At 64.5% G+C, this 57,372-nt stretch carries 58 protein-coding genes (2 of these 58 running past the window's edge); 43 read left to right on the top strand and 15 right to left on the bottom strand.

The features are described from left to right. The 24 genes from L8G49_RS05500 to L8G49_RS05385 form a co-directional block, all read left to right on the top strand. Positions 1-138 carry the final stretch of a phage tail sheath subtilisin-like domain-containing protein gene (locus tag L8G49_RS05500; protein WP_242183086.1) on the top strand. 1,353 nt of this gene lie to the left of the window's left edge, so only the last 138 of its 1,491 coding nucleotides appear in the window; the start codon falls outside the window, past its left edge; it ends in the stop codon at positions 136-138. 12 nt (positions 139-150) lie between these two features. Continuing rightward, positions 151-522 carry a phage tail tube protein gene (locus tag L8G49_RS05495; RefSeq protein WP_242183084.1) on the top strand — a complete coding sequence of 124 codons (372 nt, stop codon included), beginning with the start codon at positions 151-153 and terminating at the stop codon, positions 520-522. Then, positions 506-778 (top strand): phage tail assembly protein, encoded by a 273-nt coding sequence (locus L8G49_RS05490; RefSeq protein ID WP_242183082.1) that lies wholly within the window; start codon positions 506-508, stop codon positions 776-778. Before L8G49_RS05495 ends, L8G49_RS05490 begins: the two co-directional genes overlap by 17 nt. Positions 779-920: 142 nt before the next feature. Next, a complete protein-coding gene (locus tag L8G49_RS05485; protein WP_242183080.1) occupies positions 921-2,570 on the top strand; it encodes a glucosaminidase domain-containing protein in 1,650 nt (549 codons plus the stop codon). Further along, on the top strand, positions 2,492-3,916 hold the full coding sequence (locus tag L8G49_RS05480; RefSeq protein ID WP_347272041.1) for a DNA circularization N-terminal domain-containing protein: 1,425 nt from the start codon (positions 2,492-2,494) through the stop codon (positions 3,914-3,916). The genes L8G49_RS05485 and L8G49_RS05480 overlap by 79 nt, the downstream gene beginning before the upstream one ends. Continuing rightward, entirely contained in the window at positions 3,913-4,989 is a 1,077-nt protein-coding gene (locus tag L8G49_RS05475; protein WP_242183076.1) for a phage baseplate assembly protein, read from the top strand. Before L8G49_RS05480 ends, L8G49_RS05475 begins: the two co-directional genes overlap by 4 nt. Beyond that, entirely contained in the window at positions 4,986-5,534 is a 549-nt protein-coding gene (locus L8G49_RS05470; RefSeq protein WP_242183075.1) for a phage baseplate assembly protein, read from the top strand. Before L8G49_RS05475 ends, L8G49_RS05470 begins: the two co-directional genes overlap by 4 nt. A gap of 3 nt (positions 5,535-5,537) precedes the next feature. Beyond that, on the top strand, positions 5,538-6,062 hold the full coding sequence (locus L8G49_RS05465) for a phage GP46 family protein (RefSeq protein WP_242183073.1): 525 nt from the start codon (positions 5,538-5,540) through the stop codon (positions 6,060-6,062). Position 6,063: 1 nt separating this feature from the next. Further along, positions 6,064-7,200 carry a baseplate J/gp47 family protein gene (locus L8G49_RS05460; protein WP_242183072.1) on the top strand — a complete coding sequence of 379 codons (1,137 nt, stop codon included), beginning with the start codon at positions 6,064-6,066 and terminating at the stop codon, positions 7,198-7,200. Beyond that, positions 7,197-7,739: a putative phage tail protein gene (locus tag L8G49_RS05455; protein WP_242183071.1), complete on the top strand. Its 543-nt coding sequence runs from the start codon at positions 7,197-7,199 to the stop codon at positions 7,737-7,739. The genes L8G49_RS05460 and L8G49_RS05455 overlap by 4 nt, the downstream gene beginning before the upstream one ends. A 9-nt stretch (positions 7,740-7,748) precedes the next feature. Next, entirely contained in the window at positions 7,749-8,624 is an 876-nt protein-coding gene (locus L8G49_RS05450) for a hypothetical protein (protein ID WP_242183069.1), read from the top strand. A 4-nt stretch (positions 8,625-8,628) separates the two neighbouring features. Further along, positions 8,629-10,755 (top strand): hypothetical protein, encoded by a 2,127-nt coding sequence (locus L8G49_RS05445; RefSeq protein WP_242183068.1) that lies wholly within the window; start codon positions 8,629-8,631, stop codon positions 10,753-10,755. Continuing rightward, complete coding sequence (locus L8G49_RS05440; RefSeq protein WP_242183066.1) at positions 10,752-11,282, top strand: hypothetical protein; 531 nt, start codon at positions 10,752-10,754, stop codon at positions 11,280-11,282. Before L8G49_RS05445 ends, L8G49_RS05440 begins: the two co-directional genes overlap by 4 nt. Further along, positions 11,279-11,578 (top strand): hypothetical protein, encoded by a 300-nt coding sequence (locus tag L8G49_RS05435; protein ID WP_242183064.1) that lies wholly within the window; start codon positions 11,279-11,281, stop codon positions 11,576-11,578. The genes L8G49_RS05440 and L8G49_RS05435 overlap by 4 nt, the downstream gene beginning before the upstream one ends. Positions 11,579-11,588: 10 nt before the next feature. Beyond that, on the top strand, positions 11,589-11,849 hold the full coding sequence (locus L8G49_RS05430) for a hypothetical protein (protein ID WP_242183062.1): 261 nt from the start codon (positions 11,589-11,591) through the stop codon (positions 11,847-11,849). A 4-nt stretch (positions 11,850-11,853) separates the two neighbouring features. Continuing rightward, a complete protein-coding gene (locus L8G49_RS05425; RefSeq protein WP_242183060.1) occupies positions 11,854-12,315 on the top strand; it encodes a hypothetical protein in 462 nt (153 codons plus the stop codon). A 21-nt stretch (positions 12,316-12,336) separates the two neighbouring features. Then, on the top strand, positions 12,337-12,783 hold the full coding sequence (locus tag L8G49_RS05420) for a glucosaminidase domain-containing protein (protein ID WP_242183058.1): 447 nt from the start codon (positions 12,337-12,339) through the stop codon (positions 12,781-12,783). After that, a complete protein-coding gene (locus tag L8G49_RS05415) occupies positions 12,780-13,061 on the top strand; it encodes a hypothetical protein (protein ID WP_242183056.1) in 282 nt (93 codons plus the stop codon). Before L8G49_RS05420 ends, L8G49_RS05415 begins: the two co-directional genes overlap by 4 nt. An 11-nt stretch (positions 13,062-13,072) precedes the next feature. Continuing rightward, positions 13,073-13,546: a hypothetical protein gene (locus L8G49_RS05410; RefSeq protein WP_242183055.1), complete on the top strand. Its 474-nt coding sequence runs from the start codon at positions 13,073-13,075 to the stop codon at positions 13,544-13,546. Further along, positions 13,543-13,785, top strand: coding sequence for a hypothetical protein (locus tag L8G49_RS05405; protein ID WP_242183053.1), 243 nt, complete (start codon positions 13,543-13,545; stop codon positions 13,783-13,785). The genes L8G49_RS05410 and L8G49_RS05405 overlap by 4 nt, the downstream gene beginning before the upstream one ends. A 46-nt stretch (positions 13,786-13,831) precedes the next feature. After that, complete coding sequence (locus L8G49_RS05400) at positions 13,832-14,245, top strand: hypothetical protein (protein WP_242183052.1); 414 nt, start codon at positions 13,832-13,834, stop codon at positions 14,243-14,245. Positions 14,246-14,258: 13 nt separating this feature from the next. After that, positions 14,259-14,618 (top strand): hypothetical protein, encoded by a 360-nt coding sequence (locus L8G49_RS05395; protein WP_242183050.1) that lies wholly within the window; start codon positions 14,259-14,261, stop codon positions 14,616-14,618. Continuing rightward, positions 14,615-15,349 (top strand): hypothetical protein, encoded by a 735-nt coding sequence (locus tag L8G49_RS05390; protein WP_242183048.1) that lies wholly within the window; start codon positions 14,615-14,617, stop codon positions 15,347-15,349. Before L8G49_RS05395 ends, L8G49_RS05390 begins: the two co-directional genes overlap by 4 nt. A gap of 25 nt (positions 15,350-15,374) precedes the next feature. Further along, entirely contained in the window at positions 15,375-17,984 is a 2,610-nt protein-coding gene (locus L8G49_RS05385) for a glycoside hydrolase family 30 beta sandwich domain-containing protein (protein ID WP_242183046.1), read from the top strand. Positions 17,985-18,121: 137 nt separating this feature from the next. Here L8G49_RS05385 and L8G49_RS05380 read toward each other — a convergent pair whose 3' ends face one another. Next, positions 18,122-19,210, bottom strand: a complete 1,089-nt coding sequence (locus L8G49_RS05380) for an acyltransferase (protein ID WP_242183044.1) — start codon at positions 19,208-19,210, stop codon at positions 18,122-18,124. A gap of 252 nt (positions 19,211-19,462) precedes the next feature. Here L8G49_RS05380 and L8G49_RS05375 point away from each other — a divergent pair, with 252 nt between their 5' ends. After that, positions 19,463-22,135, top strand: a complete 2,673-nt coding sequence (locus tag L8G49_RS05375; protein ID WP_242183042.1) for a hypothetical protein — start codon at positions 19,463-19,465, stop codon at positions 22,133-22,135. On the opposite strand, the gene L8G49_RS05370 is transcribed toward L8G49_RS05375, so the two are convergent. Both L8G49_RS05370 and L8G49_RS05365 read right to left on the bottom strand, forming a co-directional pair. Then, entirely contained in the window at positions 22,136-22,372 is a 237-nt protein-coding gene (locus L8G49_RS05370) for a hypothetical protein (RefSeq protein ID WP_242183040.1), read from the bottom strand. A 729-nt stretch (positions 22,373-23,101) separates the two neighbouring features. After that, complete coding sequence (locus tag L8G49_RS05365) at positions 23,102-23,341, bottom strand: peptidase S24 (protein WP_242183038.1); 240 nt, start codon at positions 23,339-23,341, stop codon at positions 23,102-23,104. Positions 23,342-23,549: 208 nt separating this feature from the next. On the opposite strand from L8G49_RS05365, the gene L8G49_RS05360 reads away from it, so the two are divergent. After that, complete coding sequence (locus tag L8G49_RS05360; protein ID WP_242183753.1) at positions 23,550-24,374, top strand: DNA adenine methylase; 825 nt, start codon at positions 23,550-23,552, stop codon at positions 24,372-24,374. Here L8G49_RS05360 and L8G49_RS05355 read toward each other — a convergent pair. Continuing rightward, positions 24,371-24,625: a hypothetical protein gene (locus L8G49_RS05355; RefSeq protein WP_242183036.1), complete on the bottom strand. Its 255-nt coding sequence runs from the start codon at positions 24,623-24,625 to the stop codon at positions 24,371-24,373. The two genes, L8G49_RS05360 and L8G49_RS05355, sit on opposite strands and share 4 nt — an antisense overlap. 94 nt (positions 24,626-24,719) lie before the next feature. On the opposite strand from L8G49_RS05355, the gene L8G49_RS05350 reads away from it, so the two are divergent. Both L8G49_RS05350 and pepF read left to right on the top strand, forming a co-directional pair. Beyond that, positions 24,720-25,130 carry an HIRAN domain-containing protein gene (locus L8G49_RS05350; RefSeq protein WP_242183034.1) on the top strand — a complete coding sequence of 137 codons (411 nt, stop codon included), beginning with the start codon at positions 24,720-24,722 and terminating at the stop codon, positions 25,128-25,130. Positions 25,131-25,779: 649 nt separating this feature from the next. After that, positions 25,780-27,645 carry an oligoendopeptidase F gene (gene pepF, locus L8G49_RS05345; protein ID WP_242183032.1) on the top strand — a complete coding sequence of 622 codons (1,866 nt, stop codon included), beginning with the start codon at positions 25,780-25,782 and terminating at the stop codon, positions 27,643-27,645. A gap of 292 nt (positions 27,646-27,937) precedes the next feature. Here pepF and L8G49_RS05340 read toward each other — a convergent pair whose 3' ends face one another. Continuing rightward, on the bottom strand, positions 27,938-28,897 hold the full coding sequence (locus L8G49_RS05340; protein WP_242183030.1) for an NAD(P)H-binding protein: 960 nt from the start codon (positions 28,895-28,897) through the stop codon (positions 27,938-27,940). 89 nt (positions 28,898-28,986) lie between these two features. On the opposite strand from L8G49_RS05340, the gene L8G49_RS05335 reads away from it, so the two are divergent. Beyond that, complete coding sequence (locus L8G49_RS05335; protein ID WP_242183028.1) at positions 28,987-29,898, top strand: LysR family transcriptional regulator; 912 nt, start codon at positions 28,987-28,989, stop codon at positions 29,896-29,898. Positions 29,899-30,049: 151 nt separating this feature from the next. On the opposite strand, the gene L8G49_RS05330 is transcribed toward L8G49_RS05335, so the two are convergent. Continuing rightward, positions 30,050-30,718, bottom strand: a complete 669-nt coding sequence (locus L8G49_RS05330) for a TetR/AcrR family transcriptional regulator (protein WP_242183026.1) — start codon at positions 30,716-30,718, stop codon at positions 30,050-30,052. Positions 30,719-30,800: 82 nt separating this feature from the next. On the opposite strand from L8G49_RS05330, the gene L8G49_RS05325 reads away from it, so the two are divergent. Both L8G49_RS05325 and L8G49_RS05320 read left to right on the top strand, forming a co-directional pair. After that, positions 30,801-31,235: a pyridoxamine 5'-phosphate oxidase family protein gene (locus L8G49_RS05325; RefSeq protein WP_242183024.1), complete on the top strand. Its 435-nt coding sequence runs from the start codon at positions 30,801-30,803 to the stop codon at positions 31,233-31,235. Continuing rightward, entirely contained in the window at positions 31,232-32,137 is a 906-nt protein-coding gene (locus L8G49_RS05320; protein ID WP_242183022.1) for an aromatic alcohol reductase, read from the top strand. The genes L8G49_RS05325 and L8G49_RS05320 overlap by 4 nt, the downstream gene beginning before the upstream one ends. A gap of 161 nt (positions 32,138-32,298) precedes the next feature. On the opposite strand, the gene L8G49_RS05315 is transcribed toward L8G49_RS05320, so the two are convergent. Further along, positions 32,299-32,928, bottom strand: coding sequence for a TetR/AcrR family transcriptional regulator (locus L8G49_RS05315; protein ID WP_242183020.1), 630 nt, complete (start codon positions 32,926-32,928; stop codon positions 32,299-32,301). A gap of 116 nt (positions 32,929-33,044) precedes the next feature. On the opposite strand from L8G49_RS05315, the gene L8G49_RS05310 reads away from it, so the two are divergent. Further along, positions 33,045-34,082, top strand: coding sequence for an SDR family NAD(P)-dependent oxidoreductase (locus tag L8G49_RS05310; RefSeq protein ID WP_242183019.1), 1,038 nt, complete (start codon positions 33,045-33,047; stop codon positions 34,080-34,082). A gap of 95 nt (positions 34,083-34,177) precedes the next feature. Here L8G49_RS05310 and L8G49_RS05305 read toward each other — a convergent pair whose 3' ends face one another. Beyond that, the gene (locus L8G49_RS05305) at positions 34,178-35,524 is read right to left on the bottom strand and encodes a dicarboxylate/amino acid:cation symporter (RefSeq protein WP_242183017.1); all 1,347 of its coding nucleotides are present in this window, start codon (positions 35,522-35,524) and stop codon (positions 34,178-34,180) included. 168 nt (positions 35,525-35,692) lie between these two features. On the opposite strand from L8G49_RS05305, the gene epsC reads away from it, so the two are divergent. The 8 genes from epsC to L8G49_RS05265 all read left to right on the top strand — a co-directional run bounded on the left by epsC (position 35,693) and on the right by L8G49_RS05265 (position 44,359). Further along, a complete protein-coding gene (gene epsC, locus L8G49_RS05300) occupies positions 35,693-36,673 on the top strand; it encodes a serine O-acetyltransferase EpsC (protein ID WP_242183014.1) in 981 nt (326 codons plus the stop codon). A 38-nt stretch (positions 36,674-36,711) separates the two neighbouring features. Further along, complete coding sequence (locus L8G49_RS05295) at positions 36,712-37,434, top strand: gamma-glutamyl-gamma-aminobutyrate hydrolase family protein (RefSeq protein ID WP_242183012.1); 723 nt, start codon at positions 36,712-36,714, stop codon at positions 37,432-37,434. Positions 37,435-37,461: 27 nt separating this feature from the next. Further along, the gene (locus L8G49_RS05290; RefSeq protein WP_242183010.1) at positions 37,462-37,701 is read left to right on the top strand and encodes a hypothetical protein; all 240 of its coding nucleotides are present in this window, start codon (positions 37,462-37,464) and stop codon (positions 37,699-37,701) included. Between the two features lie 204 nt (positions 37,702-37,905). After that, positions 37,906-40,344, top strand: a complete 2,439-nt coding sequence (locus tag L8G49_RS05285; protein ID WP_242183008.1) for a TonB-dependent receptor — start codon at positions 37,906-37,908, stop codon at positions 40,342-40,344. A gap of 102 nt (positions 40,345-40,446) precedes the next feature. Further along, positions 40,447-41,442, top strand: coding sequence for a cell wall hydrolase (locus L8G49_RS05280; protein WP_242183006.1), 996 nt, complete (start codon positions 40,447-40,449; stop codon positions 41,440-41,442). Positions 41,443-41,556: 114 nt separating this feature from the next. Beyond that, on the top strand, positions 41,557-42,051 hold the full coding sequence (locus L8G49_RS05275) for a hypothetical protein (RefSeq protein ID WP_242183004.1): 495 nt from the start codon (positions 41,557-41,559) through the stop codon (positions 42,049-42,051). 183 nt (positions 42,052-42,234) lie between these two features. Continuing rightward, complete coding sequence (locus L8G49_RS05270) at positions 42,235-42,894, top strand: sugar transferase (protein ID WP_242139388.1); 660 nt, start codon at positions 42,235-42,237, stop codon at positions 42,892-42,894. A gap of 160 nt (positions 42,895-43,054) precedes the next feature. Next, positions 43,055-44,359 carry an O-antigen ligase family protein gene (locus L8G49_RS05265; protein ID WP_242183002.1) on the top strand — a complete coding sequence of 435 codons (1,305 nt, stop codon included), beginning with the start codon at positions 43,055-43,057 and terminating at the stop codon, positions 44,357-44,359. Here the strand turns inward: L8G49_RS05265 and L8G49_RS05260 are convergent. From L8G49_RS05260 to L8G49_RS05240, 5 genes are read right to left on the bottom strand one after another with little or no spacing between them, the layout of a single operon-like run. Continuing rightward, positions 44,320-44,937: a hypothetical protein gene (locus L8G49_RS05260; RefSeq protein ID WP_242183000.1), complete on the bottom strand. Its 618-nt coding sequence runs from the start codon at positions 44,935-44,937 to the stop codon at positions 44,320-44,322. The genes L8G49_RS05265 and L8G49_RS05260 overlap by 40 nt on opposite strands. Before the next feature lie 53 nt (positions 44,938-44,990). Then, complete coding sequence (locus L8G49_RS05255; RefSeq protein WP_242182998.1) at positions 44,991-47,144, bottom strand: AAA family ATPase; 2,154 nt, start codon at positions 47,142-47,144, stop codon at positions 44,991-44,993. Positions 47,145-47,175: 31 nt separating this feature from the next. Beyond that, positions 47,176-48,486 carry an outer membrane beta-barrel protein gene (locus L8G49_RS05250; protein WP_242182996.1) on the bottom strand — a complete coding sequence of 437 codons (1,311 nt, stop codon included), beginning with the start codon at positions 48,484-48,486 and terminating at the stop codon, positions 47,176-47,178. Positions 48,487-48,509: 23 nt separating this feature from the next. Then, entirely contained in the window at positions 48,510-48,992 is a 483-nt protein-coding gene (locus tag L8G49_RS05245) for a hypothetical protein (RefSeq protein ID WP_242182994.1), read from the bottom strand. A 45-nt stretch (positions 48,993-49,037) separates the two neighbouring features. After that, the gene (locus L8G49_RS05240; RefSeq protein WP_242182992.1) at positions 49,038-49,556 is read right to left on the bottom strand and encodes a polysaccharide biosynthesis/export family protein; all 519 of its coding nucleotides are present in this window, start codon (positions 49,554-49,556) and stop codon (positions 49,038-49,040) included. A gap of 795 nt (positions 49,557-50,351) precedes the next feature. On the opposite strand from L8G49_RS05240, the gene L8G49_RS21090 reads away from it, so the two are divergent. Together L8G49_RS21090 and L8G49_RS05230 are read left to right on the top strand one after the other, a co-directional pair. Next, positions 50,352-50,981 (top strand): transglutaminase-like cysteine peptidase, encoded by a 630-nt coding sequence (locus tag L8G49_RS21090; RefSeq protein WP_242182989.1) that lies wholly within the window; start codon positions 50,352-50,354, stop codon positions 50,979-50,981. Between the two features lie 139 nt (positions 50,982-51,120). Next, entirely contained in the window at positions 51,121-52,194 is a 1,074-nt protein-coding gene (locus L8G49_RS05230) for a glycosyltransferase (RefSeq protein WP_242182987.1), read from the top strand. 155 nt (positions 52,195-52,349) lie between these two features. On the opposite strand, the gene L8G49_RS05225 is transcribed toward L8G49_RS05230, so the two are convergent. Further along, positions 52,350-53,417, bottom strand: coding sequence for a glycosyltransferase family 1 protein (locus tag L8G49_RS05225; RefSeq protein ID WP_242182985.1), 1,068 nt, complete (start codon positions 53,415-53,417; stop codon positions 52,350-52,352). 264 nt (positions 53,418-53,681) lie between these two features. On the opposite strand from L8G49_RS05225, the gene L8G49_RS05220 reads away from it, so the two are divergent. Then, positions 53,682-55,277, top strand: coding sequence for a lipopolysaccharide biosynthesis protein (locus L8G49_RS05220; RefSeq protein ID WP_242182983.1), 1,596 nt, complete (start codon positions 53,682-53,684; stop codon positions 55,275-55,277). On the opposite strand, the gene L8G49_RS05215 is transcribed toward L8G49_RS05220, so the two are convergent. Beyond that, on the bottom strand, positions 55,264-57,372 hold the 3' portion of the coding sequence (locus L8G49_RS05215) for a sensor histidine kinase KdpD (protein WP_242182981.1). Its footprint extends 519 nt past the window's final position; 2,109 of the gene's 2,628 nt are visible here — the last part of the coding sequence; the start codon falls outside the window, past its right edge — the gene reads right to left on this strand; its stop codon occupies positions 55,264-55,266. The genes L8G49_RS05220 and L8G49_RS05215 overlap by 14 nt on opposite strands.

Raw genomic sequence — 57,372 nt, 5'->3', positions numbered from 1 at the left:
AACTCGAATGCGTTCGCCGCAGGACTGAGCGTCACGAAGAATGCGCAGAACGCGGGCCGGGTCGACACCCTCGCCCCGATCACGCTGATCGGTCAGCTGCGCACCGTCGCCATGCAACTCCAGTTCAAGCTCTCGTAAGGGGACCGCAAGATGGTGACCACACCGAACCTGCTCGCCGGGACGTGCTACCTCACGCTCGATGGCAAAAGCGTCTCGCTTGTAGGCGAGTTCGCCTACCGGCCGACCCAGACCACGAACGAGACCCTGAAGGGTATGGACGGGATCCACGGATTCAAATCGTCGCCGGAGGCCGGCATGATCAAGGGCAAGCTCCGCGATACCGGGGCGATCTCGATCCAGGACCTGGGCAACGCCGTGAACATCACGGTCGTGGCCGTGCTTGCCAACGGCAAGACGATCGTCGGCCGCAATATGTGGCGCGTCGGCGAGCCGCTCGAAGCGGATGCCGACGATGCAACGGTCTCGGTCCAGTGGGAGAGCGCCGATGTCCGTGAAAGCTGATCAGGTCGAGAACCTCGACGAAGAACTCGTCATCGTCTTCAAGAAGCCGATCGACGGCCCCGGCGGTCCCTATTCGCAGATCACAATCCGCGAGCCCACCGCGGACGAGATCGAGCTTTGGGACAAGCTCTCAGGGGTCGAGGCGGACAAGAAGGCGATTTCGGTCGTCGCCGGCATTCCCCCGGCCGTCGCCGGCAAGATCCCTGCCCGAGACTTCTATCGTGCAGCCCGGAGAATCGGCGCTTTTTTGTCCTGAGACCGGTCGGCTGGCAGGGTGCGCTTGACGCGCTCGCCCAGCGCTACGGCAAAATGCCGGATGAGATCGCGACCAGGCCATGGTCGACCCTCGTGAAATGGCTCGAATGGGCCGACATGCTTGAGCATAGCGAGGGCGAACGATGAGCCAAGCCAAGTTCGCTGTGGCGATCACCGCCGACGACAAGACGGCAAAGGGTGTATCGAGCGCTGAAAAGCGCATCGGGGCGATCCCGAAGCACGTGTCGTCCGTCAACCGGAGCCAGGCGCGGCAGGCGCAGGAAAGCATTGCGCGCAGTTCGCGCGGGATGCTGCGCACCCTCGGTTCGGTGGAGCAGGCGAGCGCGCGCGTGTTCGGCGGCCGATCGGTGACGTCCGGCTTCACGACGCGGCTGGGCGCGCTGCGCGACGCGGCGTCCGCTACCGGTACGGGGCTGGGCGAGGCAGCAGCTGCTGGCGGTGCGCTGGAAGGGTCGCTGGTTGGCGTCGGCGTCGTCGCGGGTGCCACGGTGGGTGTTCTGGCGGCAGCAGGATACGCCGCGTTCAAGCTCGCCGACGGCTGGGCCAAGGGTGCCGCAAGCATTGGCCGGACCGCGGACATCATCGGCGTTGCGACCAAGGACATGCAGGAGTTTGCCGCGGCGTCCGAGCGCATGGGCGTTGACAAGGGCACTGCGACCGGCGGCCTTGGCGGCCTCTCCCAGACGCTGAACGATGCGCGCTACGGCCGCAACCGCGATGCCTTGGCAGTTCTCGGCAAGCTCGGCGTCAAGCTGCAGCTCAACGATGGTGGAACGGTCGACGTCGGCAAGATGCTCCCAGCGATTGCCGACGCGGTGGCAGCTCAGAATAGTTCGGGACGCCGCACCGCGACGCGCGCACTTGGCATGCCCGAAGCGTTGATTCCGGTTCTGTCGCAAGGCGCCAAAGCCCTGTCGGCAGATATGACCGATGCCGGCAACACGGCATACATCGCGACGCCGGGCGATATCGCCCGTGGCCAGCGCATCCAGCGCAAAGGTTCCATGGTCGGGCAGCTTGCAGATCGAGCCATGGCAATCGCAGGCAGTGGGGCAGCCGATCTAGCCGAACCCGGTTACGATGCGGTGTTGTCCGGCGGTCGGCAGATCCTGAGCGGGGCCACGACGTTCGGCGGGGTGGTGAAGAACACGTTCGCGCCGGCTGCCGCAGCAATTGAGCGAGGTGGGCGGTTCATCGAGCGCGCCGCGGCTGGTCTCACTTCGGCGGCAGTACACGCCGCCCAAGCAACGCAGCAGCGGTTCGGCGTCCCGAGCTCAATTACGCTCGGTCAGTACGGCGTCGAAAGCGGTTACGGCCGGCATATGCCACGAGGCAGCAACAACCCGTTCGGAATCAAAGCCCGTTCTGGCGAGCCATTCGTCATGGCGCGAACACAGGAACAGGATCGCTGGGGCAGAAGCTATTCGACCATGGCGAAGTTCCGAAAATTCGGGTCGCTTGAAGAAGCATTTTCCGCCCACGCGCAGCTATTGCAGGGCAAGCGGTACGCCGGCGCGCGACGCGCGCTTCCCAGCGTCGACGGCTATGCCGATGCCCTTACCGGCGTCTACGCAACCGACCGGCACTACGGCAGCAAGCTGAAGTCTATCATCCACCGCAATGACCTGACGAAATACGACCATCCCGCCAGCAGCGAGATACCTGTGAAGGTGGAGGTGGAAATGAAGGGCCAATGGCCGTCGGGCATGAAAGCCAAGGCGACGGCAGGCCGCGGGAAGCGGCCAGCTATCAGCCACGCATTCGTCGGTTAACTCAGAAGGGGATCGCGATGACTATCTTCGCCAATAACCTTCTACCGGCATCTTTCCGCGGCGTGCCCTTTGCCGTTCTGGATATGTCGACCCAAACCGGTCGCCGGATCGCGCTGCACCAGTATCCCGGTCGGGACGAGCCGTGGGCGGAGGATATGGGCCGGGATGCTAGGCGCATCCGGTTCCGCGGCTTCATCGTCGAGAATGACCCCGTCTATCTCGGCGGCCCGATCGAGCTTCAGCGGCTGGCCCTGCTCGCGACGGCTGAGGCGGCGGGACCGGGCATGCTCACGCACCCGACGCTCGGGCTGCTCAAAGTTGCCTGCGAATCGATCAGTCTCGGCGAGGCTTTGGACGGTGCGACATACAGCTCGGTCGAGTTCAGTTTTGTCGAAGCCGGCGCGCAGAGCTTTCCCAGCCTCTTCCTGTCCTCGCTCGGGCTATCGGCTGAGGTCGTAACCGGTCTGACGGTTGCCGCTGATGCGGTCCGCGTTCTCGCCCTGGCCGGCAACGGCGCTGCCGGCAGCGCGAGTGGAAGCCTCCCGACAGTCTCTGGTCTGTGGACAGGCCAGATCACGGCAGCGGGCAATGATGCCACGGCCCTGTCACGCCTCACCGCGTCGCTTCCGGGCAACCTCGGCCGGTACAGCCGGGGCGCCACCAGCGGCTACCTTGCCGCGCTCAACTCGGGATCGAGCGACACCCTGCCCCAGCTTGTATCGCTTGCGGCAGCACAGCGCGCGGCGATCGCCGCAGCGGTCAATAACGTCAGCACCATCGTGGTCGGCTTGACCGTAGATACCGACGAGACCGACTATGCCGTTGCGGCAGCGGCCCTCGTTGCCTCGCTTGCCGCAGCCTGCGCCGATCCTGCGGACGCGCTCCGCTTGATCGCGCAGCTGCTCGCGTTCTATCCTGCGGGGCAGGATGCGGCATCACCTGTCGGCGTTGCAGTGACCGGTCTTTACCAGCGCCTCCTTGCGCTCGAGATGGTGCGCGCGGCGGCGGCATATCAGCCGTCGAGCTACGAGGATGCGTTCGCGCAACTCGTCCGTGTCACCGGTGTGCTTGACCAGGCGATCACCCGGGCAGGCAACGCTGGGCAGGATGTGCTATTCTCGGCGCTTCGTGGCCTGCGCGCGTCCTTTGTCGCCGACATGCGCGCCCGCGGCGCGACCTTGGCGCATGTGCGGACGTTCACCTTCGCCCGTCCGCTTCCGGCGGTAACGATCGCGCAGCGCCTGTATCGCGATGCGAGCCGGGCCGATGAAGTTATTGGCGAAGCGGGCGCGGCCTGCATCAGTCCGCTCTTCATGCCGACCACGCTACAGGCGCTGGCTTCGTGACCGAAGAACTGCGCTTGAGCGCGCGCGGGCGCCAGATCAGCGGCTGGACCGATATCGCGGTGACGTTGAAATGCGATGGGTTCCCCGGAAGTTTCGAGATCGGCATGACATGGCGCGATCCGCTGACCAAGGGGGCCGTGATCGCCACAGCGGGTGACCCGTGCGAAGTCTATCTCGGCGACGACCTGGTCATCAGTGGTTTTATCGATGAGGAAATGCCCGGCGGTGACGGCAACAGTCGAGCGCTGACCCTGACCGGTCGGGGGAAGTGCCAGGATCTCGTCGACTGCTCTGCGGAATGGCCGACCAACCAGCTGCTGAACGGCGACGCGTTGAGCATCTCCAAGAAGCTCGCCTCGGCGTATGGCATCGAAGTGATCCTCGCCAACGGCGCCAGCGCCGGGCCGCAGGTACCGCAGTGGGCACTGAACTATACCGAGACACCGGCGGCGATCATCCAGCGGCTGGCCCAAAACGCCGGGCTGCTTGCTTATGAGGATTCGGCCGGACGGTTGCTCCTGGCCAACGTAGGGGCGGCCCAAGCCGCCAGCGGCGTTCAATACGGCCCCGATGGCAATGTCGAGCGCTGGGCGTGGGTCTATTCGATGCACGAGCGCTATTCCGACGTCGTATGCGCTCGGCTTGGAACATCGTCGCTGGGGGACCTGGCTGGCAGTGATTTCTTCCACACCGAAACGGATCCGAATGTCCCGCGGCACCGCCAACTCGACATCGTGCTTGCCGAGGTTGCCGAGCCAGCTGAAGAGTTCACGATCCGCCGGGCTAAGTGGGAGGTCGCGCGCCGGGCCGGCCGTTCAACGGTGGCGCGAGTGACAATCGACAGCTGGCGGGATAGCGCCAACCGGTTGTGGTTGCCGAATACGCTCGTTCCGGTCGATCTACCCGACCAGCATGTCAGCGGCCCATTGTTGCTCTCGGAAGTCACATTCCGGCGCGGTGGCGACGGCACGCACGCCGACCTCACGCTGATGCCGAAGGATGCCTTCGCAATCGAGCCGATCAACCTGCTTCCGTCCAACACGGCTGACATCACGAGCCCTTCCCTACCATGATGGACCGGATCCTGAACTTCATCGGGATTGGCCGCGCTTCGCTGGTGGACGATAGCCAGGACGTGCAAACGGTTCAGCTGACGGAAGGCGCCGCGGGGAATGGATCTGCCCCCCGCGTGACCGATGGCGTGCAGCGGGTCACCGAGTTCGGCTTTACCTCGGTGCCGCCAGACGGCACCGAAGTGATTGTGATCCGTCGCAACGGCGATCGCGGCAACAGCATCGCGATCGCGACATCGCACCGTGCCTCGCGCCCGCGCGATCTCGCGAAGGGAGACGTAGCGATCTACGATAGCCGGGGCCGCATCATCAAGCTGACGGCCGATGGCATCGAGATCCATGCAGCCGGCAGCACGGTGAAGGTGACGGACGCCGCCAAGGTTCGTTGCGAGTGCGACGTGGAAACGACCGGCGACATTGTCAGTCGCGCAGACGGCCAGCGGGTCAGTCTCAACGCCCTCCACGACGCGTACAATCTGCACGACCATCCGCCCATTGCCGGCTCGACAAGCTGGGGCACCGGCCCACCCGATCGGAAGGTCTGACCCATGGCCGATATCACGACGATTTGGGACACGGCGAATAGCCGAGGCGATTGGGCAGTGCCGGCGGCGGGCTTCGCGTTCGCGGTGGACGCGCTCGGCAAGCCAGTCATCGGGCCCGACGGGTTCGCAGTGCCGACAGCACGAGTAGGCGCCCAACCTGGCGCCGGATTGGTCTCGGGTCGCGATATCGAGACGGCAGTGCTGATCAGCGTATTCACCGACGCTGCGGCCGGACCGGACGATGCCATTCCAGACGGATCGAACGATCCGCGCGGATGGTGGGGTGACCCGTCCATGGGATCGAAGGTCTGGCTGCTGCAACGTGCCAAGCGGACCACCGGGACCCTGCAATTGGCCAAGGCATATCTGCGGGATGCGCTCGCCTGGCTGATCGCCGACCAGGTGGCCGCTTCCGTCGATATTTCTGCGGAATGGCAGGGCACGCGCCTGGCCTGCGCGATCGCCGTAACTCGCCCGAGCGGTGACGCCGTCACGGTCGCCTTCGAATACGCTTGGAAGGATCTCTGAATTGACCTTCGCCCGCGAAACTCTCGACGAACTTCGCCAGCAAACGCAGGCCGATATTCAATCGGCGCTGCCGAGCGCAGATGCCCTGCTGCGATATTCCAATCTGGCGATCATCGCCGCGGTGGTGGCTGCGGCGACCAACGGCCACTACGGGTACCTCGACTATATCGCGCTGCAGGCAACGCCGTTCACGGCGACCAATGAGACGCTCGAGGGATGGGCCGCTTTCAAGAGCGTCACGCGCAAGCCCGCGACGGTTGCGATCGGATCGCTAGCCTTCACTGGTAACGCGGGGACCGTCATTCCCGCCGGAACGTCCGTCCTGCGCAATGACGGCTTTGCCTATGCGACATCCGCCGATGTCAGCCTGGGCAACGGGGTCGCTGTCCCGGTCGCCGCGATCACCGCGGGCGTGGCAGGGAATTGCGATGCTGGCACGGCGTTCACGCTGTCCTCAGGCATTTCCGGCGTTGGTGCCGTTGGGCAAGCTATCGGCCCCATCACCGGCGGCGCGGACGTCGAGAAAGACGATTCGCTCCGCAGTCGTATGCTGCTCGCCTTCGCCAACCCGCCCCAAGGTGGATCGAAGAACGACTACCGGCGCTGGGCGCTTGCGGTCCCAGGCGTCACGCGGTGCTGGCCAGTTCCCAACGGCATGGGCCCGTCGACCGTCGTGCTCTATTTCATGATGGACGTCGCCCAGGCCGCGCATGGCGGGTTCCCGCAAGGGACCAACGGCGTTGCAGCCGGCGAAGCACGTGACACCGCGGCGACCGGGGATCAGCTCGCGCTTGCGAACGCGATCTTCGCCGTCCAGCCCGTCACGCCGGTCGTCTATGCGGTCGCATTGCAGCCGAACGTCCTCGGGTTTGCGATCGCGGGCATTCCAAGCGCCTCCCCATCGGTCAAAGCGGCGATCACGGCCGCGATCGACAACGCACTGCTTCTGAACGGCGAGCCGGGGGGGACGACCGACGTGTCGGCGATCGAGAGCGCCATCGCCGCAGTCAACGGTTCGGCTGGGTTCGTCATCACGGCGATCACCGCAAGCGCGGGAAGCGTATCCCTCGGGCCGGCCGGAAACATCATCTCGACGCAAGGCCATATCCCGCAGCGCGGTTCGATCACGTGGCTGTGACCGCCCGCTTCTCTGCCGACGACTATGCGGGCGCGGCGCGGGCATTGATGCCGCGCGGGGCAGTATGGGCGGACGATCCGACTTCGGTGCAAAGCACCATGATCGGTGCGCTTTCCAAGTCCCTGTGGCGCAGCGATGCCGCAGCGGTCCAACTTCTGCAGGATGCCTTCCCCGCGACCACTGACGCGCTGCTCGGCGAGTGGGAAGCAACACTCGGGCTGCCGGATCCGGTTATTGGCCCTGGTGCAACGCCTGACCAGCGCCGGGCGCAGGTGATCGCGAAGCTGATCGGCGCGGGCGGCCAATCTCGACAACGCTTCGTTGATTTCGCCGCGACCCTGGGGTTCACGGTCACGATCCGCAACTACGGACCGATGCGGTCCGGGCACGTCAATGTCGGTGACGCCGTCTACGGCGCTATCTGGGCCGATGCCTGGGGCGTCCACATCGTGACCAACACCGGCGGCCTTCCAGCGGCCACGCTCAAGGCTGAGCTCGACGCGATCAAGCCGGCCGAGACGACCGTCCTTCTCATCTGAGGAATAGCCATGCAGCGAATTGATGGGCCGACGGCAGCGCCGTCACTGCCAGCACCGTCGGCGCTTGTCGGCACGCCGGGCTACTTTACCGGTGGCGATCCAGCGATTCCGACTCCGCCCACCATCATCACGCCGGACTGGTTCAACATGATCCAGGAGGAACTCGTGGCGATCGTCGTCGCGGCTGGGATTTCCCCGTCAAAGTCGGATCGTGCCCAGGTGCTGGCGGCCGTCCGTTCACTGATCGCTTCGGGCGGGATCAGCTTTGCGAGCGATGCCGAGGCGATCGCAGGGGTGCTGACAGGCAAGGCGCTCTCCCCCCATAGCGGGGCTGCCCTGGTCGCGGCGCAGATCAACGCGATCGTGAACGGCGCGCCGACCGCCCTCAACACGCTGAAGGAACTGGCCGACGCGATTGGTGACGATGCGAATTTCGCCGGCACGATGACGGCGGCGCTCAGCGCTCGCATGCTTACGTCCTGGACCCTCACCGCCGCAGGCCTCGCGACGGGTGGCGGGACCGGTGAGGCCTCGCGCACCGTCACCGTGCCCAAAGCCACGGCGGCGCAGGTCGCCGCGGGCACAGACGATGCCAGTGCCGTCACGCCGCTCGCGCTCGCGCAAGGGCGGGGGCTCGAGCAGTATGGCTCGCTCAGCGGACCGCTGTCGCCAGGGGTCTATACCTGCACGTTCCCGGCGCCGTTCCCGAATGCGTGCAAGAACGTCCAGCTGACCGGCATCAACGTCTCGGGCACATCCGCCCTCGATACGTGGCCGCAGTTGCAGACCCGGTTCCCCGGCGGATTCACCTTCGTTGTCCAGACCTCCCAGACCGGCGGCGTGACCGCTCTGGACGGCGTGGATTGGACGGCGAAGGGGAACTGACCCGATGGCACTTTCCATCAACAGTCAGTTCGCATCGTTCGGCGCAGATGGCACGCCGGAGCTTGTGTCTCTGCATGATCTGAAGCAGGCGGCCGGCGTGCCGGGCGTTGAAAATGCCGTGGCCGACAATGCTGCGGCTGCAGCGGCGGCGCTTGCCGAAACGAAGGCGGCGCTACAGGACGCGATCGCTACCGCTCGAGCACAGCTCGACCTCATCAGCGGCCATTTCATTCCGACGATCAATGCGGCCGTCGCCGATGCGGGCACGAACATTGCTGCCGCCAAGCAATCTGCTGACGATGGGATATTGGCCGCCAACACCAAAATCGACACCATTGCGATCGAGCTTACGCAAGCTGGTGCGCAACAGGCCAGCGCTACGACCGCGCTGGCGATCAGCACCGGAAGCCCGACCGACTTTACCGCGCGCGGCTTGTTCTACGCGGAAAATGCCTGGCAGCCGCAAAACGCGCAGCTGCCGGACCGGCTCTTCGTCCCCGATGGGTTGGGCAGCTATCACTATCTCAACAACTCGAGCGGGGGGAACTATTCGGTTGCCCTTCGCAGCCCACTGCGGTTCGCAGGGAGAACCTATCGATATCAGGCCCTGCTCCGCGCCGTTGGCGCCGACGGCTCCTATTCGCCTGATTTCGAGTGGTCCAACAACCAGACCGGTGCGGAAGGTGGCACATACACCGGCAGCTTCACCCCGCTTCCGGTCAGTGCAGGCTGGGTAACGGTCGACTATGTGATCGATGGCACGAGCGTCCCTTACGTCTGGCTGAACCCGCATCTAAGGGGCGCTATCGGCGTCGGCGGAAAGATCGAGATCGCGTATTTCCGATGCGTCGATGTCACGACCACGCAATCCATCGCCGCCATCAACACGCTGATCACGTCGGAACAAACGGTCCGCCAAAATGCCGATGTGGCGTTGGGCCAGCGGATTGATAGCGTTGCGGCATCGGGTGGCTACAACGACACCGACGTCTATGCCGAGGTGCACCGGGTCGACCAGGCCGCGATCGACCGTGATGCCGCGATCGGGCAGAGCATCGCGAGCGTCACCTCGGGTTATCAGAACGCCAACACGACCACCAACGCCCGGATCGATCAGGTCGCGACAACTGCTTCGACCGCGCAAAAGTCGGTTTCCGATCTGTCGACCAGCGTCGATACGCGTTTCCAGAGCACCAACCTGACGCTGACCAACTACGATCAGCGCATAACAAGCCTCTCCACTGCCCAGCAAGGATATGCCGGGCAGGTCAGCAGCTTGCAGGCAACCGTCGGTCCGGCCGACGGAAGTAAGCCGTCCCTGATGGCGCGCGTTCAATCGAACGAAGATGCGCTCGTCAATCTGCCCAACCAGTATGCCGCCACGTCGCGCACCGCAGCGCTTGAGGCCCAGGTCAACGGCACCGATGCGAGCAACCTGCTCGCCCGTGCGAATACCTCTGCGGCTGCGATCGCCGATAGCAAAGTTGGCGCCATCACCCAGAGCGTCTCGACGCTTCAGAGCCAGTATAATGGGATATCGGCGACAATTACGCAGCAGGCCGGCACAATCGCCGGTGTAGACGGTCGCACTGCCGTATATTTCTCGGTCACCGGGACCACACCGGACGGCAGCACACAGATCCAGCTTTCGAAATCGGATGGATCGGTTGGACAGTTTTATGTCGGCGCCAACATGATCGTCGACGGAAATCTGCTGGTCAATGGCACTATTAACACGGTCAAGATCAGCCCGAACGCGATCACGCAATGGGCCAATATAAGTGGCGGGACCGCAGTCGTCGCGGCTGATGGGGGTCCCGTTGACAGTGGGTCAGTATCGCTGACGACCCAAGGTAATCTGGTGAAAATAGATGTGAGTTTCGATGCCGTCATAACGACCGGCACAGGGGCGTCATTCTCGTACCAGATATATCGCGATGGAGCCGCCATAACACGCGCGTTCAATGTTCTGACGACAACTGTATCTGGCTACCAAAATATGTTCGTCACAACTGAAATTCCCGCTGCTGGAAGCCACTACTACCAGATTATTTTTAGTCGAAAGACCGGTGGCTCTTCGGAGCTTCACATCAGTAATGCGAGCATATTTGTTCAGGAGTTCAAGCGATGACCGAATACTACGTCGTCTATGACACCACGACGGGTGAAGTCCGGCTGCGCGGATCGGGCTCGACCGGCGCCGCGGCCAACCAGGCGGTTCCGTCCGGTGCCGCGGTGCTGCAAGTTCCGTTCGAAGCGCTGTCCGGTGCAGACCTCAATCTGGAGCCCATCCGGGAGGGTCTGATCGGCATGGTCAACAACGATGCCGGGCAGTTCCGGCTGCGCTTCATCACCGACGTCGCCGGTCAGCAGGCAACGTATCTGTCGAAAGAGGAAGAGGCCAAAGCCTGGACCCCGCAGGCGAACCTTTCCGACTTCCCCTTCCTCGCGGCCGAGGCGGAATACACCGGCATGGCGATCGCCGACATCGTCACGCTCGTGCTGGCGACTGCGGCCGCATGGCGGGGGCTCGCCGCGAAGATCGAGGGCCGACGCCGCGGGGCGATGGTCGAGCTCGCGGCTGCGGCGAACGTTGCCGCTCTGGTGCGCGCGGCGACGGTCGATTGGGCCTCACTCGTCGCGCCTGCCGCGCAATGACCCCGCCCGACGGCATAGGTCAGCGCATCAGCAAATGGATCATCCAGCTTCTGATCGCGATCGACCAGGTCGCCTATGTCGTGCTGGCCGGGCCGTATTATCTGCTCGTCGGCGGGATCTGCCCATCGGCTGATGAAACGATCAGTTCGCGCGTTGGCCGCGCGGCGATGGCCGGCTCGTGGTGGGGCAAACCCTGCGCGTGGGCGATCGACCACCTGTTCATGCTGCTCGGATCGAAGCCCGGCCACTGCGCCCGCGCGATCGAGACCGCCTTCCTCGGCATGGCGCCAAAATAAGCGGAGATCGATGATGATCGATGAGTACCTTCGCCAGGCAAGCGTGCCAGCCTGGTTATTTTGCCTTGCCTGTCTTCTACCGGCGATCCTGCGGATCCTGCTGCGGCAGGCGCGGAGCCTTGACGCAATTTGGGGCGTCACCTTTCTCCTCGGCCTGAACCGCCTCTCCTTCCTGTACCGCCTATCCGCAGAAGCAAGCCATGCCTCCGCACTGGTGCTGGCTATCGCCATGGGAGCGATGTCTTGGTCGTATCAACGCCATGACAGGTAGCGCCATGCCAACGCTCTTCGGGCTGCCGGTCGGTTGGGCTGCAATTTTCGGGCTATTTCAAATCGTGCTTGGCGGAGGCGTACTAGCCTCTTGGATCAAAAATCGGCCAAAAATGCGGGAGATTGAGCGCAATGCCGAAACCAAGCTGCGCGACGATTTGATCGCGCGTGTCGAACGCCTTGAAACGAGGGTCGAAGAGACTCGGTCGTTTTACGAACGCAAGATCGAGCGCCTTCAGGCTGATTATGAAGCAGCGCAGCGCATAGCTCGTCACGAGCTAGCTAATGCCAAGATGCGCTTCCGGGCGCTGATCATGCTGCTCAAGCGGCTGCCGGACCCACCTGACGGACTAGCGATGATCCTGATCGACATCGAAAACATGGAGCTCGAGCAGGCAAAGAACGAGGCACTCGAAAAGGGCGTCGTCAGTGCTGCGAAGATCACCTCGGTAGCCCCCGTCACCTGAAGCCATCCCTAGGAGAACGTTATGCCGCAACCGTCACCGGAAGCGATCGCAGGCGCGCGCGCCGCGCAGACGCGAACCGGCATCCCCGCGTCGGTCAGCCTCGCGCAATATGTGATCGAGAGCGGCTGGGGCGCGCACGCCCCGGGCAACAACCCGTTCGGGATGAAGCCGCGCAAGGGCATGAACGATCCGCAGCAACTGCTGTGGACGACCGAATGGAGCGCGCTGCGGCGTGCGTTCGTGAAGGTGCAGCAGCCGTTCCGCGTGTTCCCGTCGATCGCTGCCGCGTTCGAGGCCCACGCCGAGCTGATCTCTACGGCCAAGGTCTACGCGCCGGCAATGGCCGCGCTGCCGAACGTCGTGACGTTCATCGAGCGCATGGCCGCGCGCTACGCAACTGACCCGCTCTACGCCAGCAAGCTGCAATCGCTGATCGCATCGGCCGGTCTCCGGAAGTTTGACGCATGACGTTCCGCGACCCCCGCTTCGTAATCGCCATGTCGATCATCTGTCTGTTCTCGGGTGCCTACATCGCCAATCCCACTGCCGAAATGTCCGGTGCGATTATCGCGGCATTCTCGGGCGCCTGGGGCTTCTACCTCGGCAGCAGCAGCGGCGCCGCCAAGAACGCGGACAACGTCGGCAAGGCGCTCGACCTGAACGCCAGCGTCCTCCCCCCCACACCGCCTGTCGCGGTCCTGCAACCCGGCCAAACCGCGCAGGCGGCCCCGGACCCCAATTCATAAAGGAGAATTTTATGTCCATCGGAAGCACCCTCAAGCATATCCTCGGCTTCGTTGCCGGGATCCTGATCCCCGGCGCGAGCCAGGACACCACCACCCTCACCCATTCGGTACAGCAGCATCTGGCCGACTTGTACGGCGCTGCGGCGGCGAAGATGGCGACCGAGCTCAAGCTCGACACGACCGGGATGAGCGGCCCCGACAAGGTCTTCGCGATCACGAAGGCGCTGGTCGCAACCGCGCAGCGCGACGGGTTCAAGGGCGATCTCACCGTCCTCGGTCACGTCGCGGTCGATATCGCGCAGTCGGCGTTCCGCTCGATCGAGCCGAACATCGGTGCCGACATCGTCGCCTTGGCATCGGCGCTGACCGCCAACCCGCTTGTCAACGTCGCAGCCGAATTGGTCGGCGGCATCGCGCAGAAGGCGGCTGACGGCATCGTGTTCGGTGCGCCGCATGAGGTGGTGCAGGCGATCCCCGCTCAGTGAGCGGACACGGCAAGGTCACGTCGGTCGATCACGTCCAGCCGGACAACGATACGATCGACGTGATCCGGCTGGCGACGGACTGGCCCCACGCGGCCAGTTCCGTCGATATCCCGGCCGACACCAATCCGCACCCGCAGATCGGCGACCTGATCAGCTGGGGACCCCACCACGTCCAGTGGAACGGCGAGACGCTGCGCAAGATCGGCTGGGAGGTCGATCCAAACGCACCGATCCACTGACGCCGACCCGCGCGCTGCGCAGATTTCCAGCCCGAAAGGCAACACCATGTCGAACATCCTCTATCCGAAATATAAGGAAGCGCTGCTCGCTGGCGGCGTGAACCTCGTGGCGGGTGCCGTCAAAGTCGCCCTGGTCGATACCGGCGCCTATACGTTTTCCCCGGCACACCAGTTCCTGTCCTCGGTACCGACCGCGGCGCGGATCGGCGCGCCCGGCGTGCTGGCCAACAAAACCGTCTCCGGCGGCGTGTTCAATGCCGACCCGACCATGCTCGCATCGGTTCCTGCCGGCAGCGGCACCGCAGCAGCTTCCGAGGCGCTAGTGCTGTATCGTGACAGCGGCACCGATGCGACGTCGGAACTCATCGCATTCTGGGATTCCGCGACCGGCCTTCCGCTGGTTACGAACGGCGGAAACGTGTCGATCACCTGGAATGCAGGCGGCATCTTTAACCTCTAATAGGGAGCCAGCCGTGGCGACTATTCAGTCCGTCCAGCCGATCGCGGCTGGCTTCCACTACGCGATCCGGCTTCAGGCGACCGGGCCACAAAGCCCTGCCTTCCCGTTCGGCTGCGAGCTGATGACCGAGGTCCGCGCATACGTGGGCGCGCCGGTTTCGGAGGGCATTCTGTCGACCGCCAACCAAACGATTATCCGGGTCGATGACGATACAATCGAACTGCACTTCCCCTCCAGCATGACAGGCGGCCTGACGAACAGCGTCGCCGTGATCGATCTTGTTCGCACCGATCCTTCGCCCGATCAGTGGATGAGCATCAGCGTCCAGATACCGCTTGTCCGGCCCGTTACCCAGCCTGGAGCGGACGCATGAACAACCTCAGGTCAGCATACCTTTCCACGATCGCGCGCGTCGACGCGTTCAATTGGAATGTCACGCTGCTGCCGATACCGAAGCCCAGAGCGCTCGGTCTCCCCAGCATCTCATCGCAGTCATATGTGCGCGCCCCCGCCGTGCTTGAGACATTCCTGCATGTTGCGCCGAGCACCATTGCAGCGACTTCGCAAGCCCAGCCACCCACTGTCGGGGTCGGAACGATGTTGGTCGCCCCGGCCGCGATCGCCGCAACCTCCGGGGTCGGTCTCTTCGCGCTGTCGGCTGGGCCGATCACGATCCTGCTGGGGACGATTCCAGCGCCCGCGCCCATCCCCGCTCCCGTATTGGCGGCTGGGTCAGTAGAGGTTCGATTGCCCGCGATCGCGGCGACATCTTCCGTGGCGGCGATGGCGATCGCGACATCTGCCCAGCCGCTTCCAGACCCCGCGGCGACCTATGCGAACAGCACCGCTGTTTACGCGAACGCCTCGACCATCTCGCCGACGCTGCTCGATCTCCAGCAGAGGATTCTCATCTTGGACCCGAACACTACCGCCTATCTTGTCGACTTCGGTACCGGGCCCAACACACCGACCGGCGACACCGTCCTTGCGGCGCTGACCAAGTTGCAAAACTGGATCGCAGCCATCGAAGCGGCGGCAAACGCTAAACCTCGCGCATTTTTCACTGACCCCTTCTTCGCCGACGGCATGTTCGCCCGGGCCTGACCCTTAAAAATTGGAGTGATAGACCATGACGGTTTTGAGCAAGTTCACCTCTACCACGACCGCAGTTGACGCACTGGACACGCTCAACGGGATGCTACCTTCGGGCAAGTTCACCGCAACCCCAACGGGCTTTCGCACGTCGAGCTCAATCGCGACATATCTTGCCCCAACCACGCCGACTGCATTCGCGCCGGTTACCGGGCTACCGGCCTCGCAGATCATCGTCGACACGGGCGACCTGCATCAGACCATGCATGGGTTCGGCGGCGCATTGACGGAATCGTCATGCTACGTCCTGACGCAGTATTGCTCGCCGGCGCAGCGCAAGGCGATCCTCAAGCAGACGTTCGGGACGGACGGCTTCAGCACGGCGCGCATCTGCATCGGCTCGAGCGACTTCACCCCGCGTCCCGCATCGGGCTATTACACCTATGCGGATGACTGGGACGGCGTCGACACGACGCTGCCGACGTTCACGATTCAGAAGGATCTTGAGTATGTCGTCCCGGTCCTGCGTGAAGCTCTGGCGGTCAACCCGCAGCTGAAGTTCATCGCTGCGCCATGGACGCCGCTGGCCAAGATGAAGACGTCGGGAACGATCTATGGCGGTACCCCGAGCTTCGTGGGCACCGCCACCAATTACACCGCCTACGCGACCTATTTCGTCAAGTTCCTGCAGGCATATCGCTCGCTGGGCATCCCGGTGTGGGCGATCACGGTTCAGAATGAGCCGATGTATGTCGGGACCGGATACCCGGGCTGCTACTGGTCCGGGGCGCAGCTGGCGACGTTCATTGGCAGCTATCTCGCGCCCGCGCTGGCGGCGGCCGGGCTTAACGGCGTTCGCATCCTGACCGGCGACGTGAACTGGAACGAGGCGGTCGTGCAGGGCAGCGACACCGTGACGGTCCCGTACGCCGATGCAGCGGCTGGGCCAGTGCTCGCCGGGTCGGCATGGCATGGGTACGATACCACGACGGGCTATGAGCCGTTCGACCAGGTGAAGCACTCGGCTGCCGGTAAGGAAGTGCATTTCACAGAGTATTGCAACGTGTCGCGCGGCAGCACGAATGCGGCAGATATGGCCGTGATGTTCGGCAACCTTGCGATCGGATCGATCCGCGCCGGCGCGCAGTCGATCACGCTCTGGAACCTGTTTCTGGATACCAACGGGTTGCCGACGCCGAGCACCACGAACACCAAGCCGGTCGCGGCAATCTCGACCGACGGCAACGCGACGGTCACGCGGCTGTCGGGCTACGCGATGCTGGCGCACCTAGCGCTCGCCTGCAAACCCGGTGCCAAACGGTGCCGCAGCACGACCTTCTCGACGGGGCAGAACGGTACCGATGTCATGTCGGTAGCATTCGTCAATCCGGACGGGTCGGTGGGCGTTGTCCTTTACAACGGGTCCCCTTCCACGCGCGTTGTCTCGCTGGTCGATGCCCAAACAGCGCTTTGCTCGTTCGTGTCCATCGCGGCCGGCGAGGCGCAGACGATCACGTACAGCGGTCTTTCGGCATCGGCCGCGGCGTTCGCGACCGGCACCATCGCCGCGCCCGGCCCGGTCACCGGGTTGTCCGCTAGCAGCGGCAACGGCAACGCAACACTGACCTGGACCGCGCCCACCAGCACCGACGCGGCAGGCATCGCCGGATACCTGATCCAGCGCGGCACCGTTAGCGGGCAGGCAACCCGTACTGTGGGGTCGGCCGGGCCGAACGCAACGTCGTTCAGCGATATCGACGCAGCGGTCGGAACAGCGTATTTCTACACCGTCTCAGCAATCGGTGCTGGCGGCTTGTCGACCGGCAATCCGCAGGCCAGCGTGACCGTGACCGCTTCGGCACCGGGCGCGCCGGTCATCGCGGTCGCGGCGGGCAACGCGCAGAATACCGTTTCCTTAACCCAGCCTGCGGCCGCGAACGGTGCGGCGGTGTCGCGCTACGACCTCTACCGGTCGACCAGTGCCGGCGGCGAAGGCACGACGCCATTCGTTTCGAACGTCACTTTCCCGTACACCGACGCCAGCCTGACGAACGGCACGGCCTACTATTATACCGCCTCCGCGACGAACAGCATCGGTACGGGCTCGCAGAGCACGGAGAAGAGCGGAACGCCGAGCGCGACGCTGGCCAAGCCGGGGCCGGGGTTGCTGGTGTCGGACGACGTCGGCGCGGGCAACCCCACGGCACAGAACAGCATCCCGACCGCGGGCTGGTCGAACACCAGCTTCACGTTCTCACCTTCGACTTCGACGGTCACCGCCCACAATACCGTGGCAGGACCGGACGGCTCAACCCTCGACGGATCGACGATCCGCTTCAACAGCCCGAACGCTTCGAGCGGTTATGCCTCAGTCGAGTGCGCCACGTCGGCGAATGCGAGCGGCGCGGCGGTAACAGGGTCGGTATATCTGCGCGGCAAGGTCGGCGGAGAACGCATCCAGATCCAGTTGGCAAGCGGGTCGCACTCGCCTGTCGCCACGACGCAGCTTACTCTAACGACAAACTGGGCGAAATATTCAATTGCTGGGTCCCCGCCCGCAGGTGCCCGCGCAATTCTTGCCCTTGGCGCCGCCCCAACGACTGTTGCCGACGTTTCGTTTGATGCGGCATGGGCGAACATGCTTTGAGGATGACGGGGGGGGCTATTGAGCTACGCCCAATGTCCCCCCCAAGCCCAATATTAGGAACGGTGCAAATGTCATGAGAATGGCGATTGCCCCCAATCCCATTCCGACGATAAGGCGAACTAAAGTCGCTGAGGCAGTCAATGTCTTAGCCAACCTCTGATCCTTTCCCTCAACGGTTCATCGAACGCATGGTGCGCTGAAATTGCCAGCAGAACGATAAGCGCCGTGATCCCAATTTGAAAAACTGCCCCATAGGAAGTCAGGTCCCGATGGCCGACGAGCCAAGCCACAAAGCACAGGATCGGCCAATGGATCGTATAAGCCGCATATGATGCATCGCCAAGCGCCTTACCGATTTTCGGGCGGCGTTCCTTGGCACTCGCCCCGAAATATACGATCGCCGGAAAGACGACGGAGACGCAGAACACTTGGTAAATTAGCCCGAGCCGCCCCGATACAGGGATGCACATTGCCGTCACCAAGATCAGGCAAATTACAAAGGACGGGATCTCAAACGGGGCAGGTTTCCGCGCATGGAAGCGCTGCACAGCAACGCCCGCGAAAAACGAAAAGATGACGCGCGCAAATCCCGCCATGATCGACAGATGATCGTAGCCCAGGTTTAGCCACCGTTGAGGCCTTCCGCAGATCACAAGGCCGACAAACGCTGCGCTGATTATGATGACCAGGAGCTTGCCTCGCAACCAACGCCAGGCAGCCGCGTAAGCCAGATTTGCCACCCAAAGCTCGAAAAAGAGGGACCAACCGGGTGCGTTGAGCGGGAACAGTTGCCCCACCAAGCTGGGGAGCAAAAATAGGTTGAGCACGATTCCCTGTGCCAGTTCGGCCCAGCTTAGTTGGCCAATGGTATCGGTGATGCCGATCGTCGCTACCGAAAGCGTCCAACCAAGAAACGCCAGCGGCCCCAGTCGAATAATACGCTTCTGCATGAACGCGCGCGTCGACATGCCGGCCGCCATCTTCGGATCATAGCTCAGTGCGATAACAAAGCCGCTCAAGCAGAAAAACAGGTCGACCGAAAGATACGACAGCGGCGGGGAATATCCTCCCAGGTGGAACGAAACGGCCGCATGATAAAGCACAACGATTACAGCCGCGACGCCTCTCAGCGCGTCTAGCGTTTGGTATCTGTCAGTCGCGCCCAGGCGCGGCTTTGCGTTCGTTGCTTGTGCGCTGCCCGCCATCCCTCGTTCCGCCCCCGTCATCGCGCGGCTTCGATAGAGCCAAAAAGGTTTTCAACCAAATAAATAGGGGAGCCCGGTGGTCAGCGATGAGCGCGAACCGCTGGCTACGGCTCCCTTTCAGAAACAAGAAGGCGAACCCTGCCCATGGCTTATATCGACTTCGGATCCGCGCCCAACACGCCCACCGGTGACCTATTCTTGGCTGCCGCAGCGAAACTCGGACTCCGAATCGATGCTCTCGCGGGCCAGCAAACGCCCCAGCCGACGCCGGCAATGCTCCTGGCCAATGTCGCACCGATCGAGCCCGCCCCGATCACGTCGAACGCGAGCACCGGAATACCCAACGCTGATACGGGCGCCCTTTCGCATTACGCCGAAGCGACCTTCAACAATAACGACGGCTTCTTTCTCAACGTCGGCATGGATGCGGCCGGAGCGAATGGCTACACGGTCCACAAGGCAAACGCCGATCACCTGAGCCTGAACCGGGTGGTAGCGGGTGTGAACAAGTTCATCGACTATATCTCGGTCGATGCGAAATATAATACCAACTCGAAGTTCCGGCTCGAATTGACCGATAAGTTCGGGCTGACGCTTTATGCGGGATCGAGCACCGATACCGTCCTCACCCAGATCTACCAGGCGAAATACAAGCCTAACGGCGGGGGTGATGCTGCTGTCAGCGTCGACCTGATCGGCAATTTTGCGGGGACGGCCTCCAGCGCTGCTGGCATTGCCTCGTCAAAAGCGGGCGTGATCGGTCTGGCGAATAATCCGCTGAAGGTCAGCAATGTGCAGTTCCACTCGGCCACGCGGTGCGTTTCCGCGGACGTGGCCTATTACATTCCGGCCAACGATGTCCTCTTGGCCCAGATCGAGGATCTGGCCGGTAACGTCCTGGTCGCTTACGCTGCGACCACGGTCGTTGCGAACTCGGTCGCTGGCGCGGCAACGATCCAGACGACCAACGCCGTGCCGATCAATAAGCAGGGGTCGGATTTCCACATCAGGTTCGAGTTTCAGGCCAACAGTGCGGTCGCCGCTGTGGCGTCATCCTATTACCCGACGCTCGGCTTGTTCGGTTCCAACCTCGCCGCGCCGGGGGCATATGGCGTTCCGCGGCCGACCTATACGAACCTGCTCGCGGGCGGATATTGGCAGGGCTGGGGCGACGAGAACGGGTACCAGACGTACGATCCCTATTACTCGCCGACGAAGCTCGACGCCAACGGCTACCCGCTGGCGTCCAAGATCGCGATGCAATCGTCGTTCCCGGTGATGGCGCCCGGCGAGACGGTGCGCCTCCAGCTGGACTGGACCGGCGGCGCATGCACGATCGCGTTGCCTGGTGGCGGGGCCGGCTACACGCATTCGGCCATAACCGTGGTCAACGGCAACACCGTGCAGTTCGACATCTCCGTGGACGTCATCAATCCGGTTGCGGACAACGACCTCCTGACGATCGTATTCCAAACGATCGATGTGACGAACCCGCCGAAAAACATCTTCCTAGGCGTCGTGGGTGCGGATCGAACGAAGCGCTTCCAGCAGAGCTATATCGACTTCCTCAAGAAGCTCGACGGACCGATGCGCTTCCTCGATTGGGGCGAAGCGTTCGACGATGGCAGCGCGTACGACCAGGCCGTCAACAAGGGTTGGTCGAAGCGATCGCATCGCAATGTCCTTGGCCATCAGGGGGCCCGAGGCACGCCGTACGAGGATTACATCGAACTCGCGCAGCTCACGGGCCGCGACGTATGGCTGACGCCGCCTCTGGCCATGGTGAACAGCCCGGAAGGGCTCGACGACCTGACGCGCATGCTCAAAATGTTCGACACCGGCGAAGGCGCTGACCCGAACACGATCACCGGCGGCGTTCCGGCCGGGAACAGGATCCGCATCGAGTTGTCGGACGAGATTTGGAACTCAGGCCGCGCGCCGTGGAGCTACGCCGCATCCATGGGCCGCCAGTACCATGCATACGTGGATGACGGCTCGGACGGCGGGAACAAGAACGTTGCCTCCTGTATCGGCCGACTGGTCGCGCAGAAGACCTTGGGACTGACGGTCCGCGCCGCGATACCGACGTGGCAAACCCGGACGTTGCTCAAGCTTGGTTTGCAGATGGGCAACGGCGACCTCGGGAACCTGGTCTCGACCGGAAGCTTCTGGAGCGACGCCCTCCCCTTTTGGGACCGTGGGTGCAAAGCGCCGTACGCTCCGGCTGACGCCAACGTGACCGGCGCCGGCGTGCAGCCCGCCAGCCACAGTGCGAACGATTTGGTCGCATGGTTGAACCCGTCCGCCGAGGGCCTCGTAACGGAGATGGAAGCCGAACGTCAGGCGCTCGCCGTCTACGGTAAGCCGATGGATATCTACGAGTGGAATATCTCCCGGCCGAGCGTGACGTTCCGTACGAAGAAGGACGAGTTCCGATGGCTTTCCAGCCCAGCGGTGTTCGCTTTCATGCGCGATAGGTTCTCACCGATGATCGCGTCGGTCGGCGGGGATAGTTGCCTATTCAACGATCAGGGGTTGTACGGCGGGTACAACGGCGGCGGCGGCCACGATCAGCGGTGGAACATGGACTCCGGTCTGGGATCGCCGCTCAATGCGCTGTTCGACGGCGTGCTCGCGTACCTCGGCAAGACGCCGAGCCGCACCTATACGGAGGGGCCCGCCCCCACGACAGCGCCGACGCTGGCCGGGGCCGCCAATGGGTCGAGCTTCACGATGACGCCGGGCGTTTGGCCGACGGGCGCAGTCGTCCGCTATCGCGTTATGACGACGATCACGGCCGATCATCACGAGCGGAACGAAAAGGTCACGACCAACGCCTACGCGCGGAACGGCCAAACGGCAGGCGATAGCATCGAATACGCCGAGATCGTCGAGTTGAACGGCGGATGGACATGGTACAGCACGGCGCCGATCACCTTGGCGTGATCAGGTCGATCCGCGCCAAGCCCCCGACTTCCCCAGCTGCACCAGGATCCCGTTGAACGCCCCGCTGACGTTCTGCGCCCGGCCGATCGGCTCGTCATAGCTGGCAGCCTCCCATAGGTTCGTCAGCGGCCAGCGTTCGGGGCAATGGGGCAGCAACACGCGCAGGGCCAGGCGGACGGGGACGGTGTCGATCTTCTCGCGGCGACTGGTCTCGACGGCCGCGCGCAGGATCTGCACAGCTAGATCTATGGTGGTGCGGTCGGCTGGGGGCATAGTGGCAACTACCGCATAATTTGCGGTAGTTCGACCGGTGCCTCGGATTTACGAGGGACCCCTTACCTTGGCGCCGGTTTGGCGAAGAAAGCAGTGACTGAGTCATTATTCCATTTGACAGAACATGACTCAGTCACTATTACTTTTCGTGTCAGACGGCAACGGTATCTCGCCCAAGCCCGCTGACAACCCGAAAGGAAAGTGAGAATGAAGCTCACAATCCGGCTTCGGATTTGGAAAGTGACCATGGAGTTCACGATCCAAGCTTAGAAGCCCCCGCCCCCCGGTCTGATCAGACCGGGGGGCGGGATAGGGTTCAAGATACGGAAACTCACATGGCTATGCAACCCGAAGAACTGAAGGCTATCCGCACTACGCTGGGCCTGAGCCAGGCTCAGCTTGGCGCCGCTCTTGGGCTAACCGCTCAATATGTTGGCTTTATGGAGCGAGGTGTCTCCCCGATCGAGCCTCGCACGGCAATGTCGATACTATACATCGCTGAGCATCCGGAGGTTGCCGGAGAACCGATCGGCGATATTGATGCGCCTCCCGGATCGGCCCTTGGGCAGGTTCGAAGCCTGCTTGAGCAATTGCCGCGCACCGGGCCGGCCAGTTACGAGACGTCCACGCTTAGTTCCAGTGGAGGAGCTCCTATCATTCTGACAATCCGTTTCCGGCGCTAGCAGGTGATCACTACTCCCAGTCCTCTCGCTCGCCGAACAGCCGCGGATCGACCCGGAAGTATTGCGCAAGCAGCTGCTGCTCGTTGATCGCGAGGCGCAGCGGCCCTGCGCCTCGCGCGAAGCGCGACAAATAGCCTGACGGACGACGCAGCATGCGCGACAGCGCGGACAGCGTTACGCGGTGCTCGACGGCCAGCGATCGCAGCGTCTCGCGCACCTGGTCTGGATCGGCGGCGGCGATAGGCTTCATTCAGACATCCTCGGTTCGTCACTCCGCGACAGCCTACAAAATGAGGAACACGTCCGCCACCGCGCTGGCATCGGCCTTAGCGGCGAGCGGGGGTGCCGTGTGTCACCACGGCAACCGACGGACTGGAGATCCGTCACGCGCGGCAAGCCAAGCCGCAAACGCCCCGCACCTGCGCAACAGGCCGGGCTTCTCTGGACCCAGAACCATTATGGAATCGTCAACGAATGCAATTCGTCCCGTCTCTCCGCCTGCCCCGTACATTGGCGGCAAGCGCAATCTCTCGCGGCGCCTTTGCGCCTTGATCGATGCGACACCGCACGACACCTATGTTGAGCCGTTCGTCGGCATGGGCGGGGTATTCCTCAAGCGCACACGCCAGCCCCGCGCCGAGGTGATCAACGATATCTCCGCAGACGTCACCACCCTCTTCCGGATCCTGCAGCGGCACTACCCCCAGTTCATGGACGTGCTGAAATGGCAGATCACCAGCCGGACCGAGTTCGACCGGCTGCGCGCGGCCGCGCCGGACACGCTGACCGACCTCGAGCGCGCCGCGCGCTTCCTTTATCTCCAGCGGCTGTCGTTCGGTGGAAAAGTCGACGGGCGATCGTTCGGCATCGATCGGCGGACGCCGGCGCGATTCGACGTGACCAAGCTCGCGCCGATGCTCGATGAGCTCCACCAGCGGCTGACCGGCGTTGTGATCGAGCGCCTGCCCTACGCCGAGCTGATCCGACGCTATGACGGGCCGGATACCCTGTTCTTCCTCGACCCACCCTACTGGGGTTGCGAGGGAGACTATGGCCCGGGCGTGTTCGAGCGCGCGGATTTCGAACGTCTTGCCGACCAGTTGGCGGGTATCTCCGGCCGATTCATCCTCACGATCAATGCCACCAACGGTGCGCGCGAGGTGTTCAGCCGGTTCAATCTGGCCGAGGTCGACACGACCTATACGATCGCTACCGCGTCATCCGGCGGCGGCAAGCGGGTCAAAGAGTTGATCGTGCAAAATCGTCCGGCAGCCCCCGTTTAAAACGGGACAAGCTCGTCATCGTCGCTGCTTCGTCCTCTGGAAAGGAACTGCTCTGCGGTTCGGTCCCAGTCAGATTGCAGCACCTCCTTGCGGACGGCGTCATAGTCCTCGGCCACATGGACCGATCGCGGCCCGGCTTTGGGCCCCAGCACCAGCAAGCTCCCCTCTCCCGTCTCGTGAGGTTCGATGAATCGTACGGTGGTCCTGTCGAACGAGAACGGGCGTCCGTCCTTGTGGTGCAGTTCGCGCATAGTGGTGCCCTACCTGGAGTGGACGACTGGCATGGAGCATCCGATCGATTCGACGCAATCGGATCAACTTCATGTGCGGTGAGTTGATCGGCTCATGGATCAGCGCGAACTCAGCCTCGCCGTCGTCGGCATCGATTACGCCAATGCCGACAAGGCCAAGAGCAACCGGCGATTCGAGCTATTGCAGTGCGAGCCCGGTGATCCCGTCGAGCTGCGCCGCGAGCCCAAGAACCCGCACGATCCGAACGCGGTGGCGGTGTTCAGCGAGCGAGGCATCCAGGTCGGATACCTCACCGCGGAACGCGCGCCGTGGATCGGCGGGAAGATCGCAGCCGGTGAAGAAGCGGTCGCGATCTTTCAAGCTCTGGGCGGCGGCGCGGCGACGATCCGAATCCGGTTCGGGGGCGGTATCCCTACCCTGCCCACCGCCGCGCCGTTGCCGCCGATCCCATATGACGACAGCGATTTCCACGCTGATCCGGACGGACCGGAGTGGGGGGCGTGAAATACCTTGTTCGAGCACTGTCCCACATTCGAACAAAGCACATTTTTCAAACGTGGTATAATTCGTGGTAAAATCCACAGCGCTCTAATAAATATCGTTTATTATCAACGCATAGTCGGCTTGATATGACGGCCTCCCGCTCCGCCACTACACCTCTGGGGTGAAACGAATAATTCCGAATAAGTCTTCGGTTTTCACAACCGCTTCCCGATCGCGAGTGTGCGTGAGGCCGAACGCCGCCGGACGCTTACCTCGGAACTCGCCAGCCTCGGCGATTTATACCGCGCCAATCTCGGACCTTCGTTCAGCAAGCTCGATAGCAGGGACCGAACGACTTTTGCTGGCGGAGCCCGCTGGCCTTCTGACGGAAGCGATGCGTTAGAAACGATCGGTCTTGTAACGCGTCTGCCGGTCGACGACCGCTCAAGCGCGATTGTAAACAATTCGTCGGTGGGACTGCCAGGCTCATCTCCAGTTCGCGGTCGTCGAACAAGGCTCGGTCATGGACCGGCACGACGCCCCGGCCGTTCGAGAATGAGCGCCATCGCCATACCCTCTGCAACGGTGTGCAACTCGCGATCCTAAGCGCCTTCCCTCGGGCGGCATGATACGACATGATGCCGCTAACACACCTACCGGGGGGACCGTGATGACCGACCTGACACGCCGCGACGCTCTTGCCGCGGCTGCTTTCGCCGCCGTCGCTACCGCGCTCCCCGCCTGGGCACAGGACCGGACCGCCGTCGCGGACGTGGCGGCGTGGGATCTGCGGGAAATCTATCCCGACGACGCGAGCTGGGATGCCGCGCGCAAGGCCGTTCTGGCGAAGATTCCTTCGCTCGCCAAATACAAGGGCACGCTCGGCACCGGAGCCGACGCGATGGCCGCCGCCTTGGTCGCGCAGTCCGACCTCGCCCGCGACAGTGCGCGCGTCTCGACCTATGCCGCGCTCAAGAGCGACGCCGATCTGCGCGTCTCGGCGAACCAGGAAAAGCTCGCGCAGGTCGCCGACATGTTTACCGCATTGAGCGAGGCGGTGTCGTGGACGTCGCCCGAGATTCTGACTCTCGGCAAGGCGAAGATCGAGGGCTATCTCGCCGCCAACACGACGCTCGCGACACGTTTCGATGTCTATCTCGCCGATACGCTGCGCCAGGCGCCGCATACGCTCTCGCCCGAAGGCGAAGTGCTGCTCGCCGGTACCGGCGCGCCGTTTGCCGGGCCGGGCGACGTGCGCGAACTGCTGGTCGGGTCGGACATCCCCTGGCCAACGATCACGCTATCGACCGGCAAGGCGGTTCGGCTCGACGACCAAGCCTATACGCTCAACCGCGACGCGCCGGTGCGCGCCGATCGCAAGGCGGTGTTCGATGCGTTCTGGGCGGAATATGGCAAGTTCAAAAGCTCGCTCGGCGCTGCCTATCTCGCGCATGTGAAGGCCGATATATATCAGGCGAAGGCGCGCAAATATCCGACGTCGCTCGCTGCCGCGCTATCTGAGCGCAACGTGCCCGAGCGCGTCTATCGCACGCTGGTGACCGAGGCGAATGCCGGCCTGCCGCAGTTGCACCGCTATTTCGAAGTGCGCCGCAAGATGCTCGGCCTGCCCGACATGGCCTATTACGACATATATCCGCCGATCGTGTCGCTCGACCGGAAGGTCACCATCCCGGAAATGCGCACGACGGTGCTCGAGGCGGTCAAGCCCCTGGGGCCGGAGTATGTCGCCGTGCTCGGCGCCTCGACCGCCAAGAAGTGGATGGACCCGCTGCCGCGACCGGGCAAGAAAGCGGGCGCGTACATGAACCCCGGCGCATACGACGTGCACCCCTATCTGCTGCTCAACCTCGGTGAGAATTACGAGGGGATGACCACCTTCGCGCACGAATGGGGGCATGCGATGCACACGCTGCTCGCCAACAAGACGCAGGTCTACGAGAAGGCCGATTACCCGATCTTCCTCGCCGAGATCGCATCGACCTGCAACGAGTTGCTGCTCGCGGCCTATATGGTCGCCAAGGCCAAGACCAAGCAGGAGAAACTCTTCTATCTCGGCCAGCAGCTCGAGAGCATTCGCGGGACCTTCTACCGCCAGACGATGTTCGCTGAGTTCGAGCTCGCGGTGCACGACAGGGCCGAAGCCGGCGAGGGGCTATCGGGCGAGCGCTTCACTGCGCTCTATCTCGACCTGCTCAAGCGATATCACGGCCCCAAGGTCGCAATCGATCCCGCCTATGCCGCCGAATGGGCGTATATCCCGCACTTCTACACCAGCTTCTACGTTTACCAATATGCGACCTGCGTCTCGGCGGCCTCGTATTTCGCGCATTCGATCCTGAACGGCGGGGCGAAGGAGCGCGACACTTATCTGACGATGCTCAAGTCCGGTGGGTCGGATTATCCGACCGAGATCCTCAAGCGCGCCGGTCTCGATATGGCGAGCCCCGCGCCGTACCGCGCGGTGGTCGCGACGTTCAAGGATACGCTCGACCAGGTCGAGGCGTTGATCGGCTAGTCGAGCGGGTAGAGCATCGCGACGATGCACGGTTCTTGGCGAGCGCCGGCTTCCGCCATGACCCCCGGGCCGTGGCGGAAGCCGCTTTCTCGTCCAGACGGATCTCCTCCACGCGCGCCGACTGACGTGGAGGGAAAGCCGATACCGGCGTCCACCGCGTCCACAACGGCGCGTTCCATGCCGTCGCCTCGCTGATCGCGGTGCGGTCATGCCCGCGGTCGCCCTGTTCCACCGTGCGCCTGCAGCGAAGATACGCGGCCGTCAGGCGGAGGCCCCTAGCCGCAGCCCATCGTCAAGCGCGGCCGAGCCCAGCCAGCGTGCTGCGCAACGCTTCGTCCAGCGGTGTGCCTGGTACGTCACCCAGAAATTGCCGCAGCTTTGCATCGATCAGCCGCAGCGGCCGGCGCCACAGATAGATCATCTCCCGCATCTCGCGCACCGTTTCGTTGAAGGGCGCAAGCGCGTGGATCACTGGCCAGGGAAAAGGGTAGATTGGCGCATCTGGCCGACCCGCCGCCAGACGGATCGCCTCGGCGAAACTGCGATTGTCGTCCAGCCAGGTGCCGCCGAAATGGAACCGGTCGAAAGCGGCAAGTTCGTCGCGCCGTTCAAGCAGACGCACCATGGTCTCGGCAAGGTCGGGCAGATAGGCCCATGCATGCCCCACGCCGGCGCGCGCGGGATTGAAGACCCGTTGCACCGGCCCGGGTGTCGGCACCATGCCCTGCGCCAGCCAGCTGTTCCCACTGCGCGGCCCGTAGAAATCGCCCGCGCGGACGATGAGGGCTTTGGCCCCCTCCTCTGCTGCCCGCTCCAGCCGACGTTCCATCTCGACGCGGATGCGCCCCTTGCGCGTCTTCGGGTGCTGCGCAGCCGACTCGTCGACCGCCTCGCCGGCATCCGGATCGAAGTTGTAGACCGTCCCCGGAAGAACCACATGCGCGCCGTGTCTGGTCGCGGCGGCAAGGCTGTTGTCGAGCATTGGCAGGACCAGGCCGGACCAGTTGCGATAGCCCGGTGGGTTCACCGCGTGAACGATCACTGCCATGCCAGCGGCGGCGCGGTCGACCGACGCCCGGTCCATCGCATCGCCCTGAACCCAGTGCAGATCCGGATTGCTCGACGCGGCATGCGCGGGATCGCGGTGCAGCGCCCGCACGTCCCAGCCGCGGGCGGACAAGACACGCGCGACCTCGCCGCCAATGCCACCCGTCGCGCCGATCACCAGCGCCGTATTCGATATCTTCGTCATGTCGCACCTCGTTGCTGTTGCTAGGAAGATGGACCGACATCGGGTAAACGAGAATTGGCGAAAAGCGCAGGGCTGCCATACAGGATTGCATGGATATGGGCGGTCCGGGATGGGAACTATGGCGAACCTTCGACGCCGTGATGCGCGAAGGCAGCCTGTCGAGCGCGGCACGCGCGCTTGGCCTTACCCAGCCGACCGCCGGTCGGCATATCGCCGAACTCGAGGCGACGCTCAGCACGGGCGGGCTGTTCACGCGCTCCGCGCGCGGACTACAACCGACCGAAGCCGCGCGAGTGCTGGCGCCCCATGCCGAGGCGATGGCGGCAGCGGCGGCAGCGTTGGTCCGCATCGCCTCCGCGCCGACCGACGTGGCGGCCGGCGTCGTCCGCATCAGTGCGAGCGAGGTCATCGGCGCCGAGGTGCTTCCGCCCATCCTGACCACCTTGCATACTGCCCATCCCGGACTGACGCTGGAGCTGTTGCTGACCAATGCTTCTTCCGACCTGCTGCGCCGCGACGCCGATCTAGCGATCCGGATGACGCAGCCCAAACAGCAGGCGCTGCTTGCCAGATCGGTGGGGCGCATCCGCCTGGGGCTCTATGCCCGACGTGACTATCTCGCGCGATCCGGACCAATCACGCGCACGGCAGACCTCGCGCACCACGCCGTGATCGGTTTCGACCGTGATGCCGCTTCCTTGCGGACCATCAATGCCGTCTGGCCCGATCTTCCGGCGTTCGCGCTGCGCACCGACAACCAGCTCGCGCATATCGCTGCGGTGCGGGCCGGGTTCGGGATCGGCGTGCTGCAGGATCCCATCGCCCGCCGCGACCCGGAACTCTTGCCAGTGCTCCGCGAAGCGTTCACCGCGCACCTGCCGGTGTGGATCGCGATGCACGAAGACCTGAAGTCGACCCACCGGATGCGGATCGTGTTCGACGCGCTGGTTGCGGGAATGGCTGCGCATGTTGGGGCGGTCCCCGATATGGAATGGAGTTGACCCAGCCTCGAACATCGGTCGATCGCGTTCGGCACCTGCACCTCTTCCGTTCATGCACGGACAGGGAAGGTGATGTGGCCGGCGGCCTCCGGCCCGACGACATGGCAGCCTCCTCGTAAGCGTCGTAATCGGAAGCGACGGATCGAGCCGCCTAGGACGCGTCGGCTGTATCCAGCCACCCCGCGCGCGTGAGCAGATCGATCGCATCGTCGATGCGACGGGAGGCAGTCGCATCCAGTTGCGCGCGATCGTCACCAATCAGCGCGCGCATCTGGTGGGGGACGAACACCATGTCGATGAACCGACCCGCAACGTCCGATGCCTGCGCGACCCGGTCCGGCGCAGCGTCTACCCCGGCAATCGCCTGTGCGACGCACGCGATACCGCCATCGCGGCCGATCCGGTCCACCAACCGGGCAAGATCGGGCATCCGATGCGCGGTGGTGACGACGACGCGCATCAGCGCAACCGCCTCGGGGGTCAACGCATGTTCGAGCAGGCTATGGCCCACGGCCCGCAGCCGATCCTGGACGGACAGATCCCACGGCACCGCGCCTGACGGGACCAGCGTATGATCGACCATCCGCCGCACCACCGCCGCGAACAGTTCCTCCTTGTTGGCATAGCGGGCGTAGAGACTTGCCTTCCCCGCCCCGGCCTGGACCACGACCTGATCGCAGCTCGTTGCGTCATATCCCAGCCGCAGGAACAGGTCGGTGGCGGCGTCGAGAATCCGGCGATCGACGTCGCCGGCCTGGTCGGCGGAGGGTCGCCCCCCCCGTCGCCGCTTGGGTGAATCACGCTTCGTACTGCTGAGCATTTGCATCCCGCAACCATATAGGCCATTCGACCGTTGAATGGAACTGAACGGTACAGTTCAGTTTCTGACATGGAGGTTGGTGATGGCTGCGATGACCCTTGAAGACCTGTCCGAAAAGATGGCGAAGATCGACTTCGGCATGCTTTCCACGCGCACCGAGGGCGGCGCGGTCGCAAGTCGGCCGATGAGCAACAATGGCGACGTGGCGTATCGCGGGGACAGCTTCTTCTTTACGTTCGAAAGCGCGCGAACCGTGTCCGATATCGCGCACGACGCGCAGGTCGGGCTGACGTTCACCGGCGCGGCCGGCCTGCTTGGCGGCCCGCCGCTGTTCATCGCGGTGGAAGGTACCGCCGAGCTGATCCGCGACAAGGCGCAGTTCGTGCGCCATTGGACCAAGGATCTCGACCGGTGGTTCGAACAGGGCGTCGATACGCCCGGCGTGGTGATGATCCGCGTGCAGGCCGGCCGCATCCATTATTGGAACGGCAGCGACGAAGGTGAGGTCGCGCTGTGACCGACCGCGCGCAGCGGACGATCGCGCTGGCGGGTGCCACGGGCGACGTGGGCGGCCGCGTGGTGTCGGCGCTGGCCCGGCGTGGTGTGGCGTTGCGGGCGTTGGTCCGCAACGGTACGCCCGCCGCGGCGCAGGATGCGGTGCGCGCGCGCGGCGGTACGCCGGTCGCGGTCAATTTTGCCGACCACGCTGCGCTCACGGATGCGCTCGCCGGCGTGGAATGCGTCGTCTCGGTCCTGAACGGGCTGGAGCCGGTCATTCTCGATCTTCAGGGCAGGCTTCTCGATGCGGCGGTTGCGGCGGGCGTACCGCGCTTCGTCCCGTCCGACTTCTCGCTCGATTTCACCAAGACCCGCCCCGGCGACAACCGCAACATGGACCTTCGGCGCCGCTTCATGGCGCGGGTCGATGCCGCGCCGATCCATGCGACCTCGATCCTCAACGGCGCGTTTGCGGACCTGTTGACCGGCCAAGCGCCGATCGTGCTGCCGCGCTTCCGACGCATCCTCTACTGGGGTGACGTCGACCAGCCGTTCGACTTCACGACGAAGGACGATGTCGCGGATTATACCGCCGACGTGGCGCTCGATCCCGCTGCGCCCCGCTTCCTGCGGATCGCGGGTGACGTCATGTCTTCGCGCGATCTGGCGGCGTTGATGACGCGGCTCGAGGGGCGCGCGTGGAAGCCGTTCCGGGCGGGCGGGCTCGGGCGTCTCTCGACGCTGATCCGGATCGCGCGCGCGCTGTCGCCGCAAACCGATGCGCCGTTCCCGGCGTGGCAGGGCATGCAATATGTCCGCGACATGGCGAGCGGGCGCGGCAAGCTCTCGCCACTTGATAACGACCGCTACGGCAAGACGGACTGGACCCGCGCCGAAGCCGTGCTCGCCCCGACCGTCTGACCGACGACGGCACGCCGTACTGGCTGCCGAGCGCGCCGGTGCCGCCGAAGCCCGTTACGGCTGTTCTCACCGGCTGGCGACGTTGCGAACCGACCGGCAGGTTTCTTACGATGCCCCCACGCTGCCAGCAGCGTCCGGTCCGACGTCCACGTCAATTCGCGTCAACCCTCCGGCCGCACGATCTGCGGTGGCAGGAGCACCAGGCGGGCGGCTTCCTCGGCATCGTGCAGGAGTGCCTCGCGCAGTGCGCCGATCTGCGCATGCATGGTCAGACCCCGGGCAAGGTCGAGAATCTGCCGCGCGCGCGTGGCGACGGGAAAGTCAGGCGGGATTTCGCCCGCACCGATTCCATCGCCGAGACGGCGTTCCACGAGCGCCTGTCCACCAGCGGCGGCGTCCTTCAGGAACTGCCTGACCTCGGCGTCGTCGACGAGCGGCGCGACGCACACCATCAGGCATCCCGGCACGGACCCTTCCTCCGTCGCAGCTTCCACGGCATGCCGCAGGAAACCGGCGATCGCGTCGCGAAGCGTCGGCGGCGAGAAAAGCGCCTTCGCGGCACCCACGCCCTTGCGCTCGGCGTACGCCCGAAGGACACGCAGGAAGAGCGTCCGCTTGTCCCCGAAGACCGTATACAGGCTCTGCCGTCCAACGCCCATGCCCGTGATGAGATCGTCGATCGCGACACCGTCGTAGCTTTTCGACCAGAAAATCTGCGTGGCTTTGCTCAGCGCTTCGCTTTCGTCGAAGTTTCGCGGACGCCCGCGCGACCTGCCCGGATTTGTTAGCATTCAGTCCAATATTCCTTGACCACGTCCTTTGACCCAAATATGTACGGAAATAGTCCATAAATGGCAAGCGGGCCCAAGGGCCTTCTCGCTTTACCTCTCTCATCGTGGAACCGAATATGAGACATTCGATCGCTCTCGTCACCGGCGCCACGTCCGGGCTCGGTTATGCCGCGGCCCGCTTGCTCTCTGAGCGGGGATGGCAGGACGTCATCGTAACGGGGCGCAGCCTGGCCGCAGCCAAGGATACCGCCGCGCAGCTTGTGGCGGGGACCAGCAAACGAGTGTTCAGCCCGCTAGCGCTCGATCTGAACACGGCCGCCAGCGTCAAGTCCGCGCTTGCCGATCTCGCCAAAGGCGGCCGGCCGATCGATTTCTTGCTGCTCAACGCCGGATTGGTCCCGACCAGGCGGCGCGTGATCACAGCCGAGGGTATCGAGGCATCGCAGGCCCCGCTGATCGGCCACCATGCGCTTTCCGTCGGGCTACTCAATGCCAATTTGCTGAGCCCCGACGCGCGGATTGTGATCACCAGCGCGGAGCCTGCGCGCGGCGGTGTACCCATGTTCCGCCATACCGATCTGCCGGCGTTCGCCGCTAAAGACTATCGCGGCGACTATACCGCGGCGGCCGAAGCCCTGATCCGCAGCGGACCGAAGGTAAAATACGCGCCCAACACGGCGTATGCCGACGCTAAGCTGATGATCGCGTGGTGGGCCGAGGCGCTCGCGCGCCGGCTACCCGCCGGTATGGCCGTCTACGCAGTGTCGCCCGGTGCGTCGAACGCCACCAACGTCGCGCGAAACGCTGGCCCGTTGCTGAAGTATCTGATGATCCCGATCGTGAACCTCATTCCCGGCATGAATCAGGCGCCCGAGGTCGCGGCCGGTCGTTACATCCAGGCATCGGCGTTCGGCACCGACGTTTCAGGGCAATTCTTCGCCTCGGCCATGGGGAAGTTCTCGGGTCCGATGGAAGTGCAACGCCAACCCCATCTCCTCGACGGCGCCAGTCAGGAAGCTGCTTGGCAAGCAGTCGTCAACGTCTCCGGCGTCGATGTGACTCACCCGGAATGGTTGAGGGCGGTGTCCGGCAGGCATGTCGGTCACGGAGCACTGGCCGCCGATTCCGATCGGGGTTCTCGCCCGCTGCTCTAGCCGTCAAGACGGCGGGAGCCGCCGGTAATGGTGCGAGGACCAAGCCATGGCTGTGATCACCCCCGTCGTCACTTGGCTTCCGATCGCACATGATATCATGCCGGCTGCCCGCGGTGTTCCCCGCCGACGGGCATGCGCGCCTGATCCTGCCCGAAGATCGCCAGATCGAGGATGCCTGCGCGCTTTGCCACGATCGTGGGTACCAGCGCCTGGCCCGCGACGTTGACCGCAGTCCGCCCCATGTCGAGGATCGGATCGATTGCCAGCAACAGCCCCGCACCCTCGAGCGGCAGGCCCAGCGTCGACAAGGTCAACGTCAGCATCACGGTGGCGCCCGTCAATCCCGCGGTCGCGGCCGATCCGATCACCGAGACGAACGCGATCAACCCATAGTCCGAAGCGTGCAACGACAGGCCGAAGAACTGCGCGACGAAAATCGCGGACAGCGCGGGGTAGATCGCCGCGCAGCCGTCCATCTTGGTCGTCGCGCCCAGGGGTACGGCGAAGGCCGCATAAGCGCGGGGCACACCGAGACCGTGTTCGGTGACCTGCTCGGTCATCGGCAACGTCCCGACCGAGGAGCGTGAGACGAAGCCCAACTGGATCGCCGGCCAGGCATGGCCGAAAAAGCGTAGCGGGCTCAGGCCGTTCGCCAGCAGCAGGAGCGGGTAGACGACGAACAACACCAAGGCGAGCCCGAGATAGACCGCCCCAGCGAACGCGCCGAGCGCCGATAATGAACTCCAGCCGTACCGGATCACCGCGTCGCCAATCAGGGCCGCCGTCCCGATCGGCGTGAGCGCGATTACCCAGCGCAACAGCCGGCGAAAGACAATCAACGCGGAGGCGTTGAACGCCAGGAACCCGGCGCCGCCCTCCCCCGTACGGACCGCCGCCGCGCCGATCGCGATGGCGGCGACGATGATCTGCAACACATTGAAGGATATTGCCGTCTTTGCTCCACTCTCGTCGATCGTGGTCGACGCGCCGATGCCGAAAACGTTGGCCGGAACCAGGCCCTTCAGGAAATCGAGCCAGCTTCCGCTGCTCGACGGCAGCTTGGCGGCGGCGCGGTCGATGCCGGCATGCAGACCGGGCTCGATCACCAGCCCAAGAACGATGCCGATGGTTACCGCGATCAGCGCGGTCAGCGCGAACCACAGCAGCGTCTGGACGACCAGCTTGGCGGCATTCTCCAGATCGCGCAGTGCCGCGATCGACGCGACGATCGCGGTGAACACGAGTGGCGGCACCAGCGCTTTCAGCAGCTGCACGAAAATCTGGCCGACCGTGTGGAGCGTCTCCCCCAACAGCGCGCCGGACGCTCCCTCCAGCGCGCGCCCGGCAAACCCCAGGGCAAGGCCGATCGCCATGCCCAGCAGGACCTGCGCACCGAATGGCAGGCGCGGCACAGAGCGCTCGGCTGGTTCGGAAGAGGACATGGACAGGCTCCGATAACGTCTGGCAAGGCTCCGCCACGCTGACGCGCAGGGCGCGAGCCTCTTGAACCAACCCGTCGCGCGCGTCCGCAAAGCCATCCTTGCGCCGGTCGAAGCAATTCTTTCATATCCTATCGGCTTGATAGGATATGTTGGCTTCAGGAGGCGATCATGATCAACCGGACGCACATATCCGCTCAGCCTCGCGCCGTACCGACGGCGCCGCCTTCGATCGACGACGCGGTGGCGGACCTTCGGACTGCGCGAGCGGGGTGGCGCGCCCGCCAGGAAGAGGCGCGCGACGTTGCAAGCTTCCCGTCCCGTACAGGTTTGGAACAGGTGGTCGCCTTGCTGTCATCGGCGCTGTATCCGCGACGGCTCGGCCACTTCCGCGGTTCGGCGGTCGAGGAGGACGCGTTCGTCGCGGGGAAGCTGCGCGCTGCGCTGACGGCGCTCGAACGCGAGATTGCGGCCGAGATCGGCTATTGGCAGCACGAAGCCGGGCCGTTCGAGCCCGATCAGGCCGCGACGATCGCGCGCCTGTTCGCGGCGACGTTGGGCGACATCCGGCGGCGGGTGGATAGCGATGTCGAGGCGGCGTTCCTCGGCGACCCTGCAGCGCGCAGCGTCGATGAAATCCTCGTTTGCTATCCGGGCGCCATCGCGAGCCTGTACCACCGCATCGCCCACGAACTTCACAACCTGGGCGCGCCGATCGTTGCGCGCGTGCTGTCCGAGATGGCGAACGAGCGCACCGGGATCGACATCCATCCGGGTGCTACGATCGGCGAGAGCTTCTTCATCGATCACGGCACCGGCGTCGTCATCGGCGAAACCGCTATCGTGGGTGCGCGGGTCCGGCTGTACCAGCATGTCACGCTGGGCGCGCGAAGCCCGGCGGGGCTCACGCGCGACGATGTGCGGGAACGCCACGCCCGCCATCCGATCCTGGGCGACGATGTCGTGGTCTATGCCGGCACGACGATCCTGGGCCGCGTAACGATCGGTGCGCGATCGACGATCGGCGGCAACGTCTGGCTGTTGTCCGACGTCCCCGAAGACAGCGTCCTGGTGCAACCGGAAGCGGTGCAGCTGCCTCCAGCGGCAGGGCGGGACCTGCGAGACGTGTTGCAACGGGCAGCAGCGCATTGAACAGTGCAAACCCCTCGCCCCGCCCGAACGCCCGGCCCGTGATCGGCGTCCTGTGCTGCAACGAAGACAACGGGCGACCGGTGCAATCGGTCGCCACGCGGTTCCTGTCGCCGCTGTCCCGCTTTGCGGATGCTGCGGTCGTGCTGGTGCCGGCGATCCGCGACGATGCCAACATCGCATCGCTGATCGTGCTGCTGGATGGCCTGTTACTGACCGGCTCGCGCTCCAACGTTGCGCCGGAATACTATGGCGGCGGTCCGCTTCCCGCCGGGCAGCGCCGTGATCCGGACCGCGATACGGTTGCGCTCGCGCTCGCCGGAGGCATGATCGAAGCGGGGAAGCCGGTATTCGGCATCTGCCGCGGCCTGCAGGAAATCAACGTGCTGTTCGGCGGTACGCTTTCGACCGCATGCCATGCCCGGCACCATCGCGGATCCTGGGATGGGTGTTACCAGGAGTTGTTCGGCCATTGTCACGATGTCGAGCTGAGGGCCGGCGGACTGCTCGCGCGATCGACCGGGCAGCGGCGCATGTCGGTCAATTCGGTCCACGAACAGGGGATCGATCGCCTCGGTGCCGGGCTTACGATCGAGGCCGTCGCCGCCGACGACGGATTGGTCGAAGCGGTCCGCGCCCGACCATGCGGAGCGGACGTGCTGGGCGTGCAGTGGCATCCCGAATGGGACGCCGAGCGCTCCCCCGAAAGCCGCGCCTTCTTCACCGTCATCGGCACGTCGCTGCGCGCGGCGGCGGCCGGCTGATCGGATCCACCATCGTTGAAAGGGGAAATGATGCACAAGGTTCTATTGACGGTCGCGCCGGCCACCGCGCTGCTTTCGACCGCAAGTGCCTGTGCGAAGCCGGAGGCCGCGTCCAATACGGCCGTCGTCGACGCGGCCGTGGGGGACGATCCTTCGACGACGGCTGGCAATGCCGCGACAACCGACGACATCGGTAACGAGAATGACGCTTCCCGAACCGACCCGGCAACGCTGAACGCAGGGGAGCCTATCGGCAACACCCCCTAGTTTCCGGGCCCGGGAACCGACGACCAACACGCAGGGTAAGCTCCCGCGCGCGCCTCGGCCCGGCATCGTTGCCGGGCCCATTTTTCGCAATTGCGAACGATAGATTTCCTTGCTTCACGGCATCGACAAATCTGCCAAAGGGCATGTCACAAAAGCGCCCGAGGGCGCTGTGCCACTACATAGAAATTCCAAAGGGACCCGAACATGACCACCCCCCGGCCGCTGCTCGCGGTTGCAGCCTCGACCCTTGCCATGATGGTTGCCGGAACGGCGCATGCGCAGGCGCAACAAGCAGATGCCCCCGTCGCCACCGCCTCGGATACGCCTCCGGCATCGAACGACATCGTCGTCACCGGATCGCGCACCACCGGGCGATCGCGACTGGCCAGCAGTTCGCCGGTCGACGTGCTCAGTGCCGAGACGCTGCAGCACCAGGGCACGCCCCAGCTCGCCAGTGCGCTGGCCGCCGTCGCTCCGTCGATCGACTTTCCCCGGTCGGCCGCAGTGGACACGACCGACTCGATCCGGCCGATCACGCTGCGCGGTCTCAGCCCGGACCAGACGCTGGTCCTGATCGACGGTGTCCGCGGCCACAGCTCCGCGCTGCTCAACACCAACGGCTCGGTCGGGCGGGGCTCTGCCGCGTTCGATCTCGACACGATTCCAACGGTTGCGCTGGGCAGCGTCGAGGTGCTGCGCGACGGCGCCTCCGCGCAATATGGCTCGGACGCGATCGCCGGCGTCATCAACCTGCGGCTGCGCAAGGCCGATCACGGTGGCGGCGCGAACGTCAGCTTCGGTGAATATGTCACCGACGTCTCGACCGCGCGCACCAACTATCACCGCAACGACGGCCGGACCGTCGATGTCTCGGCGTGGCAGGGGTTCAAGCTCGGCGACGGCGGGTTCCTGACCGTCTCGGGCGATTACCAGAATCGCGACCGCACCAGCCGCGGCGATCTCGACCGGCGCGTGACGCCGAATGCGATCATTTCCCATTTCGGCGACCCGAAGGTCGAGCAATATAGCGGCTTCGTCAATTTTTCGGTGCCGGTCGGCGCGGTGTGGTCGGTCTACGGGCATGGCGGCTACCAGCATCGTGACAGCACCAGCGCAGCCTTCTATCGCCTGGCCGGCAACGTAAATACCGTTCCCTCGATCTATCCGAACGGCTTCCTGCCTCGCATCGGCGTACGGTCGGACGACTTCAACGGAGCGCTCGGCGTCAAGGGCGTCGTGTCTGGCTGGAACGTCGATTTCAACACGTCGTTCGGTGCCAACGCGCTGCGCTTCGACACGCGCAACTCGATCAATTCGACCTATGGCGCGGCATCGCCGACCGAATTCTACGACGGCCGGGTCCGCTATTCGCAGGTCACTGCGGGGCTAGACGTCGACAAGCAGTTCGGCCTCGGCAGCGGTACGCTCAACGTCGCCTGGGGCATCGATTCACGCTATGAGAGTTTCAAGATTACCCCGGGCCAGGTCGAATCCTATGCGCGCGGACCGCTTGGGGGCAACACCGCGCTCGGTAGCGGAGCACAGGGTTTCCAGGGCTTTACGCCAGCCAATGCGCTGGACCGGCACCGCGGCAACATCGGCATCTACCTGGACCTGGAAGCGAAGATCGCCGACCTGACGCTCGGTCTCGCCGGTCGTGGCGAGGGCTATTCGGACTTCGGCACGACCGGCACCGGCAAATTCTCCGCACGCTATGATTTCGGGCCGCATTTCGCGTTGCGCGGGACGGTGTCGAACGGGTTCCGGGCCCCGTCGCTGCAACAATCCTTCTACACCCTGACCCAGCCGCTGACGACCAACGTCAATGGGGTCGCGACGATCGTGGACACCGGCCTGTATCCGTCGACCTACCCGGTCGCAACCGCACTTGGCGGCAAGCCGCTGCAGCCGGAAAAGTCGTTCAACCTGTCGGGGGGCGGCGTGCTCCGGTTCGGCGGATTCGACCTTTCGGTCGATGCGTATCAGATCAAGATCCGCGACCAGATCGCGCTGTCCGACAACCTCGGCAGCGGCGTCAACAACACCGCCGCGATTGCGGCCTTGCTGGCACCGTTCAACGTGACGGCGGCGCGCTTCTTCGTCAACGGTTTGCGGTCGACCACCAAGGGCATCGACATCATCGCGCACTACCGGACGCAGCGGACCAGCTATGGCCTGTTCGACCTGACCACTTCCGCCAATCTCAATGAGGTCAAGATCACCAGCGTGCCGACCGGCACGGGCACGGTCGCGGTCCCGGCATTGTTTGGCCCGCAGCGGGTCGCCGCGTTCGAACATGGCACGCCAAGGGTCAAGGTGGTCGGCCAGGCCGACTGGTCGCTCGACCGGTTCGGCGCCACGTTGCGCGGGACCTATTACGGCAGCGTGACGCAGCCCGCATCCTCGCTCGTCGATTATGTCGACACGGGTCGGCACTTCCTGGTCGATGCCGAACTGCGGGCAAAAGTGGCACGGGCGGCAACGCTTTCGGTCGGCGCCAACAATCTGTTCGACGTCTACCCCAATCGGGTTCCCGGCACCAATGTGCTCAACTATAACAATGGCGGGACGGCCTTCCCGTATTACTCTCCGTTCGGGTTCAACGGGCGCTATGTTTACGGCCGCGTAAGCCTGGCCTGGTAGGCGGTCGAACCGGGGCACCTGAGGGTGCCCCGGACGGTATTCCGGCATAGTTTCCAAATACGGCGATTGACTCCATCAATGATGCGATAGCACCATCGCGCCATGATCTCGCCGATCCGCCTCTCGATACTTTATAGTACGCTGTTTGTAGTATCGATCGGAAGCGGCCTATTATACCTCGTCTATAGCGTCGCGTTTTCGTCGCAGGACATCGTACAGTTGGGCGACGTGCCGCCCCCTACCGTGCGATCGATCCAGCCGCGCCCGGCAGACCTCCCGCTCGAGCATTTCCTGCCGCAACAGACGCTCGATCTGAGCGCCACACAGGCAGTGGCTCGGAATTTGGCAAGCGCGCTGGCGACGACCAATCCATCGCCCCCACCGTTCGATCCATCCTGGCTGTCCGAGACCGATTTCGGCGCGGCCACGACCTGTCTCGCCACCGCTATCTATTACGAAGCAGCCGGCGAGCCGATCGCCGGCCAACAGGCGGTCGCGCAAGTCGTTCTGAACCGGTTGCGCAATCCGCATTATCCCAAGACGATCTGCGGCGTGGTCTATGAGGGCGCCGATCGGCGCGACGGTTGCCAGTTCACCTTCTCCTGCGACGGATCGCTGGCCCGCCGTCCCGATCCCGCCGCCCTGGCGCGCGCCCGCGGCATCGCCGAGGCGGCGTTGCGCGGGGCAATTTCGTTGCCTGCCGGGCAGGCGACGCACTATCACGCGATCTGGATCGTTCCCCGCTGGGCCGGCGATCTGTCGAAGGTCGCCATCATCGGCCATCACGTCTTCTACAGGCCGCCCCGTCCTTACGGCGGATATGCGATGGCCTCGGTCGCGCCGACGCTGGAGCATGCGGAGAAACCTACGGAATTTGCGACCACGATGCCGCTCGGTCCCGTTGGCGCGCCACCGGTGTCCGCAACGGACCTGCGCGACGGGCCGCTGGCCGCGCCGTCCCGGTCAGCGACCGCGCCGACCGAACCCGTAGCATCGACCAACCCCGCCGCCGTGCCGACCGCTTCGGCCAAGTCTCCGCGGGACTTCTATCCGAAGGTACGACGGGACCGCCCTGCTCTCGCCATCCCGGGAACCTGAAGTCGCCACCCGGCATGGAGTTGGCGTCTTGGTCCGTTTAGGTATGCCGCGAACCGTCTGCCTGTTGGCTTGGGTGGAGCATCTCGGAGCGGGCGTAAGCGATAAATACGCGGCATGATCGCGCGTCTGATCCTTTCTCGCCATCCGTGCGCCTGGGCACGCCATCCGGGCGTAGCGATCGTCACGGTCCTGGTCGTCGGCGGGATCCTGACGACGATCCACAATCCCCTGGCGCTCCCTGTGCTGTTCCCGCTCGGTTTCTTCCTTTTTATCGTCGCGGCGGCCAACCGGATCGGCGGGGTCGTCGCAAACCGCGGGGCATATGTGCTCGGAGAATGTTCGTTCGGCATTTACATGCTGCACGGGATTGTCCTGCATGTCGCCTTCAGCGCCGCGCAGCCAATGCTCGCCGGGCGGCCGTTCGCGTGGATCGTCTGGCTCTACCCCGTTGCCGTGATCCTCGTCGCGCTCGTATCCTTCGCAGCGTTCCTGTTCGTCGAAGCGCCGGCAATTGCAGTGGGTCGCAGGGCTGCGATGCGATTGCGACCCGCACGCCCCGCCGAAACGGCGGCACCCGCCGTCGACGGAATGCCAGCGGAACCCCTCTAGGCGGTCAGCCGCGCAAAGTCCGCGCCCGCGCTTGCCAGTAAAGTGGCGGAATCCAAATCCTGTGGCGGATTTATACTTACCGGCATACTACATTTATAGAATTACCTATAATTCCATATTCCCTTAATATTTTACACGAGAGCATATCGATCGTGATTCGATAAATCCAACCGTGGGGGCAGTATGGATCAGGTCGACACCGTCACGCGAATCGATCTGGATATTCCCGGCATTCCTCACGACGCCATGCGTTTGCTGGATATAGCGATCAGCATAGTTCTCCTGATCTTTTTTGGACCATTACTGATCTTCGTCGCCGCCTTGGTCAAATCCACCAGCACCGGCCCCGCTTTCTATTCGCAGCGTCGGATCGGCTATCAAGGACACGAGTTTCAGTGCTTGAAATTTCGCACCATGACCGAAGATGCCGACGCCAGGCTTGCGGCCCTGTTGGAGTGTGATCTTCGTGCCCGTGCCGAATGGTTGTTCGATCACAAGCTGCGACACGATCCCCGCGTCACGCCCCTGGGACGATTCCTCCGTCGCTCCAGCCTCGACGAATTGCCGCAATTGCTGAACGTGCTGCAAGGATCGATGAGTCTGGTCGGCCCGCGTCCAATCGTCGCCGCCGAGATCCCCCGTTATGGTCGCCGGTTTGTCCATTATACCGCTCTGCGTCCCGGCTTGACCGGACTGTGGCAGATCAGCGGCCGCAACAACACGACCTATCGCCGCCGCGTGGCGCTGGACGTCGTCTATGCGCGTCGCAGGAGCCTTGGCCTGTACGGACGGATCATGGTGCTGACGCTACCCGCCGTGCTGTTGCAACGTGGCTCGTACTAGCCCCGAATTTCGCGACCATCGGGCAACCGGGCGATCGGACGTCCCCTTTGCGTACGGGTCGTCACCACCGCCTGCTCCACCGCGCCGGTCGCGCGCGGTGGGGATCGGTCTGCGCCCGGCGCGCGGGGCACGCTGGCTTTCACGGGGTCTGGCGCTGATCTTGATCCTGCCGCTCGCGATGGAGGGCGCGAATGCGGCGCTACTGTCCGCCGTCGCTTCGATCCTGTATCTGGGTTGGGCCGCCGTCGCCTTTGCGCGTTTGCCGAGCGATACCGGCCTAGCTCTGCGGATGGCACCAGTCGCCGCACCACTGCTGCTGCTGCTGGCATGGGTTGCGCTCCCGCTGCGCCCCCGCCTGGCAGCGGGGCTGGTCTCCCCGCCGCTGGACCCGGACCTCCTGGGCGTTGCCTGGTGCCATGCCTTTTCGCTGGTCGCCCTTCTGTTGGCCGCTGCCCACGCCGGCCGATTGCGGGGATTTGCGCGCATGACCGCGCGATGGCTATGCCTGTTCGCCGCGATCCTGATGACGGCGACACTGGCCCTGCGCGCGTTCGGCAGCCCGGAATTGCTGGGACCGTTGATCGAGGACCATCGCTACCACCGCTTCAGCGGCTTGATCGGCAACGCCAATGCGGCAGGCATCAGCTACGGTATGATCAGCCTGCTGATGACCGGCGTTGCGCACGACTATTGGCGGGAATGGCGGGATCGCGCGCGCGCCTGGCCGCCGATCGCCGCGGCGCTCGCGACAACCGGCGCAATGATGGCGACCGTGCTGGTCGCCCTGTCCCAGTCGCGCACCGCGTTCGCGGCGACGTGCGTCGCGCAAATCATTTTCGTCGTCGCGCTCCTTCCAACCGTCCGCGGCGGCCGCCAGCGCCTCCGGCGTCCGCTCTGGGCAGGCGCGCTGGGAATGGCCGCCGCTGCGCTGTGGCTGTCGACGGCCACCGTATTCGAACGCTATGGCGCGGTCGGGGACGATGGCGCGAGCCGGATCGCGATCCTGCGCCATTATGCCGCGATGGCCATGCACGCGCCGCTGTCCGGCTATGGCCTGGGCGGTTTTGCCGTCGCAAACCAACGCAGCCTCACTCCCGAAACGGTTCTGCAGGTCGGGGATTTCGGCGCCGCGCACGATGTGGTTCTGCAGCTTGCGATCGAGGCGGGTTGGCCCGCCGTTGGCTTGGTCGCGATCGCGCTGGTCAACCTGCTGTGGCACCTGTGTCGCGCACCATCGGCACGGACATCCGCAATCGGCCTGTCCCTGTTGCTTGCGGTAGCGGTCGCGGTTGCAGGATCGATCGCCGATATCGCCCTCAATGTTCCGGCCATCGCCGCGCTATGCGCAGTATTGCTGGGTCTTGCCTGGGGGCGATTGCTCGGTCGCCGGGCCCCGCCACGCACCGGGTCGACGGAAACGTCCGTTTATCCCGCACCATGGCCGATCGCGACCATGCGCAACTGATAGGCTGCGGCAGCCGGGGAATCCCCCAGCAGCCGTTCGATCCCGCCTCGACGCCCATTGTCGTAGCGTGTTTGCCAGACGGCTTCTTCGATCACCGCCCGTTGCGTCGCCGGGTCCAGCGCCGACCAGTAGATCCGGGCAAAAGCGATCCGCCAGGCGGCGAAGGCGGCATAGAACGGCCGAACCCTGTAGCTGCCAGCAAAGGCGCCGAGTGCGGCGGCCGTGGCGCCATGATTCACCAGCAATTCGCGTTGCGTGACCAGCAACACCGTCGTGTCCCGACCGGGTCGTGTCCGTTCCAGATGATCGATCAACGCCTTGGCGCGCGCTGCGTTCAGCGCCCCCAAGGCTGGGCTTGCTCCCAGATGCGCGCCGTTGATCGCGAGCTGCGCCAGTGGCGCAATCGCTCGCTGCGGCAGGTGCGCCGGGGAACGATCCCCATAGGCTTCGAGCGCCGCGTCGCGCGCAGAAGCGGACCGCTCCCCCGCCGCCGCCGCGATGCCCGCCGCAAGCCCTTCGTCCTGCGCCAGTCTGACCGCGCCGAGGCACCCTAGCAAGCAGGCGACGCTAGCCAGCACGGCGAACGGCGACAAACCGGACCATAGGCCGCGGCGAAGCGGGCGCCGCCCTCTCACTGTTCGTAATACCGGTTGTAGCGAGACGAATAATAGAGCCCGCCCATCGCCTCGGAATGCGTATCGACCATGGTGAGCACCCCGCCCAGCACAACCGCGCTATCCTGTTCGAGCCCCGCCAGCGCGGTATCGATCGCGGACACCGGCGTGGCGTTCCATTTGACCAGCAGCAGAACCCCATCGGCGAGCTTGGCCAGCGTCCGCGCGTCGGCGATCCCCAGCAAGGGCGGCGTATCGAGCACGACGTGGTCATAGTGTTCGCGCGCCTGACCCAACAGCGTTGCCATCGCGCCGGTGTCGAACAGGTCCACGGGCGTGAATGTCGGAGCGCACACGTACAGCAGATCGAGCCCCGCGATCGTGTCGGGGCACACCGCCTGCGCGAGCGTCGCCTCGCCACGCAGGACCTCGAGCGTTCCGAGCATCGGCGAGCAAGCGAGATCTCGCGCCAGCCCTGCACGGCGGACATCGCAGTCGATCAACAGGACGCGGTCGCCGGACAGCGCCATGACGCGCGCCAGCGACAGCGCGCTCGTGGTCTTGCCCTCGGACGGCAAGGTCGATCCGATCGCGATGACTTTCGCACCGCCAGGGCGGATCACCGTGCGGACGGTCCGAAAGGCTTCGGCATACGCCGAAACCGGCCGGTGGCGCAGGGTCTCCGCCGGCGTGCAGCTGCGCCCGTTCTCGTCGACCAGCCGACGACGCCCCAATTGCGGGACGGCTCCGACAAAGCGCAGCCCGAGCATCGTCTCGATCTCTTCCGGACTACGGATCGTGGTCTGCAATGCTTCCGTGGTCGCCGCCGCCCCGATGCCGAGGACGAAGCCGGCAAGCATGCCCGCCACCGCGATCGCCGCGCGATTGGGATAGGTTGGCCGTGCCAGCACGACGGCGGCTTCCAACAAGCGGGCCTGCGGTTCGGTGCTGCGCTGGGCCTGGGCGGCCTGCTGGACCGTGCCGGCCATCCGGTTATAGGCCGCGGTCGCGGCATCGGCCTTACGTTGCAGGCTGTCGGCACGGACCGCGGCTTGACGGTTCAGCGCGATCTGCTGCTTGAGCGCATCGAGCTGTTGCTGCAGGTCCGCGGCCTTGGCTGCCGCGGATCGTGCCGCGCTGCGCAAGCCTTCGATGATCCGGGTCTGTTCGAGCCCGATCTGCTGGTCGAGCGCCACGATCTGCTGGTTGCTCTGGACCAGCGCGGGGAACTTGTCCCCGTACCGCGCGGCGAGCTGGGCCCGCTGGCGCTCGGCTTCGGTGCGCTGACGGCGCAGGTCGTTGATTGCCGGTGCGGACAACACCGCCGAGACCGTGTCCGAGCCGCCGGCCGCGATCTGCCGCTCCGCAGCCGCGACATTCGAACGCAACGCCGCGGCCTCAGCCTTGGCGGTCGCGAGCTGTTGCGACACGGGCACCACCTGCTGCTCGTTGATCGTGCCAACTCCGCCCCCCTGCACGATACCGCTGTCAGCACGGTAGCGCGCAACGCTGGCCTCCGCCGCTTCAGCTTCGCCGCCAAGCCGCTGGAGCGCCGTCTGCCCGCTTTGCTCCTGTCGCGTCGCCGTGCTCGTCTGCAGGTCCGCCGTGCTGTCGATATACGCCATGGCCATGGCATTGGCGAGCCGCGCCGCTTTGACGGGATCGCGCGAACGCAGGCCAATCGTCAGGACGTAGCTCTTTTCCTGCTGCAAGACCGTGAGTTGCCGGAGGACGGCCGACGTTGCGGTTTCGATCGCATGGGCGGTTGCGATCGGTCCGCGCCGCGCGCTTACGGCTGGGCCCGCAAATTCCGGATCGCCCTGCAATCCGTATCGCGTGACGACGCGGCGTGCGATATCGCGGGAACGGATCGTGGCCATCTCGGTGTTGACCAGCGCCTGGTCGAGCGGTCCGTCCTTCGCGGTGTCGAAATCGAGCGGAGCCTGCTTTGCCGGGGTTATCCGAATCCGGGCGACCGCGTCATATTGTGGCGTGATCAACAGTCCGCCGACGATGGCAACGAGCGTACATACCAGGATCATCGCGCCGATCACCTTCCAGCGGCGACGCAGCGTGGCGCCTAGCGCGACCAGCGTGACGGGCTTTCGTCCGATATGGCGGCTCTGGTCGAGACGACTGCCCTGGGGCAAATGCTGCGGTTCGAGAGTCATGTCCATGCTGCGGTGCTTTTCGACAGGGTCGCTATCGCTGCGCGACAATGGATAGGAGAAACCGGGTTTCGTGATAGGAAGGCCCCGCGCTGGCGCCATGCGCCGCGCGCAGGTCATGCGCGACGGACACGCCCAGGCCGAATTCACGCGTCAGGATATACCGCGCGCCCCCGCTCGCGCGGACGATGTCGAGACTGGCATTGGTCCCTTTGTAGCTGTCATGCTCATAGCCGATCTGGGTATCGAGCAGGACGTAGCGCAGCAGTTCGTGATCGAGCCGCAATGCGACCGTATTGTTCACGAACCCGCCGGAATTCAGGAACGACGCATCCTCGATCAGGCGCCGCCCGGACACCGTCACCGTGGTCAACGGCGTCGGAAAATATTCCATCCGGGCCTCGGCGGTCAGACCGCCGATGGGCCGGTAGATCGCTGAATCGTAGCGCCGGCGCATATACCCCACGCCGAGCGACCCCCGCAGCAACGTACTGAGGTCGAAAGTCGCGCCGGCCAGCCCGCGATAGGTGTCAGAACTCCGGTTCGGGATACCCGTGGCCAGTGGCCGGGCGTAGGCGACCCGGTCGTACGTCGTCTGGACGAACACCGACGTGTCCGGACTGAGCGCATATTCGACGCGGCCCGAGCCGCTTTCCGTGTGGGAATTGCGGTTGGCCTGGCTGACCACTCCATTGGCGAAGGTGAGCACATCGTCGAACCCGAGCGCAATGAACGTGAAGCCGCCCTGCAGCTTCAGCCGGCCGGGGGCATAGCCCGCGTTCAGTTGCATCTGCGTGCTCTGATATTGCGACGCCGCCGCGGCTGCAGTGGGATAGGCGGCCGAGGTTGGCGGCTCCGTCGCGCGCTCGGTCCGCGCCGACGCGGACAGGGTCGCCTGCCCACCAAGATCGTATCGCCCCGATGCGCCGACGTGCCAGCTGTCCTGGTTGCGGCGGGTCTCGGTGAAGAACCGTTTCACATCCGCCGCCCCGTCGAGCGTGAAGGAATGTCGCGACCAGTCGCTGGTAAGGCGCGCGCTCGGCGACAGGTCCGCCACGCCATCGGACTTTCGGTTGGACGCCGATTGATAGACGTTGTCGGAATAGCCGATCGACGTTTCGAGCCGGGGGAACAGCGTGAATCCCCCGATCTTGACCCCCAGGGCATCATATTGCGGCCGGGGGCGGTCGAGCACGCCGGTATTGCGGCCGCGGTCGTATTCGATCGGAAGATTGGGCACGACAAAGCTGTCGCCGACACTCTGCGCCACAGCCGGCGTGGCAAGACCCGCCCCTATCCCGGCCAGGCCGATCCATGCTCCCAAGACGATGGCGCGTTGCGTCATTTCGATGTCTCCGGCGCGTTGCGCTATTGCGGAATGTAGTTCGAGCTTCCCCCGGACAGGCCCAGGGTCGTTCCGCGATTGAGGGTGGTCTGCGCATTCGCGACGGCCGCAGTGCCGTCGATCTCGCAGCGCTGGAGTGCGCCGGAGACGTTGCGCACGGCAACGGACGCCGCCGCGCTGAGGGTTCCGGCCTGCGCCATCGCCTGCGTCAACGCCGCCCGGGAATCCCCGCAACCCGACTGTGCCTGGCTGATGACCAGGGACAGCTGGCCTTCGATCTGCGCCGAGGGCCGGCCATCGCCCTTCAACGCTGCAACGAGCAACGCCGCCAAAGCCGAAATCTGCTTGTCGCGGTCCGGCGAACTTGGCCCGGCATCCGCCGGCGCAGGTTGCGTCGGCTGCTGATCCTGCGCAGTGCTGGCCGCGTCGATGCCGGAAACATCCCCCGACACGCCCGCCCCGGACAACATCATCGCCAAAATGCGCACTGCGCCAGAATTGATCATGGTGCACTCCTTTGTTGCGCTATCCGCGCGGTCGTTCGAGCCGCGCTAGAGATAGCGTTCCCCAACCCTGATCGTGTCGCCTGGTCGTATCTTGAGATCGGGTGCAATCCGGGACTTCACCGAACGCGCTTCCCCCGCGCGCTTGATGTAGATGCTCCGCTTGTCCGCCCGATAGGTGTAACCCTGCGCCGTTGCGACTGCGCCATCCACGGTCAGTCCCGAAGAATAAGGATACTCTCCGGGCTTGTTGACCTCGCCAAGGATGTAAAACGGTCTGAACGTCAGGATATCGATACTGACGCGAGGCTGCAGGACGTAGCCGTCCATGAGTTTCCGCTGGATGACTGTTGCAATTTCCGTCGCAGTTTGCCCGACCGCGCGAACGTCCCCGATCAACGGCATCGATAACGCGCCATTGGCATTGACGATGAACTCTCCGGATAAAGACGGTTCGTCGAAGACGATCACGCGAACCTTATCGGCGACGCCCAGTGGATAGTCAGTATCCACTGCCTCCTGCGGAACGGCAGCCGTCCCTTGCGCCGGCACCCCGGCCAGAATCACTGCCCAAGCCGCCAACCGCAATAGGACCAGAAAAGGTGATCGGCGCTTCAACATGGAACCCAAGCACTCCAGCTTGATATTTTATGCGGCACTCCAACTGTGACTCGACAATACACATGAGCCGCCCTCTCGATCGACACGATCTTTGTGATCTTGGATCCGTGATAGCATCAAGAATACCAAGTTAAAACCCTCCTGTTTCCTGAATAGTTTGACTAGGAGTAGGTCCTCACATCAAACGTACTATCAGCTTTCCTCTACGTTTGATGTATAACTGTTGACGCTATTATCGTTGGTAACGATTAGCATGCCCCGCCTTGGCGCTAATTTATCGCGCTATTTTGACCAGGCCGGCTGGCGAAGCGTACTGCGCAGAAACGGGTCACATTCCCGATCTGATTACCCAAAGTATGTACGTGGAACACCTAGCCGCACGGCGATCGAGCCACTACGCTTGCGCGATGCGGAGCAGCTCGGAACGATGGTTACCGACGACATACAACAGGGGGGCAATCTCGGTCGAACCGGCACTGCCGCGCGTCTGCACCGTACCCCAACCGCAAAGCCGTACGGTACCGATCGGGCAGTACCCTATCGCTGGCCACCTGCAGTCCGCGTCGGGATCGCCATTACGCTGAGCCTCGTTACCTGGGCGGCGTTTTTATCCATTGGCTGGTTCACGCTATCCATCTTAAGTTCTGTCGGACATTATTTAGTATTGTTCGCGCGTCATTTATAACCGTTTGCTAAGAACTTCACGAGCATGGCTCCGCGACCAATTGGGCGGAGCAGGTCGTGGTGCGCATATTCGGATGGGTCGTTGGTTTAGCTGTACTTTGCGCAAACCCGGTCGAGGCAAAACCGCCGCAGCAACCCTTCCTCACGCTAGGCGCACCGGCGGACGTGCCGCGCGGCTTCGTCGAACTCTGTCGGTCGCTCCAACAGGTTTGCGATACACTGGCAGGACGGCCCTCGCTTCGCCTGGTCGGCGGAAGTCGCCCTAGTCTCGACACCATCGGCGCGGGCCAGCTGGACCAGGACCAAGCCCGGATGAGCCTGCTGCAGCGCATCGGCGCGCGGGTAAACGCCCATGTCCGGCAACAAAGTGACTGGGCCACCTATGGCATCGGCGAACTGTGGCGCCCCAGCGGATCCGGCCGCAGCGCGGTGGGGGACTGCGAAGACATTGCAATCGAGAAACGGCTCGAACTGGTCGCGGCGGGATTTCCCCCGGAACGCCTGTTCTTCGCCATCGTCTTTCAGTCGAGGGTCGGGTTGCATACCGTACTCGTCGCACGGCTGGACGAAGGGGACATGGTCCTCGACAGCCTGTCCGCCTTTATCGAGCCGTGGTCGAAGACGCGTTACCAGTGGCTTATTGCAGAATATCCGGGTGATCCGACCCGATGGCGCGCCATATCCTGACGTACCCGAACAATACCATGTTTAATGACCGTCTAATACAAACGCACCATGGACTTGGTTTGCTTATCCTATCTACCTAGTCCCCAACGAGGTGGGGGCCGAGTTGCGCATTGCAATCATTCATTACTGGCTCGTCCAAATGCGCGGTGGCGAACGTGTTCTCGAACACCTTTGCAAGATGTATCCCGATGCGGACATCTTCACACACGTGGTCGACCGCAGTGCCATTTCCTCCGTAATTCTCGAACATGCCATTCACACGACGTTTATCGACCGCCTTCCCTTGTCCCGGCGGCATTATCAGAAATATCTACCGCTCATGCCGCGAGCGCTCGAACTGCTCGATCTCAACGCGTATGACATGGTGATCAGTTGCGAGGCGGGACCTGCCAAGGGCGTCATCACCCGACCCGATGCGGTTCATGTTACCTACTGCCACTCGCCGATGCGTTATCTGTGGGATCAATATGCGCAATATCATGCCGCAAGCGGGTTGGGCGCACGGCTGGCGATGCCGCTCTTCGCACCCTCGCTGCGGTTGTGGGACATGGCGAGCGCGGCGCGGCCGGACCGGATCATGGCGAACAGCGGCTATATCAAGGCGCGTATCGCAAAGAGCTGGCGACGCGACGCGACGATCGTCTACCCGCCCGTCGACACGCAGCTCTATGCCCCGGGTACGGATATCAGCGATGAATATCTGTGGGTTGGTCAACTCGTTCCGTACAAGCGGCCCGACCTTGCGATCGATGCGTTCAATCAATCGGGGCGCAGACTGCACGTGGTCGGCGATGGGGCATTGCTGGAACCGTTGATGGCGCGCGCCGGACCGACGATCCGTTTTACGCGGCATATGGACTTCGCCAGCCTCCGTGCCGCTTATGCCAGCACCCGGGGACTGGTTTTTACGGCGGAGGAGGATTTCGGCCTCATTCCCGTTGAAGTCATGGCGTCGGGGCGACCGATCCTTGCGTTCCGGCGTGGCGGCACGCTGGAAACGGTCGTCGCCAACGAAACCGGCCTGTTCTTCGACGAGAAATCTGTCGAATCGCTGCTGGACGGCCTCGACCGCTTCGAGCGCTGGCTGCCGCAGTTCGATCCCGCAACAGCGGTAAGGCGCGCCACGTGCTTCAGCCCCGACCGTTTCCGCCGCGAGTTCGCCGCGGTCGTGGCGGCGGCCTGGGCCGACCGCGACCACCACGTCGCCCCTTGAACGCGCGAAACCGCCGCCCTTGCTATTGCCTTGGACTTCGGCTCCCGGGAAACGCCGATGAGCAATGAAATTGCAGGCTTCAGCCACCACTTCGAACAGAGGCGGATCCGAACGATCCTCCCCAGGCAGCGTCGCAGAGCGCGCGCCGGGATCGGTCATGGCGCATCGCGTTCTAACGGGCCGGCGATCGCCTTTCCCGAACGATCGTCGGCCACCTCGCGCAACACGCCCATCAACGCCTCTCCGGCACGATCCCAGGTAAAGAGCCCGGCGCGTTCACGCCCGATCGCCGCGTAGCGCATCCGTACGGCGGCATCGTCCGCCACCGCGCGGATCGCGGCGATCCAGTCCGCTGGTCGATCCGGATCGGCGTAAAGTGCCGCGTCACCGCATACCTCCGGCAAAGCGCCCCCCGTGCTGACGACGGCAGGGCAGCCCCGCAGCATCGCCTCCAACGGGGGCAGGCCAAAGCCTTCGGTGCGGGACGGCATCGCGTAACACAGCGCGGCCTCGGTCAGCGCTCGCAGGGCTCCGTCGGAAAGTCGCCCGGCAAAGCGAACGTTGGGGGGCAACACATACCCGGCCTCGCGCAAATCCTCCGGCCCTGCCACACCGAACAGCACGAGCACGAGATCCGCAAGCTCCTCGGCGCCGAACGCGGCGAGGAGCGTCCCGAGATTCTTGTGCGCCTGCGCGCTGGATAGCGCGAGGACATAGCGCGTGCCGTTCAGGCCGAGCCGCGCCAGGATCGAAGGATCGCTGGGCCCCGTCGGCGCGTGGTCGATCCCGTTGGGGATCACCCGAATACGCTCGGCGCGCGCGACGTTCCACTGGACGAGTTGATCGGCAGAGTGCTGCGACACCGTAAGGACTCGCAACGCCCGCGCGCCGAGGATCGGTTGCACGAAACGATAAAATTGCGCGAATGCCGGGGTATATGACTGGGGGCTGGTGAAGACCTGGGTATCGTGGATCATCGTGAGCGACGTCGACGACAGGATCGGCGCGAGATTGCAAAAGTTGAGCAACAGCTTTCCCGAAGTACGCGCCGGCAACTCCGTCTGCTCCCACAGCTGACCCGACAGCACACCGCGACGATCCCGCGCCATGGCAGGCGGCAGCGAACGATCGTCTGCGTTCCGCGGCAAGGACAGGACCGCTGCTTTCCCGAACAGCGCCGCGATCTCTTCGGCATGGCGATGCACCTGAAGAACCAGTCCCATGGCAGATCGCTGCACACCAGTCCTTTGCGCAGAGAGGAAACGACCGTTTACGAACAGGCCGGACTTTCCCCATGAACGCGCCGATGGCAACGCACTGTGATCGTGACCATACATCATTTGATTAACCTGCCCCGTCCGAAGATCACTATTGGATACTTACGCGGTCGACACCGTAGCGTTTTTCTTGTCTTATGCTTGATACAATCACATGTCCTTGCGACGAGCGAAGGGGATGTATCGCATCGACTGCTGCAACGAGGCATTGTGACGACAACCGAACCGATCGGTGCGCCCCGCGCGCCTGCCGAAACCGCTTCGCAGGGCGGCGCCGCGTTCGATCGCGTCGACCCCATCAGCGAAGCGGCAGTCAAGGGGATCACTGCCCGCACCGTCTCCGGGGCCGCCTGGTTGGTCGCCGCGCGCCTCGGAACCCGCGCGATCGATTTCGTTACCTTGTTGTTGCTCGCCAACGTTTTGCTTCCGGGCGATTTCGGGATGGTCGCGGTGGCGCTTACGCTCGTTCAGATCATCGAGGCCATCCTCGAGATCCCGGTTGGGCAGGTCCTCGTCCGGTCGCACACGATCACGCGCGATCTGCTCGACGCGGCTTTCACGATCGGCTTGCTGCGCGGCATCGTGCTCGCCGTGGTGATAGCGATCTGCGCGGAGCCATTCGCGATCCTCTATCACGATGTGCGCCTCGCGCCGCTCATATGCTTCCTCGGCGTCGCCCCGGCGGCGCGCGGGCTGACCAGCCCGGCGATGACGCACTTTGCCAAGGCGATCGATTTTCGCCGCGACCTGTTGATCGAACTCAGCGGCAAGGTGGCCACTCTGGGATGTTCGGTATCGCTCGCCGTGGCTACACGCAGCTATTGGGCGATCGCGTTCGGCACGGTCGCGGGGCCGATGGCGATGCTGCTGCTGTCCTATGCCTTCGCACCGTACCGGCCTCGGCTATCGCTCGCCCAATGGCGCGCGTTTGCTCATTTTGTCGGGTGGTCGACGGCCGCGCAACTGGTCAATGCCTTGAACTGGCAGATCGGACGATTGCTGCTCGGCCGGTTCGTATCCAAGGCAGACCTGGGGGCCTATTCGCTCGCGCTCGATATCGCCGGGTTGCCCGAACAGTCGATCGTGCGCCCCATCGGACGGCCGCTCCTGTCCGCCTTTGCAGCGCTCCAGCACGATCATCAGCGGCTCGTGGCGGCGTATGCCCGGACGACCAACTCGATCCTGACCATTGGCCTGCCGGTCATGCTCGGCCTGAGCTTGCTGGCCGAGCCCGCGGTCCGGCTGGCGCTGGGGGCGAAATGGCAGCCAAGCTGGCCGATCCTGCAATGGCTGGCGCTTGCCGTAATCCCGCCCTTGCTCACCGCGCCGCTGGGATCGCTCGCCATGGTGCTCGGCCGCACCGAGATCTTTCTCCGACGAAACCTGATCGAATTGGCGGTTTCTGCGCCCCTGTTCCTCACGGGCGCGTATTTCTACGGCACCTACGGCGTGGTCGCCGCCCATCTGGTGATCGGGACGGCGATGGCGTTCACGTCGACCATGCTTGTCAGGCGCCTCACGCACATTCCCGTTCACCGGCAATTGTCGGGTTCCTGGCGCACGGCGTGCGCCGGGGGCGGGTTGACGCTCGTGCTGCTGGCGCTGCGTCCTTATCTGCACGGGCTGACCGGCCTCTCCCTGGCGGTCGGCCTGATCGCCTGCGCCGCGATAGCCGTCGCGAGTTATGCCGCCCTGCTCCTGCTGCTGTGGCGCCTCGATGGAGAGCCCCCGGGTATAGAGGCGACGCTGACCCGGTGGGTGGCAGCGTCATGGCCGACGATCACGCGCCGCGCTAGCGGAGCGTGAACCGCAACGTGAAGACCGCCCCTCCGTCGGGATCGTTATGCGCGGCGATCCCCACGCCCATCGCCTCGGCAAACCCCTTGGCGATCGCAAGTCCCAGCCCGCTCCCACCATGCCGGTCGCCACCGCGCCCCTGCGCGAACGTCTCGAACACCTGCGCCTCCGATCCCGGGTGCAATCCCGGGCCGTGATCGCGCACCGACAGCGTCACCTCGTCGCGCACCCGCCGCCCGCCGATCTCGATCGCGCCCGCGCCACCGTGGACCGCGGCATTGGCGAGCAGGTTGATCAGGATGTGATGCAGCAGCGTCGGGTCGGCCTGCACCAGCGGCAGATCGGGCGGGACACGCAGGTCGATCCGGCTGCCGTGGAGCAGCGTCTTGAGATCATGCACCGCGCTCGCCACCGCATCGGTCAAGTCGGTCGCCTCGGGCGCGAGCTTGAGCGCGCCCGAGTCGATCCGCACCATGTCGACCAGATTGTCGAGGAAGCGCCGCAACCGCGCGACCTCGCTGCGCGCGACCGGCACGGACGGTGCATCGGGATGATCCCGCGCGATCGCGTCGATCGCCGCCGCGACCGAGGTCAGCGGCGTGCGCAGGTCATGCCCGATCGACGACAGCAACGCCGCGCGCAGCCGGTCGCGTTCGCGCAGAACCGAGACTTCGCGGACCTGGTCCTCGAGCTTCAGCCGCTCGTGCGCGAGTGCCGCCTGCCCGAGCAGCGTCGCCAGCAACACCGCGCGCCCGGCGCCGACCGGATCGCCGCCATCATGTGCCGACAGGCCAACCACCGCGAGCACGCCGAGCGAGGTCTTGAGCGGCTGGAACTGCCAGTCGGACGATACCAGCGTCCCCGTCCCCGCGCCGGTCGCCTCGCCCTTGCTCCAGCACCAGTCGGCGGCGGCGCGATCGACCGGGCCGAAGCTCGGCACCTCCTCGGTCGACCAGGCGATACATTCGAGCTGTCCGTCGCGGTCGTCGAGCACGATCACCGACAGGCCGAGCAGCCGCGCCATCTCGCTGCTGACGGTACGGCTGGTCGCTTCCCAATCCGACACGCGCGCGAGCGCCTGTCCGAACGCGGCGACCGCGGCATTTTCCTGCGCGCCGCGTACCCCCAGCGTCGCGCGGATCTTGAGGCGGCCGGTCAGGTTGGCGGTAAAGGTCGCGATGCCGATCAGCACGAACATCGTCAGCAGGCTTTGTGGGTCCGCGATCGTGAAGGTGTAGAGCGGCGGCAGGAACAGGAAGTTGTAGGTCAGCCCGGCGAGCAGCCCGGTCGTCACCCCCGGCCACAACCCGAACCGCCCCGATGCGATGATGACCGGCAACAGGAAGATCAGGTCGATCCCGCCGACGCCGATCACCGGCTCGACCAGCTTGCCAAACGCGGCGGTCAGCGCCACCAGCGCGACGATTGCCGCGGATTTGATCGCGAGCCCCCAGTCGGCGCGGATTGCCGGCGCGCGCTGGCGCGGCGGCGTGGATCCGGCGGGGATGACGTGGATCGCGAGGCCCTCGGTGCCCGCGAGCATCGCCTCGACCACCGATCCGTGGCGCACCGTGAACCACCAGCTTCGCACCGACTTGCCGATGACGAGCTGAGTGGCGCGCATTTCGGTGATCTGCGCGTGGAGTCCCGCCGCGACATTCTCGGCCGGGATCGTCGCGATCGTCGCGCCGAGGCTGGCGGCGAGACTCAGCGTTTCGGCGATCTGGCGGCGTTGCGCATCGCCGAAGCTTTCGGTGCGCGGGGTCTCGATCGACACCGCCTGCCACGGGGCCTTGAGTGCATCGGCAAGCCGCTTGGCCGCGCGGACGAGCGTTTCCGAGCCGGGCAACTCGCTGACCGCGACGAGCACGCGCTCACCCCCGGCATAGGTGCCGCCGACCGCATGCGTGTCGAGATGCTCGAGCATCGCCTGGTCGACGCTTTGCGCGGCGCGGCGCAGCGCCATTTCGCGCAGCGCGGACAGGTTCGCCTTGGAAAAGAAGCGGTCGAGCGCGCGAGTCGCCTCGGCGGGGATATAGACCTTGCCCGCCTTCAACCGCTCGATCAGTTCGTCGGGGGGAAGATCGACGACCTCGACTTCGGC

Origin of the sequence: Sphingomonas sp. CARO-RG-8B-R24-01, from assembly GCF_022662295.1 — a bacterium.
Classification (GTDB): Bacteria; Pseudomonadota; Alphaproteobacteria; order Sphingomonadales; family Sphingomonadaceae; genus Sphingomonas.
The sequence above is the reverse complement of the archived record's forward strand: the minus strand, read 5'-3'. Positions and strand labels throughout refer to the sequence as shown.

Bases quoted from the DNA above. Each gene is read 5' to 3' on its own strand.
- L8G49_RS05495 (WP_242183084.1), top strand. From the start codon at position 151: ATGGTGACCACACCGAACCTGCTCGCCGGGACGTGCTACCTCACGCTC.
- L8G49_RS05490 (WP_242183082.1), top strand. From the start codon at position 506: ATGTCCGTGAAAGCTGATCAGGTCGAGAACCTCGACGAAGAACTCGTC.
- L8G49_RS05485 (WP_242183080.1), top strand. From the start codon at position 921: ATGAGCCAAGCCAAGTTCGCTGTGGCGATCACCGCCGACGACAAGACG.
- L8G49_RS05480 (WP_347272041.1), top strand. From the start codon at position 2,492: ATGGCCGTCGGGCATGAAAGCCAAGGCGACGGCAGGCCGCGGGAAGCG.
- L8G49_RS05470 (WP_242183075.1), top strand. From the start codon at position 4,986: ATGATGGACCGGATCCTGAACTTCATCGGGATTGGCCGCGCTTCGCTG.
- L8G49_RS05465 (WP_242183073.1), top strand. From the start codon at position 5,538: ATGGCCGATATCACGACGATTTGGGACACGGCGAATAGCCGAGGCGAT.
- L8G49_RS05450 (WP_242183069.1), top strand. From the start codon at position 7,749: ATGCAGCGAATTGATGGGCCGACGGCAGCGCCGTCACTGCCAGCACCG.
- L8G49_RS05445 (WP_242183068.1), top strand. From the start codon at position 8,629: ATGGCACTTTCCATCAACAGTCAGTTCGCATCGTTCGGCGCAGATGGC.
- L8G49_RS05440 (WP_242183066.1), top strand. From the start codon at position 10,752: ATGACCGAATACTACGTCGTCTATGACACCACGACGGGTGAAGTCCGG.
- L8G49_RS05435 (WP_242183064.1), top strand. From the start codon at position 11,279: ATGACCCCGCCCGACGGCATAGGTCAGCGCATCAGCAAATGGATCATC.
- L8G49_RS05430 (WP_242183062.1), top strand. From the start codon at position 11,589: ATGATGATCGATGAGTACCTTCGCCAGGCAAGCGTGCCAGCCTGGTTA.
- L8G49_RS05425 (WP_242183060.1), top strand. From the start codon at position 11,854: ATGCCAACGCTCTTCGGGCTGCCGGTCGGTTGGGCTGCAATTTTCGGG.
- L8G49_RS05420 (WP_242183058.1), top strand. From the start codon at position 12,337: ATGCCGCAACCGTCACCGGAAGCGATCGCAGGCGCGCGCGCCGCGCAG.
- L8G49_RS05415 (WP_242183056.1), top strand. From the start codon at position 12,780: ATGACGTTCCGCGACCCCCGCTTCGTAATCGCCATGTCGATCATCTGT.
- L8G49_RS05410 (WP_242183055.1), top strand. From the start codon at position 13,073: ATGTCCATCGGAAGCACCCTCAAGCATATCCTCGGCTTCGTTGCCGGG.
- L8G49_RS05400 (WP_242183052.1), top strand. From the start codon at position 13,832: ATGTCGAACATCCTCTATCCGAAATATAAGGAAGCGCTGCTCGCTGGC.
- L8G49_RS05390 (WP_242183048.1), top strand. From the start codon at position 14,615: ATGAACAACCTCAGGTCAGCATACCTTTCCACGATCGCGCGCGTCGAC.
- L8G49_RS05385 (WP_242183046.1), top strand. From the start codon at position 15,375: ATGACGGTTTTGAGCAAGTTCACCTCTACCACGACCGCAGTTGACGCA.
- L8G49_RS05380 (WP_242183044.1), bottom strand. From the start codon at position 19,210: ATGACGGGGGCGGAACGAGGGATGGCGGGCAGCGCACAAGCAACGAAC.
- L8G49_RS05375 (WP_242183042.1), top strand. From the start codon at position 19,463: ATGCTCCTGGCCAATGTCGCACCGATCGAGCCCGCCCCGATCACGTCG.
- L8G49_RS05365 (WP_242183038.1), bottom strand. From the start codon at position 23,341: ATGAAGCCTATCGCCGCCGCCGATCCAGACCAGGTGCGCGAGACGCTG.
- L8G49_RS05360 (WP_242183753.1), top strand. From the start codon at position 23,550: ATGGAATCGTCAACGAATGCAATTCGTCCCGTCTCTCCGCCTGCCCCG.
- L8G49_RS05355 (WP_242183036.1), bottom strand. From the start codon at position 24,625: ATGCGCGAACTGCACCACAAGGACGGACGCCCGTTCTCGTTCGACAGG.
- L8G49_RS05350 (WP_242183034.1), top strand. From the start codon at position 24,720: ATGGATCAGCGCGAACTCAGCCTCGCCGTCGTCGGCATCGATTACGCC.
- pepF (WP_242183032.1), top strand. From the start codon at position 25,780: ATGACCGACCTGACACGCCGCGACGCTCTTGCCGCGGCTGCTTTCGCC.
- L8G49_RS05340 (WP_242183030.1), bottom strand. From the start codon at position 28,897: ATGACGAAGATATCGAATACGGCGCTGGTGATCGGCGCGACGGGTGGC.
- L8G49_RS05335 (WP_242183028.1), top strand. From the start codon at position 28,987: ATGGATATGGGCGGTCCGGGATGGGAACTATGGCGAACCTTCGACGCC.
- L8G49_RS05330 (WP_242183026.1), bottom strand. From the start codon at position 30,718: ATGCTCAGCAGTACGAAGCGTGATTCACCCAAGCGGCGACGGGGGGGG.
- L8G49_RS05325 (WP_242183024.1), top strand. From the start codon at position 30,801: ATGGCTGCGATGACCCTTGAAGACCTGTCCGAAAAGATGGCGAAGATC.
- L8G49_RS05315 (WP_242183020.1), bottom strand. From the start codon at position 32,928: ATGCTAACAAATCCGGGCAGGTCGCGCGGGCGTCCGCGAAACTTCGAC.
- L8G49_RS05310 (WP_242183019.1), top strand. From the start codon at position 33,045: ATGAGACATTCGATCGCTCTCGTCACCGGCGCCACGTCCGGGCTCGGT.
- L8G49_RS05305 (WP_242183017.1), bottom strand. From the start codon at position 35,524: ATGTCCTCTTCCGAACCAGCCGAGCGCTCTGTGCCGCGCCTGCCATTC.
- epsC (WP_242183014.1), top strand. From the start codon at position 35,693: ATGATCAACCGGACGCACATATCCGCTCAGCCTCGCGCCGTACCGACG.
- L8G49_RS05290 (WP_242183010.1), top strand. From the start codon at position 37,462: ATGATGCACAAGGTTCTATTGACGGTCGCGCCGGCCACCGCGCTGCTT.
- L8G49_RS05285 (WP_242183008.1), top strand. From the start codon at position 37,906: ATGACCACCCCCCGGCCGCTGCTCGCGGTTGCAGCCTCGACCCTTGCC.
- L8G49_RS05280 (WP_242183006.1), top strand. From the start codon at position 40,447: ATGATCTCGCCGATCCGCCTCTCGATACTTTATAGTACGCTGTTTGTA.
- L8G49_RS05275 (WP_242183004.1), top strand. From the start codon at position 41,557: ATGATCGCGCGTCTGATCCTTTCTCGCCATCCGTGCGCCTGGGCACGC.
- L8G49_RS05270 (WP_242139388.1), top strand. From the start codon at position 42,235: ATGGATCAGGTCGACACCGTCACGCGAATCGATCTGGATATTCCCGGC.
- L8G49_RS05255 (WP_242182998.1), bottom strand. From the start codon at position 47,144: ATGACTCTCGAACCGCAGCATTTGCCCCAGGGCAGTCGTCTCGACCAG.
- L8G49_RS05250 (WP_242182996.1), bottom strand. From the start codon at position 48,486: ATGACGCAACGCGCCATCGTCTTGGGAGCATGGATCGGCCTGGCCGGG.
- L8G49_RS05245 (WP_242182994.1), bottom strand. From the start codon at position 48,992: ATGATCAATTCTGGCGCAGTGCGCATTTTGGCGATGATGTTGTCCGGG.
- L8G49_RS05230 (WP_242182987.1), top strand. From the start codon at position 51,121: ATGCGCGGTGGCGAACGTGTTCTCGAACACCTTTGCAAGATGTATCCC.
- L8G49_RS05225 (WP_242182985.1), bottom strand. From the start codon at position 53,417: ATGGGACTGGTTCTTCAGGTGCATCGCCATGCCGAAGAGATCGCGGCG.